The 57,671-nt window shown below is 39.7% G+C and carries 53 protein-coding genes and 1 pseudogene (1 of these 54 running past the window's edge); 46 read left to right on the top strand and 8 right to left on the bottom strand.

Annotated features, from left to right (window positions below):
• Positions 1–354 precede the first annotated feature (354 nt).
• Entirely contained in the window at positions 355–813 is a 459-nt protein-coding gene (tnpA, locus tag HMPREF0581_RS05445) for an IS200/IS605 family transposase (RefSeq protein WP_156918847.1), read from the top strand.
• 234 nt (positions 814–1,047) lie between these two features.
• Here tnpA and HMPREF0581_RS05450 read toward each other — a convergent pair whose 3' ends face one another.
• Complete coding sequence (locus HMPREF0581_RS05450) at positions 1,048–1,677, bottom strand: TetR/AcrR family transcriptional regulator (RefSeq protein ID WP_009644840.1); 630 nt, start codon at positions 1,675–1,677, stop codon at positions 1,048–1,050.
• 337 nt (positions 1,678–2,014) lie between these two features.
• On the opposite strand from HMPREF0581_RS05450, the gene HMPREF0581_RS05455 reads away from it, so the two are divergent.
• The 32 genes and pseudogenes from HMPREF0581_RS05455 (at position 2,015) to HMPREF0581_RS05595 (ending at position 34,167) form a co-directional block, all read left to right on the top strand.
• On the top strand, positions 2,015–2,716 hold the full coding sequence (locus tag HMPREF0581_RS05455; RefSeq protein WP_009644621.1) for an ABC transporter ATP-binding protein: 702 nt from the start codon (positions 2,015–2,017) through the stop codon (positions 2,714–2,716).
• A complete protein-coding gene (locus HMPREF0581_RS05460; RefSeq protein WP_036381141.1) occupies positions 2,716–5,010 on the top strand; it encodes an ABC transporter permease in 2,295 nt (764 codons plus the stop codon). Before HMPREF0581_RS05455 ends, HMPREF0581_RS05460 begins: the two co-directional genes overlap by 1 nt.
• A 432-nt stretch (positions 5,011–5,442) precedes the next feature.
• Positions 5,443–5,625: pseudogene (locus tag HMPREF0581_RS08540) on the top strand (VirB6/TrbL-like conjugal transfer protein, CD1112 family); the annotation flags it as partial.
• A 354-nt stretch (positions 5,626–5,979) separates the two neighbouring features.
• A complete protein-coding gene (locus HMPREF0581_RS08320) occupies positions 5,980–6,207 on the top strand; it encodes a TMEM175 family protein (protein ID WP_051426950.1) in 228 nt (75 codons plus the stop codon).
• Between the two features lie 81 nt (positions 6,208–6,288).
• Entirely contained in the window at positions 6,289–6,561 is a 273-nt protein-coding gene (locus HMPREF0581_RS08325; protein ID WP_051426951.1) for a hypothetical protein, read from the top strand.
• Between the two features lie 63 nt (positions 6,562–6,624).
• The gene (locus HMPREF0581_RS05475) at positions 6,625–7,431 is read left to right on the top strand and encodes a class I SAM-dependent methyltransferase (protein ID WP_036381148.1); all 807 of its coding nucleotides are present in this window, start codon (positions 6,625–6,627) and stop codon (positions 7,429–7,431) included.
• 105 nt (positions 7,432–7,536) lie between these two features.
• Complete coding sequence (locus HMPREF0581_RS05480; RefSeq protein ID WP_036381151.1) at positions 7,537–8,814, top strand: O-acetylhomoserine aminocarboxypropyltransferase/cysteine synthase family protein; 1,278 nt, start codon at positions 7,537–7,539, stop codon at positions 8,812–8,814.
• 372 nt (positions 8,815–9,186) lie between these two features.
• Positions 9,187–9,798 (top strand): nuclease-related domain-containing protein, encoded by a 612-nt coding sequence (locus HMPREF0581_RS05485; protein ID WP_036381154.1) that lies wholly within the window; start codon positions 9,187–9,189, stop codon positions 9,796–9,798.
• A 212-nt stretch (positions 9,799–10,010) separates the two neighbouring features.
• On the top strand, positions 10,011–10,883 hold the full coding sequence (locus HMPREF0581_RS08760; RefSeq protein ID WP_051426952.1) for a CPBP family intramembrane glutamic endopeptidase: 873 nt from the start codon (positions 10,011–10,013) through the stop codon (positions 10,881–10,883).
• Positions 10,884–11,114: 231 nt separating this feature from the next.
• A complete protein-coding gene (locus tag HMPREF0581_RS09090; RefSeq protein WP_408631970.1) occupies positions 11,115–11,210 on the top strand; it encodes a helix-turn-helix domain-containing protein in 96 nt (31 codons plus the stop codon).
• Between the two features lie 52 nt (positions 11,211–11,262).
• A complete protein-coding gene (locus HMPREF0581_RS09120; protein ID WP_330371659.1) occupies positions 11,263–12,513 on the top strand; it encodes a transglutaminase domain-containing protein in 1,251 nt (416 codons plus the stop codon).
• 85 nt (positions 12,514–12,598) lie between these two features.
• Positions 12,599–12,757, top strand: a complete 159-nt coding sequence (locus tag HMPREF0581_RS08765; protein WP_156918835.1) for a hypothetical protein — start codon at positions 12,599–12,601, stop codon at positions 12,755–12,757.
• 499 nt (positions 12,758–13,256) lie between these two features.
• Positions 13,257–13,895: a YdcF family protein gene (locus HMPREF0581_RS08925; RefSeq protein ID WP_242835200.1), complete on the top strand. Its 639-nt coding sequence runs from the start codon at positions 13,257–13,259 to the stop codon at positions 13,893–13,895.
• Between the two features lie 187 nt (positions 13,896–14,082).
• On the top strand, positions 14,083–14,751 hold the full coding sequence (locus HMPREF0581_RS05505) for a response regulator transcription factor (RefSeq protein WP_036381160.1): 669 nt from the start codon (positions 14,083–14,085) through the stop codon (positions 14,749–14,751).
• Positions 14,752–14,759: 8 nt separating this feature from the next.
• The gene (locus HMPREF0581_RS05510; protein ID WP_036381164.1) at positions 14,760–15,671 is read left to right on the top strand and encodes a sensor histidine kinase; all 912 of its coding nucleotides are present in this window, start codon (positions 14,760–14,762) and stop codon (positions 15,669–15,671) included.
• A gap of 92 nt (positions 15,672–15,763) precedes the next feature.
• Positions 15,764–16,519, top strand: coding sequence for an ABC transporter ATP-binding protein (locus HMPREF0581_RS05515; RefSeq protein WP_036381167.1), 756 nt, complete (start codon positions 15,764–15,766; stop codon positions 16,517–16,519).
• Positions 16,519–18,486 (top strand): FtsX-like permease family protein, encoded by a 1,968-nt coding sequence (locus tag HMPREF0581_RS05520; protein ID WP_036381170.1) that lies wholly within the window; start codon positions 16,519–16,521, stop codon positions 18,484–18,486. The genes HMPREF0581_RS05515 and HMPREF0581_RS05520 overlap by 1 nt, the downstream gene beginning before the upstream one ends.
• Before the next feature lie 392 nt (positions 18,487–18,878).
• A complete protein-coding gene (locus HMPREF0581_RS05525) occupies positions 18,879–19,979 on the top strand; it encodes an iron ABC transporter substrate-binding protein (RefSeq protein ID WP_036381173.1) in 1,101 nt (366 codons plus the stop codon).
• On the top strand, positions 19,948–21,006 hold the full coding sequence (locus HMPREF0581_RS05530) for a FecCD family ABC transporter permease (protein WP_051426953.1): 1,059 nt from the start codon (positions 19,948–19,950) through the stop codon (positions 21,004–21,006). The genes HMPREF0581_RS05525 and HMPREF0581_RS05530 overlap by 32 nt, the downstream gene beginning before the upstream one ends.
• Positions 21,000–21,752 carry an ABC transporter ATP-binding protein gene (locus HMPREF0581_RS05535; protein ID WP_036381176.1) on the top strand — a complete coding sequence of 251 codons (753 nt, stop codon included), beginning with the start codon at positions 21,000–21,002 and terminating at the stop codon, positions 21,750–21,752. Before HMPREF0581_RS05530 ends, HMPREF0581_RS05535 begins: the two co-directional genes overlap by 7 nt.
• A 75-nt stretch (positions 21,753–21,827) precedes the next feature.
• Positions 21,828–22,349, top strand: a complete 522-nt coding sequence (locus HMPREF0581_RS05540) for an FmdE family protein (RefSeq protein WP_009644725.1) — start codon at positions 21,828–21,830, stop codon at positions 22,347–22,349.
• A gap of 145 nt (positions 22,350–22,494) precedes the next feature.
• Entirely contained in the window at positions 22,495–23,790 is a 1,296-nt protein-coding gene (locus HMPREF0581_RS05545; RefSeq protein ID WP_036381180.1) for a bifunctional folylpolyglutamate synthase/dihydrofolate synthase, read from the top strand.
• Positions 23,783–24,340, top strand: coding sequence for a GTP cyclohydrolase I FolE (folE, locus tag HMPREF0581_RS05550; protein WP_009644593.1), 558 nt, complete (start codon positions 23,783–23,785; stop codon positions 24,338–24,340). The genes HMPREF0581_RS05545 and folE overlap by 8 nt, the downstream gene beginning before the upstream one ends.
• Positions 24,341–24,342: 2 nt before the next feature.
• The gene (locus HMPREF0581_RS05555) at positions 24,343–24,924 is read left to right on the top strand and encodes an HD domain-containing protein (RefSeq protein ID WP_009644664.1); all 582 of its coding nucleotides are present in this window, start codon (positions 24,343–24,345) and stop codon (positions 24,922–24,924) included.
• 149 nt (positions 24,925–25,073) lie between these two features.
• Positions 25,074–25,886 carry a dihydropteroate synthase gene (folP, locus tag HMPREF0581_RS05560; RefSeq protein WP_009644793.1) on the top strand — a complete coding sequence of 271 codons (813 nt, stop codon included), beginning with the start codon at positions 25,074–25,076 and terminating at the stop codon, positions 25,884–25,886.
• Between the two features lie 68 nt (positions 25,887–25,954).
• Positions 25,955–26,773 (top strand): 2-amino-4-hydroxy-6-hydroxymethyldihydropteridine diphosphokinase, encoded by an 819-nt coding sequence (folK, locus tag HMPREF0581_RS05565; RefSeq protein WP_036381183.1) that lies wholly within the window; start codon positions 25,955–25,957, stop codon positions 26,771–26,773.
• 64 nt (positions 26,774–26,837) lie between these two features.
• Complete coding sequence (locus HMPREF0581_RS05570) at positions 26,838–27,323, top strand: RNA polymerase sigma factor (protein WP_036381186.1); 486 nt, start codon at positions 26,838–26,840, stop codon at positions 27,321–27,323.
• A complete protein-coding gene (locus tag HMPREF0581_RS08330; protein ID WP_009644709.1) occupies positions 27,320–28,060 on the top strand; it encodes a zf-HC2 domain-containing protein in 741 nt (246 codons plus the stop codon). The genes HMPREF0581_RS05570 and HMPREF0581_RS08330 overlap by 4 nt, the downstream gene beginning before the upstream one ends.
• A gap of 198 nt (positions 28,061–28,258) precedes the next feature.
• Positions 28,259–29,236 carry a flavodoxin family protein gene (locus tag HMPREF0581_RS05580; RefSeq protein WP_036381189.1) on the top strand — a complete coding sequence of 326 codons (978 nt, stop codon included), beginning with the start codon at positions 28,259–28,261 and terminating at the stop codon, positions 29,234–29,236.
• A gap of 292 nt (positions 29,237–29,528) precedes the next feature.
• Positions 29,529–30,041 carry a ferritin gene (locus HMPREF0581_RS05585; protein ID WP_009644615.1) on the top strand — a complete coding sequence of 171 codons (513 nt, stop codon included), beginning with the start codon at positions 29,529–29,531 and terminating at the stop codon, positions 30,039–30,041.
• A gap of 288 nt (positions 30,042–30,329) precedes the next feature.
• Positions 30,330–31,376 (top strand): YeiH family protein, encoded by a 1,047-nt coding sequence (locus tag HMPREF0581_RS05590; protein ID WP_009644599.1) that lies wholly within the window; start codon positions 30,330–30,332, stop codon positions 31,374–31,376.
• 358 nt (positions 31,377–31,734) lie between these two features.
• A complete protein-coding gene (locus HMPREF0581_RS05595; protein ID WP_036381192.1) occupies positions 31,735–34,167 on the top strand; it encodes a hypothetical protein in 2,433 nt (810 codons plus the stop codon).
• 167 nt (positions 34,168–34,334) lie between these two features.
• On the opposite strand, the gene HMPREF0581_RS05600 is transcribed toward HMPREF0581_RS05595, so the two are convergent.
• The 3 genes from HMPREF0581_RS05600 to HMPREF0581_RS05610 all read right to left on the bottom strand — a co-directional run bounded on the left by HMPREF0581_RS05600 (position 34,335) and on the right by HMPREF0581_RS05610 (position 37,532).
• The gene (locus tag HMPREF0581_RS05600) at positions 34,335–35,684 is read right to left on the bottom strand and encodes an MATE family efflux transporter (RefSeq protein WP_036381194.1); all 1,350 of its coding nucleotides are present in this window, start codon (positions 35,682–35,684) and stop codon (positions 34,335–34,337) included.
• A 131-nt stretch (positions 35,685–35,815) separates the two neighbouring features.
• The gene (locus HMPREF0581_RS05605; protein WP_009644829.1) at positions 35,816–36,559 is read right to left on the bottom strand and encodes a YibE/F family protein; all 744 of its coding nucleotides are present in this window, start codon (positions 36,557–36,559) and stop codon (positions 35,816–35,818) included.
• Positions 36,552–37,532 carry a YibE/F family protein gene (locus tag HMPREF0581_RS05610; protein ID WP_169731149.1) on the bottom strand — a complete coding sequence of 327 codons (981 nt, stop codon included), beginning with the start codon at positions 37,530–37,532 and terminating at the stop codon, positions 36,552–36,554. The genes HMPREF0581_RS05605 and HMPREF0581_RS05610 overlap by 8 nt, the downstream gene beginning before the upstream one ends.
• 316 nt (positions 37,533–37,848) lie before the next feature.
• Here HMPREF0581_RS05610 and HMPREF0581_RS05615 point away from each other — a divergent pair, with 316 nt between their 5' ends.
• Complete coding sequence (locus HMPREF0581_RS05615) at positions 37,849–38,526, top strand: alpha/beta fold hydrolase (RefSeq protein ID WP_009644820.1); 678 nt, start codon at positions 37,849–37,851, stop codon at positions 38,524–38,526.
• A 166-nt stretch (positions 38,527–38,692) separates the two neighbouring features.
• Here HMPREF0581_RS05615 and HMPREF0581_RS05620 read toward each other — a convergent pair whose 3' ends face one another.
• Positions 38,693–39,514 (bottom strand): undecaprenyl-diphosphate phosphatase, encoded by an 822-nt coding sequence (locus tag HMPREF0581_RS05620; protein ID WP_009644672.1) that lies wholly within the window; start codon positions 39,512–39,514, stop codon positions 38,693–38,695.
• Between the two features lie 115 nt (positions 39,515–39,629).
• On the opposite strand from HMPREF0581_RS05620, the gene HMPREF0581_RS05625 reads away from it, so the two are divergent.
• Positions 39,630–40,520: an alpha/beta hydrolase gene (locus tag HMPREF0581_RS05625; RefSeq protein WP_036381199.1), complete on the top strand. Its 891-nt coding sequence runs from the start codon at positions 39,630–39,632 to the stop codon at positions 40,518–40,520.
• A 100-nt stretch (positions 40,521–40,620) separates the two neighbouring features.
• Here the strand turns inward: HMPREF0581_RS05625 and HMPREF0581_RS05630 are convergent, their stop codons facing one another.
• From HMPREF0581_RS05630 to HMPREF0581_RS05640, 3 genes are all read right to left on the bottom strand, one after another.
• Positions 40,621–42,027 (bottom strand): sodium-dependent transporter, encoded by a 1,407-nt coding sequence (locus tag HMPREF0581_RS05630; RefSeq protein WP_009644731.1) that lies wholly within the window; start codon positions 42,025–42,027, stop codon positions 40,621–40,623.
• A gap of 378 nt (positions 42,028–42,405) precedes the next feature.
• Positions 42,406–45,420, bottom strand: a complete 3,015-nt coding sequence (locus tag HMPREF0581_RS05635; RefSeq protein ID WP_036381202.1) for a transglycosylase domain-containing protein — start codon at positions 45,418–45,420, stop codon at positions 42,406–42,408.
• A gap of 291 nt (positions 45,421–45,711) precedes the next feature.
• The gene (locus HMPREF0581_RS05640) at positions 45,712–47,181 is read right to left on the bottom strand and encodes a zinc-binding metallopeptidase family protein (RefSeq protein WP_009644848.1); all 1,470 of its coding nucleotides are present in this window, start codon (positions 47,179–47,181) and stop codon (positions 45,712–45,714) included.
• 504 nt (positions 47,182–47,685) lie between these two features.
• Between HMPREF0581_RS05640 and HMPREF0581_RS05645 the strand changes: the two genes are divergently transcribed.
• From HMPREF0581_RS05645 to HMPREF0581_RS08770, 11 genes are all read left to right on the top strand, one after another.
• On the top strand, positions 47,686–47,976 hold the full coding sequence (locus HMPREF0581_RS05645; protein ID WP_036381207.1) for a helix-turn-helix domain-containing protein: 291 nt from the start codon (positions 47,686–47,688) through the stop codon (positions 47,974–47,976).
• A 9-nt stretch (positions 47,977–47,985) separates the two neighbouring features.
• On the top strand, positions 47,986–48,639 hold the full coding sequence (locus tag HMPREF0581_RS05650) for a hypothetical protein (RefSeq protein WP_036381210.1): 654 nt from the start codon (positions 47,986–47,988) through the stop codon (positions 48,637–48,639).
• A 15-nt stretch (positions 48,640–48,654) separates the two neighbouring features.
• Positions 48,655–49,050, top strand: a complete 396-nt coding sequence (locus tag HMPREF0581_RS05655; RefSeq protein WP_036381213.1) for a helix-turn-helix transcriptional regulator — start codon at positions 48,655–48,657, stop codon at positions 49,048–49,050.
• Between the two features lie 12 nt (positions 49,051–49,062).
• Positions 49,063–49,863, top strand: a complete 801-nt coding sequence (locus HMPREF0581_RS05660; RefSeq protein WP_036381216.1) for a ParA family protein — start codon at positions 49,063–49,065, stop codon at positions 49,861–49,863.
• Between the two features lie 16 nt (positions 49,864–49,879).
• Positions 49,880–50,884: a ParB/RepB/Spo0J family partition protein gene (locus HMPREF0581_RS05665; protein WP_036381219.1), complete on the top strand. Its 1,005-nt coding sequence runs from the start codon at positions 49,880–49,882 to the stop codon at positions 50,882–50,884.
• Positions 50,884–51,342, top strand: a complete 459-nt coding sequence (locus tag HMPREF0581_RS05670; protein WP_156918840.1) for a hypothetical protein — start codon at positions 50,884–50,886, stop codon at positions 51,340–51,342. Before HMPREF0581_RS05665 ends, HMPREF0581_RS05670 begins: the two co-directional genes overlap by 1 nt.
• 321 nt (positions 51,343–51,663) lie before the next feature.
• On the top strand, positions 51,664–52,452 hold the full coding sequence (locus HMPREF0581_RS05675) for a Fic family protein (RefSeq protein WP_036381224.1): 789 nt from the start codon (positions 51,664–51,666) through the stop codon (positions 52,450–52,452).
• 43 nt (positions 52,453–52,495) lie between these two features.
• On the top strand, positions 52,496–53,338 hold the full coding sequence (locus HMPREF0581_RS05680; protein WP_036381226.1) for a hypothetical protein: 843 nt from the start codon (positions 52,496–52,498) through the stop codon (positions 53,336–53,338).
• A 191-nt stretch (positions 53,339–53,529) separates the two neighbouring features.
• On the top strand, positions 53,530–56,667 hold the full coding sequence (locus HMPREF0581_RS05685; RefSeq protein ID WP_036381229.1) for a VaFE repeat-containing surface-anchored protein: 3,138 nt from the start codon (positions 53,530–53,532) through the stop codon (positions 56,665–56,667).
• A gap of 19 nt (positions 56,668–56,686) precedes the next feature.
• Positions 56,687–57,628, top strand: coding sequence for a hypothetical protein (locus tag HMPREF0581_RS05690; RefSeq protein ID WP_036381232.1), 942 nt, complete (start codon positions 56,687–56,689; stop codon positions 57,626–57,628).
• Positions 57,629–57,637: 9 nt separating this feature from the next.
• Positions 57,638–57,671, top strand: the 5' end (the start) of a protein-coding gene (locus HMPREF0581_RS08770; RefSeq protein ID WP_156918843.1) for a hypothetical protein. The gene runs 128 nt beyond the window's last position; 34 of the gene's 162 nt are visible here — the first part of the coding sequence; the start codon lies at positions 57,638–57,640; its stop codon lies beyond the right edge, outside the window.

Genomic DNA, 57,671 nt, shown 5'->3' on the forward strand with positions numbered 1-57,671 from the left:
TTACACACAGCTCCTAACGTAAACCACACTCTAATATATTTACGTTGGTACTTATAGCACTAAATTGATCAATATTCAATATATTATCCGCATTATTTAAGGGCGGCACACGGATATGCTCCCTTTATGAGAGACAGTGAAACAAAAAACACTGTTGAGCATGAAAAGAGCATAGCACACTTTTTTAGTGTGATATGCTCTTTCTTGTATAAGTAAAACCACGCGTTGGACGCGTGGTTCAGTAAAGGCTTTGCCGATGAGCAGGAATTGAAAATGAAAAACCCTTCTGTTACACTTTGAATGCGGTCTGTCAGCTGCAAACAAAGGAACAGAAGGAGGTGCATTCACATGGGAGTGAATGACATAAATAGTTTAGCGCATTCAAAGTGGAACTGCAAATATCACATAGTTTTCGCACCAAAATATCGAAGAATGGTGTTCTATGGACAAAAGAAAAATGAGATTGGAAAAATATTAAGAAAACTATGTGAGTGGAAAGGCGTAGAGGTTCTGAATGCTGAGGCATGCCCGGATCATATTCACATGCTATTATCTATACCACCCAAATATTCGGTATCCAAATTCATGGGATATCTAAAAGGTAAGAGCAGTACAATGTTGTATGAACAGTTTGTGGAATTAAAGTATAAATACAGAAACCGAGAATTTTGGTGCAAAGGATATTATGTAGATACAGTAGGTAAAAACGAAGCAAGAATATCCGAGTATATATCAAAACAACTGGAAGAAGACAAAATGGGAGACCGGCTAACCATGAGCGAAGCTGGAGCATTCAGGAAAAAGAAAAAGTAGGTTAAGGCAAAACGCAACTGACAGACCGCGTTTACGCGTTTGACGCGTCCGCGAGGAGCAGAGGGCTTTGCCCGCCTACTTAACAACCACGCGTTCGACGCGTGGATGGTTTTTGCCTAAAAGTGGAAAGGAGAACACATGGTATAGGGAAAAAAGAGAACCAGTATTAGGGTATAGGTTAATACAGGAAATTAATTACATACCCTTTTAAGAGTTGAAATGGTGTAATGATATTTATTCAAGAGGTTCTTTGAAGAGATAGTTATACAACATTTCCGCAAATTCATTAATTACTTTTTCTTTGTTTTGTGTTTCATCAGGATAAAAAGCTAGTTCATGAACTATACTTTCCACAGTTGTATGAATTATAAATGACGCTGTGGAAAGGTCTTTTATCTTGAGATTTGGGCGATAAAATTCAAGCAATGAGAGAATTTTATTTGTAGCAAATATACGATATGGCTTTTCAAGTTCACGAAAATCATTATTTTGATAGGAAAGAGCCGTAATTTTCTTTTGAAACGATGTTAGATAACTGTGACTATCTAAGACAAATTTAATATATTTTTTAATTATTTCAAAGAATGAAAATTGCGATAAATCTTCCGGAATAATTTTTTCTAAAATATTTGAATAAAGATCTTTTACAAGCTCATCATAAATTGCTTTTTTATTTGGATAGTAGCTATAAAGCGAACCAATGGATACGCCTGCAGTCTTTGCAATTTCATTTGTACTTACATTTGCATAATCTTTCTCTGAAAAAAGGAGAAGAGCAGTATTTTTTATGAGATTTTTTCTTTCGATGCTTCTTTTTTGTTTCGGTATTCTAATATTTTTATGTTTTGATTCTTTACTTTTCATAACATCTCCAATATACAACGGTGGGTATTGAATTTTTTGTAATAACGATGAGTCTTTCAATTAAAATCTTGTAGAAATCTAGATTTTTTAGACTAAATAAAAAACTCCAACATAAGTATAACATATGGACAAAAAAATTAAAGGTAAAATGCGAGTACTTGCTCATAATGTATTGACAAGGCAATAAAAAAGTATATTATTAATGTGAGCTATAACTCATATTAATAATACACTTTTTTTTAGCATGTATACTTTTCACAACAGACACCTGATGTGATTAAGATTAATGGGAAAACTCAATATATAACATAAAAATTTATGTGGAAAGGAGAAAAAAATGTGTTTTATTCGTTTTCAAAATGTAACGAGAGAATATAAGGTTGGGAACAATGTAATAAAGGCTTTGAATGATGTGAATTTGGAAATTAAACAAGGTGATTTTACAGTAATTTTAGGTCCTTCCGGCTCAGGAAAATCTACTTTTTTAAATCTTCTTGGAGGTATGGATTATGTTACGAGAGGAGAGATTTATGTAGGAGAGAACAATATATCAAAATTTACCGATAAAGAACGTACTCTTTATCGTCGTAAAGATATTGGTTTTGTTTTTCAGTTTTATAATCTTATACCGACTCTTACAGCTTATGAAAATGTAGATATGGTATCCAAATTATCTGATGTTGCCATTTCGGCTGAAGAAGCATTAGAAGCGGTAGGATTGAAAGACAGAGCGGAAAACTTGCCATCTCGGTTATCGGGAGGAGAGCTTCAGAGAGTATCCATAGCAAGAGCTCTTTGCAAAAATCCTAAGCTGCTTCTTTGTGATGAACCTACGGCGGCTCTTGACAGTGAAACCGGGAAAAAAGTTTTAATTACGCTTTGTTCCATGGCAAAAGATTATGGTCATACAGTAGTTTTGGTAACTCACAATGCTGCAGTGGCCCCTGCGGCAGACAGACTTATCAGACTTAGAGATGGTGAAGTCAGTGAAGTTATGGATCAGGAAAATCCTATTTCTATGGAGGAGGTTTTCTGGTAATGAAATATTTAAATAAGAAATTTGACAGAGATATATTGCAACAATGGAAGCAGTTTGTGTCGGTACTTGTTATGGCTCTCATCTCGGTTTCAATTTACTGCGGAATGAGTTCAGTATGGACGGGGATGGAAGAATCATATACTGATTACAAAGAAAAAACTAACTTGGCAGATGCTTATATCAATGGCATAAATATAAGCGGGGAAAACATCTCAAATATAAAAAAATTGTCTTATGTAAATCAGGCTGAAGGATCAATATTCGTTAAGTTTAATACGAGAATTGACAATGAAGATTCAGAGCTTTATATCAATTCATTTACAAATAGCACTAAAAAACTCATGAATCCGCTCCTTAGAAGCGGGCACCCCCTAAAGGATGATGAAGAAGGTATATGGATTGACGAAGATTACGCTAAGATACACAATCTGAAAGAGGGGGATAAGATTGTACTCGAGCTTAAGGGGATTAAGAAGAAAGTAAAGATTTTGGGGACTGTTCTCGATGCAGAAAATATATATTTTGTCACTTCTTATGCAGAAACAGTTCCAGATCATAAAAGACACGGATATGCTTATATAAGTGAAAAATATATAAATAAAATTTTGGGAACAGTATCTTATAATCAGGTGAGACTTGATTTACCAGAAAAGTCTGTTTCCAAGTCAAAGCTGGAAACAGATATTAAACGTATAATGGGAGATTCTTTTTCATCAGTAGTCATGAAAGAAGATAAAATCTCTATCACTCAGGTTGATGAGGAAATAAATCAAATTCACAAAATGGCAATGCTGTTTTCAATTGTATTTATCTTGTTATCAATTTTATCAATTTATACTACGATGAGCCGTCTTATAAGCAATCAGATGGTTCAGATTGGTACACTTAAATCTTTAGGATTCTATGATAGACAAATTTATATTCACTATGGGGAATATGGATTTTTGGTAGCTACCATAGGAAGTCTTGTTGGGCTGATTTTTGGATATACGGTGGTGGCAAATCTTGTTATGAATATAAAAAAGGCGACACTGACACTTCCTATATGGAAAAAATCCTTTGGAATAGATAGTATGATCTTGATTGTGCTGATTATTACGGTTTGTACCTTGGCTGCAATCATTACTACAAGAAAGGTGATTAAAAACAATCCTTCTTTTACAATCAAAGGGATGCTTGATAAAAAGTCAAGTGGTCCTGGAATATACAAAAAATCAAGATTGTCATATGATTGGCTTTGGACGATCAGGAGCATTCGAATTCATCCAATCAGAACATTTGTGAGCATAACGGCAATTGTGGGAAGTATTGTATTGATGGTTGCCGGTATTGGTGTGTGTGATTCTCTTTACAGTTCCTATCAAGATGTTTATAATAATGAATTTTGTTATAAGTATATTGGGCAGGTATACGGAGAATCTTATAATGATTTAAGTCGCAAATTGAATTCTTTTGATATGCAGTTTGCACAGACTGAAACTGCTGACTTTTCTTTTCAAGAAGCTGAAAAATCAGGTTCTCTTTTAGTGCTTGATTCAGGTGACAAAATCAGAATTTTTGATGCAAAATCAAAAAAGAAAATCAAGATAGAAAAAGATGAAGTGGCAATTGCTTCTCAGCTGGCAGAACAACTTGATGTTAAAGTTGGAGATAAGATTGCATATAAGACGAAAAGTTCGTTAAAACAACATAAGGTTACCGTCACGGCAATCGTGGATGCAAAGATGCCTCAAGGTATTTTTATACACAAAGATAAGGTGAAAAACTTTGAACCAAACACAATTTATATAGGAAACAACGAAGCTTATGAACAAGCAAAAAAAGAAGAATCAATAAGCAATATAATATCTATAAAAAAGCAACAAGGCAATATGAAAGAAATGATGGATAGTGTTCATTCAATCATGTATATACTAATTTTGGCAGCATTTTTATTAAGTGTCGTTATTCTATATAATCTTGGTATCTTGTCATACCTTGAACGTTATCGTGAATATGCAACAATGAAGGTTATAGGGTTTAAACGTAGTGAAATTATGGCAATGGTACTTAAGGAGAGTTTTCTAAATCTTTTGATTGGATTTGTTATCGGAATTCCTTTGAGCAAGCAGTTCTTGAAATTATATATAAGAGTTGTTTCCATGGATAGCATGGAATGGGTGCCTATTATTACTAAAGATCATTTTTTGATAGTTATATTCAGCGTTATAGGATTTTCTGTTTTAGTCAATTTGATTGTATCCATGAGAATAAGAAAGATTGACATGGTTGAAGCGTTAAAATCCATTGAATAATGGAGAAGTTTAATATAGGTGTATTGTTTAGGAAACCTTCTATAATTTTGTTGAGAGTCTTTTGCACAAATACTGAAATAGGGTATATAAATAATAATTATGAGAGAGGAAGATGTCTCCTCAGATAATTCAAGCAATTCCGTTGGAAGGATGTTAAATAGATATATTTTTTGAAGTCAAAAAGAATGTTTGTTTTGATGTGAAGCTTTGACTGGGCAAGAAAGTTTTTGAGTCATTAAACGAGTTGTAGGTGTTTATACTGTTGTATGGTATTGAATGATACTATCTAAACAGTCACATAAAGTGCTGTAAGGAGGATATAGACGTACCATTTGTAAGATGTCTGCTAAAGATATTTTACCATCAGGCTATCCAAAGTTGAACAAGTTATTGTATGACACTTTTTCATAAGAAAATGTGTCGGTAAAACATATTATACGACTAATCATCACAGCAGTACTTTGTATCGAGCTTATCAACATGGTAATGCAAAAGAACAATATGCACGATACAGATACCTTTGAATTTTTCAAGTATATCATCAAGATGTGGATTGCTGTATGGTTAGTATCTCATGCCTTTGAGTTTTCAATGGCGATCTTTGATGTGGCACAGCATATTAAAAGATGGTACACTGTTAACGGGTATTTATAAATGATCATTAAAGCTATATAGAGATAGAAAGGGAAATGATGCCAGATTCAACCAGTAAAATGATACAGGACATTGAAACCGAAAGAGAGCGTAGTAGTAACCTTACGAGAAAAGATTTAGAAAAAGCATATATTGATTTGAAAAAAGACAAATTTACTTCTGATAAAAGAATTAGATTTACAGCTGTTTTAGCCGAATGTACAAAACTATATCAATGAGACAAAGCCGGATGGGAAGGCGGTTAAGGTTCAAGCGTTCGGAGCTTGATGAATGGGCGTGCAGCGGCAAGAGTACATTTTATAAGGAGTGAATGAAATGAAAAAGGAAAGACTAATCGCATTCACGGATGCGGTGCTTGCAATCATTATGACCATACTTGTGCTGGAATTGGAAAAGCCGGACGCACCTACGCTTGAGGCGTTTTGGGAACTTCGACAGAACTTCTTTGCATATTTCCTATCTTTCTTCTGGCTGGGGTCTCTTTGGATTGCACTGAACAACCTGTGGGAGAAGGTTGAAAACATATCCGCATCGGTGATCTGATGGAACCTTGGATTGCTTTTCTGCTCATCCTTTATGCCCTACGCCACGGGACTCACTAGCGCTTATTTTTTCAACAGAACAATGCAGGCGTTCTATGGAATAATCGTAATCGTAACGACTGTTTGCAACTGGTTTCTGCGCCAGGAACTGGATAAGCCGAATAAGGATAACAGGGAACTGCCCGAAGCTACGGCAGGATACCGGAAACTGCTCATACCCGATATAGCCATCAAGGTGTTAGGGCTTATCCTTGCCGTTACGGTATATCCTCCGATCATGATGTACATTGTGCTGATTGCGGCGGCATACATTCTGACTTTGAAGGCTGTTTTAGACCGAAAGAAAAAGATATAGGTTAGGTGTCACAGTTCCACATCCACTTGGATATTGCGATGAAAGAACGGGAGGTATATGAGAATGGGTGAAAAAAATATATTTGATGGAGTGGAAGACACTCTGTATATTCCGTTGTCAGCGAGAATATATGCATCTGAAAAGTTTCCGAAATTTTTTTATGATGACAAAGCTTTGTCGTTGAATGCACACATGCCGGCAGGCAGTATAGACAAGAATAGTAGCGAATATTTTTATATGGCGAGTGTTTGCAGACAAAAAACAATAGATGAAAAGATTAGAAAATTCCTTAGCGTAAATAGTAAGAGTAATGTTGTGTTTTTAGGTGCGGGATTAGAAACAGCTTACCATCGTATTCATGACTATCATGCTAATTTCTATCAGGTGGATTTGCCGGAGGTGATGGAAATTAGGAAAAGACTGCTTGGAAACGGGGAGAATGAAAAGCTAATATCAGGAGATATGTTTTCACTTGATTGGGTTAAGGAAATCGATACTACCTTACCAACACTTGTTTCTGTTGCAGGCGTGTATCAGTATTTCGATGAAACTAAAATCGTAGACATGATTAAGAAAATGAAGGTGTTATTTCCGAAAGGTGAATTAGTCTTTGATGCTACAAATTCAAAAGGATTAAAACTCGCCAATAAATATGTAAAGAAAACGGGAAATGCCAATGCGCAAATGTATTTTAGTGTAGATAATCCACAGTCGTTTGTAAAGATTACGGGGACGAAGCTTTTAGAAGTTGACGGATTTTTTCAAGGAGCATTGAAGGATTGCGATGGATTAAAGCTGATTACAAAAGTCTATATGTACTTTGCGGATAGATGGAAGAGGACATTGATTCTGCATTTAAAATTCAATTGAAATTTCCGGCTAGCGTACAGTGTCTATTCTTTAACTACCGATCAAGTAGCTTTCAATTCACCGATAAACAATATATAGTTAGTTGGTAAAAGAGGAGGGACTTATATGACAAATTACAATACCAACACAATCTGTGTACAGGGTGGCTACGAACCGAAGAACGGGGAACCTAGAGTAGTTCCAATAGTACAATCTACAACTTTTAAGTATGAATCTTCGGAGCAGATGGGTAATCTGTTTGACTTAAAGGAGTCAGGTTATTTCTATACTAGACTTTCGAACCCTACCAATGACGCAGTAGCAAACAAGATTTGCCAGCTTGAAGGCGGTACAGCAGCTATACTGACATCATCCGGTCAGGCGGCTAACTTCTACGCTATTTTAAACATCGCTAACGCAGGAGATCACATTATCTCAACTTCTGCTATCTACGGTGGAACATATAACCTCATTGCTAATACTATGAAGCAGATGGGTATCGAAGCTACATTTGTTGAGCCGGACATTTCCGCAGAGGAGTTGGAAACAAAGTTCAGGACTAATACTAAGCTGGTTTTCGGCGAAACTTTATCCAATCCCTCGCTGAGCGTACTGGATATTGAAAAGTTCGCAGATGCAGCTCACAAGCACGGTGTACCGCTAATTGTAGATAATACATTCCCTACACCAATCTTCTGTAAGCCTTTTGAATGGGGCGCTGACATCGTTACACATTCAACTACAAAGTACATGAACGGTACTGCAAATTCAGTCGGTGGCGTAGTTGTAGACTCGGGTAACTTCGATTGGACAAAGTACAGCGAAAAATACCCCGGGCTTACAACTCCTGACGGAACATACCATGGCACTGTATATACTGAGAGCTTTGGTAAGGCCGCATATATCGTAAAGATAACAACTAACCTGATGCGCGACCTTGGAGCTATTCCATCTCCTCAGAATGCTTTCTACCTTGGAATCGGGCTGGAAACACTTCACCTCAGAATGGAAAGACACTTTGAAAACGCGATGACTCTCGCCAAACACCTTGAGAATCATCCTAAGGTAGCGTGGGTTTCGTTCTCAGGATTGGAAAATGATAGCCAGCATGCACTCGCTGAGAAATACCTTCCAAACGGGTCTTGCGGCGTTATCGCATTCGGTATAAAGGGCGGCAGAGAGGCTGCGGTTAAGTTCATGGATTCCCTGAGGTTAGCTTCAATCGTTACTCACGTAGCTGATTCGAGGACCTGCGTACTTCATCCTGCATCTACCACGCATAGGCAGATGAATGATGAAGAGCTGGCAGCAGCCGGAGTGTATCCGGATCTTGTCAGAATGTCCGTGGGCATCGAGGATATTCGCGATATCATTGCTGATGTTGATCAGGCTTTGGAAAAATAAGTTGAATAAATAGAATCCTCTAAAAGGGGTTGTCTACAGATGATGGTTTACCGTTCTATGATATGGCAACTCCTTTTGTTTTTGTTGGTTTAGATAAGTGTGTCTGTAAGGCAAGGCTTTTCTGGTTAGGCAAGATTGTATGCTTATCGTTCATTTAATATTATTCCGATAATTAAAAAATATTATTCAGATATATATGATGTCTTTTCGATGAAATGGTATAATACAGGGGCTTGTGTGGGAAAGCTGTTATGTCACGTGCTGATATCAGTGTTGATAAGTGTGAATTCAGAGTGCCGATTGATGCGAAAGCTTATGATGAGTTCTCAGGTAAGATGAAGGAAAAAGAGGGACCTGCAAGAGGATGGTAAAATGAGCGAAAATATTATCACAGCAATCGTTCTCTCGATTGCTGTACTAAGCGTTATTGTCGTTTTGGCGTACGCTTCTGAAGATCAACGGAATTCTGCTGAATCCGGACAGAAAATAGCAGGAATCAGAGGCGAACAATTGACGAGTCGGATTCTTAGCGAGCTGTTGGACAGTGAAGATGTATTACTTACAAATGTTCAAATTGCATATGGCGACATGGAGACAGAACTCGACAATGTAATAATTAACAGGCATGGCGTATTTATAATCGAAGTGAAGAATTACAGCGGCACATTGACTGGCGGGGCGTATGACTTCAACTGGATTAGAATAAAATGCAGTCGTGGTGGGAAGCTGTACCGGAATCCTGTCAAAAATCCAATCAGGCAGGTAAGACGACAAATATATATACTTGCCAGTTACATAAGGGAAAATGGAATTAACGTGTGGGTTGAAGGATATGCATACCTGTTGAGAGGAAATAGCCCGGTTAAAAATGCATATATATTAAATAACCGCGAGGACATGAATGCAGCGATTCATCTGAGGACCAGCCATAAGATTCTAAAGGATACAAAGAGCGATATAATTGAGCTGCTGATAAACACCTGAACAGCCGAAGAAAAGACAGGGGGTTCATGATCAGTCCTCCTGAATTAGCTATACCGGGAACGAGAGGCTTGATACAGATCCATTGACGAATGAATAGTCCGGAATGCGGCGGAAGAGAAGGAAATATAGTGATGTAAAAATACCGGATGAAATTATGGCAAGCGTGTTCTGAGAAGCGTTGGTTTAATTTTAACAGATACGGAGAAATGAATATGATATCGAATAATAATCAAAAGTTCGGGTTTAGAGACAATATCCTCTGGATCACTGTACTGACCTTGCTGCTATTATTGGCTAGCGATTTCTTATCACTATTCCATATCAACCTTGCGGTATTCAGTAAAGAGTATGCTGCTACCTTTAACATGTATTTATCTTTCTGGACGATGTGGGTTGTCTTCGTAGTTGCAATCGTCGGTATAAGTAAAAACAGATATATACTGGATAAGCTAAAACACGGAAATGGCGGGAACACCTTTAATAATCTCATGATTGGATTCGCTGCAGGCTTTCTCATGAATGGCGCTTGTGCTCTGAGCGCCTATCTGCATGGTGACATAAAGCTCAGCTTCTATAGGTTTGAACCTGTTCCTGTTTTATTTATGTTTATCGCCGTATTCATTCAATCATCAGCTGAGGAGCTGGTATGCAGAGGCTTTATGCTTCAGAGAATTGCCTATAGATACGGAAATTCTTGGATACCGACTATAATAACGTCCTGTTTCTTTATGATTCTTCACCTTGGAAATGATCACGTATCATTCCTTCCGCTTCTCGATTTGTTCTTGTCAGGAATACTGTTTGGCGCTATGATCCGATATTTTGACAGCATCTGGATGGCAATGGGTTGTCATACTGCATGGAACTTCACCCAGAACATTTTGTTGGGTCTTCCCAATAGCGGGGCTGTACCCACTTATTCAATATTTAAACTGGACACAAAGCATGACCTTAATAGTTTCGCTTATAACACAGGATTCGGACTTGAAGGTACAATAATGTCAGTAATAGTGATGATAGTCGGCTTCATAGTACTTAAGCTTATATACTCATTACATACTAAAAAAATATTTTCGGATAAGTAAACAGCGATCCCTCATTGTAATAGCCCGGAACAAGAATGCGGCACAAAATGACGCAAATCTTGCAATGTTTTCTTGAAAATTAATAAGAATGATAATACAATGCCAGTGCAGTGTATTATGCGGTAAAGGAGTCAGCACGACTGTTTCATATAATAAATTACGGAAAACTCTTATCGACAGAAAGATGAGCAGAGCAGATCTGAGAAAAGCAGCTTAAATTGCTCCGATACTATGACAAAAGTTCGTAAAGATGAGCCTGTTCATTTGCACATCCTTATAAGAATCTGCAATGTACTTGATTGTAGTTTTGGTGATATTGTCGATTAGTTCAGATAGCGTCAACTGATCTATGAAAACCGAGACAAAGGGGAGACAGAAAATGAAAAAATATGAACATTTACCTGTTTATGGAATAGGACCTGTTTACGTTATTTCCATTTTATTGCTGACGGTCGTTGCTGTGCTTTTGAGAAATCTTACTGTTCTTTCAACGGGAAGGTTGACGATTCTGCGTATACCCCTTATCGTTATGGGGATTCTTTTCATCATTCTATTTGTTGTTATGTGGATCCAGGCTGTCATTATATCTAAACTGGATGAGAATATTAAAAAGAATCATCTTGTTACATCCGGAGTTTATGCATGGGTCAGAAATCCGGTTTACTCCGCCTTTATGCTGCTTTGTACGGGTGTGCTTTTGATTGTCGGCAATGCCTGGTTGTTGATACTTCCTTTTATCTACTGGTGGATGCTGACTGTGCTTATAAAGCATACTGAGGAAAAATGGCTTATAGATACGTACGGCAACGAATATACAGCGTATTGCAGGAAGGTTAACCGCTGCTGGCCGTGGATACCCAGAGAATTAAGAAGGAAATGGATAAAAGGACATAATACATTAAATAATTCAGAAGCTGCGAAGGAACATAAAATAAATCAATATTTGCAGGAAACTGAAATGCTGGACTTTTCAAATCCGAGTATTCAAAAGTTAATAGAAATGAAGCATTGGAAGGAACAAAATGAATTTGACTGTATTAAATCCATATATAATTTTGTAAAGGATGATATTTCGTTTGGATATAATGTTGATGATAATATCCCCGCATCTAAGGTTGTGAGGGATGGATATGGTCAATGCAATACGAAAGGAACTCTTTTTATGGCACTGCTGCGTGCCTGCGAAATCCCTTGTCGGATTCATGGGTTTACCATAGATAAACGACTACAAAAAGGTGCAATGCGCGGACTTGTTTATAAAAATGCACCTCGAAATATATTTCACAGCTGGGTTGAAGTATACTTTGAAAACACATGGTATGAGCTTGAAGCTTTTATATTGGATCGGAAATATTTATCTAATTTGCAGAAAAAATTTGTAAGCTGTAGCGGCTCATTTTGTGGTTATGGTGTTGCGGTGAAAGATTTCCGGCATCCCGTAATTGATTTTGATAGAAACAATACATACATTCAAAGTGAGGGAATTACGCAGGACTTCGGGGTATATGATTCTCCTGATGAATTGTTGAAGAATCATCATCAAGAGATGTCAGGAATCAAAGCTTTTACGTATAGACACTTGGGAAGGCATTTAATGAATCGCAATATTAAAAAAATAAGAAACTTTTAAATATCGACTCGGGAGTGCTTTATATACTTTTCCAGGTCCACTGACAGCATCTTGGATTCTGAAATAAGTAAACTGAAATTTCCCAATGCACAAGTTCATCACAGAGGCAGCTAAGTGGGATAAGCTGGATAAGGACAGCCTTTCTTCGTATCTGGATGCGAAGTACGGAGAAGGAACGTATACATATAACAAATCGGATAATACAGTATCACATGAAGGTGAAGTTGAGATTGTGCACATTTGAAGATAGATGGCTATGGGTCACATTTTCTCCTAATAGGTGTATAATGCACGGGATTGATAAGTGATATAATAACACACAACCTTGGGATTTTGTTTGATTAAGGAAGTGGGACTGAATGTATATAATAACTTTGTTTTCTATAATTGCTTTTATCTGCTCTTTCTTAAGAGACAGAAGGAGTTTTTTGAATCCTGCATTATTGATTTCGAGTCTTATATTGGGATACATATCTATCGTAAAGCTTTTCTATGATTTAAGGCTTGTTGCTGCTTATAATTTGTTGCTGTTTATGATGTTGTTTGCATTACCTCTTGTAATTTTTATAAGTGCAGTCTTTTTAATTTATAATGGCTGTATTTTGCTGAAACGCGAAGGAATGTCCAAGACAAATCTATTATCTTTGTCACTGGGCGTGCTTATTCTATTGTTTTTCGCTTTAATGTTTATTTACGTAACGGGTGCGGGAAGTGCGTTTATTACAAATCCTCCGATAAGTATAATGGTTGCTATAGTTATATTTTCGTACATGCTTTTCGGAACAGCCTTTGCAGGGTTTATACTTTATTCTATCCTGTACTTGGCGATTCCAAAGAATAAGCATTATGATTTTATAATTATACATGGAGCAGGTCTGAAAAACGGGGAATCCGTGACTCCCCTGTTGAAGAAGCGCATTGACAAGGCAATTGAAGCGTTTAGGCAATCGAGCAATCCCGGCATCAAAATCATCGCGAGCGGAGGCAGAGGTTCTGATGAGAAAATCTCTGAAGCACAAGCGATTGCAAACTATATAGCCGAAGAAACCGATGTTCCTATGGATAAAGTAATTCTGGAGGATAAGTCAACAACGACGTATGAGAATTTGCTGTTTTCAAAGAAACTAGGTGAAGCATTGGTTGACAGTCCAATGTTCTTATTTGTGACCAACAATTATCATGTATACAGAACCGGGGCTTATGCAAAGACGATAGGGATGCTTGGAGACGGGCTTGGCTGCAATACCGCAAGCTATTATATTCCTTCCGCGTTCATTCGCGAATTTATAGCGATCTGCGTAAAAATCAAGTGGGTGTTTATTGCTTTTTATGCCTTATTCTTTCTGATGCTTGCTGTTTCGTATCTGGGTAGAAATTTATAAGTTAGGTGTTTGAAATTGCCGGTAAGAAATATATTTGTAATATACTAATACAGAATTTAAGGCGATAAATCCCTGTGATCGCAATATGGTTGCAGGGATTTATTTGTCATTAGTATATAAAAAAGAGTAAAATTAACACTGGTATTATTAATATAGATAATGTTTAAGTGTAAGGAGATAGGAGACATTGAAAATATTAATTGTAGAGGATGACAGAACAATAGATTCGATTATCAGCGAAGAATTAAATCAGTGGGGATATCATACGCAAAGCATCGGAGACTTCACAACAGTGTATGAAACCTTCAAAAGCTTTAATCCCGATCTTGTCTTGATGGATATCAGTCTGCCTCATTACAACGGCTTCTATTGGACACAGAAGATTCGTCAGGAATCAAATGTCCCAATTGTATTCATTTCGTCATACGCCGAATCGATGGACATGGTGCAGGCAATACAATTTGGAGCAGATGACTATATTACGAAGCCTATCGATATTGCGGTAACAAGAGCCAAGATACAGGCGATTTTGAGGAGGACATATGACTATACGTTGGAAAGTGATAAATTGTCATACGGAGCTCTGACACTGAATCTATCCTCGGCAAAGCTGGAAGGACAAGACTTTTCTGTAGATTTGACAAGAACAGAATTGCTGATATTAGAGATTTTGTTCAATATGAAAAATCAGATTGCCGGGCGAGAGGAAATTATGAACCACTGTTGGCAGGGGGATGATTTTATAGATGACAACACATTGGCAGTCAATATGACTAGACTGAGAAAAAAATTAAGTGGCGTAGGTCTGGGAGAATTGATACAGACCAAGAAGGGAATAGGATATTTTCTACAATGAGGGTGAATATGCATAAGTTAGCGGATTTTTTAAGAAGTGAATATAAGGCAATAATTGTTTCCCTTTGTTCAGTCGCTGTGTTTGGATTGATCTTTGCATTTGCTAATCTCAACAAAGAATATTTTATACTCGGAGCTGAAATTATTGCTTTTTCTGATGTAATATACTTATTTATCCAGTATTTTAATTACGAGAGAAGAGAGGGCGCCCGGGAAATTGCAGAGAAATTGGAGGTGGAAAACAGACAATTGCAAAGTCAAGCTATAAATGACAGACGTGATCTGGAGGAGTATTTTCTGCTGTGGGTACATCAAATCAAGACGCCTATTACAGTTGCTAAGCTTATTCTGCAAAAGGAAGAAACAGTGTATGCAAAGAAGCTTAAAGAAGAGCTGTTCTATATTGAAGAATATACGAACATGGCAATTAATTATTTGAAAATTAAAGACCGACAGGCAGATATGGACATAACGTCAGTGAGGTTGGATGACATAATAAAGAGCTTGCTGAAGAAATATTCTATGATTTTTATAGAAAAGCGAATTTCACTGGAATATAAACCTATTCCAAATGAAGTTTTTGCTGATGCAAGATGGTTATCTGTATTAATAGAGCAGATTCTTGCCAATGCCCTCAAATATACGAAAAAAGGGAGTATTCGGATTTCTTATGAGGAAGAGACGAACACCTTGAGTATTCAAGATACGGGAATCGGAATACGCTCGGAAGACTTAAAAAAGATATTTGACAGAGGCTATTCGGGATTTAACGGAAGAATAAACGAGAAATCCAGCGGCCTCGGACTTTACCTGGTTAAAACCATTTCAGAATTGATAAATGTTGAAGTGAGTGTAAAATCTACCTTAAATGTCGGCAGCGTGTTTACAGTGCGTTTTCCGTCCAACCTTTCAGAGTTGTAAGATTAGAAGTAAGGATTGTCATATTAGATAAATGCAGCAATCAATACAGTTGTATAAAATTAGATTATCTGGGAAAGGAGTAACTTAAAAATATGGCAATCTTAGAATTAAAAAATGTAAAGAGAATATACCAAACAAAAAAGGTAACGACTGAAGCTCTCAAGGGAGTGAACTTTTCCGTAGAAAAAGGGGAGTTTATCTCTATTATGGGCGAGTCCGGTGCCGGAAAGACGACGCTGTTGAATATCATAGCAACTCTTGACAGGGCGACATCAGGCACAGTTGTTCTAAATGGTCAGGATACCACGTCGTTAAAGGATAGTGAGATTTCAAAGTTCCGCAGAAGAGAGCTTGGATTTGTATTTCAGGACTTCAACCTGCTCGATCAGTTTAACAATCGCGACAACATATATCTGCCTCTTGTTCTCTCAAATGAAAAAGAAGCTGTTATGAGGTCAAGGTTAAGTGGTCTTAAAGGACCGCTCGGAATTGGTGAGCTACTGGAAAAGTATCCGTACGAGATATCGGGAGGTCAGAAGCAAAGGGTTGCTGTAGCGAGGGCAGTGATTACCAATCCTGCTCTGCTTCTTGCTGATGAACCCACAGGTGCACTTGACTCACAGTCCTCGGAAACACTGCTAAAGATGTTCCGTACAATTAACAGTACCGGACAGACTATAATAATGGTTACACACTCGCTGAGAGCGGCGTCGTATGCAAACAGGGTATTATTTATCAAAGACGGTGTCGTTTATCACGAAATATATCGTGGTGAAAATGAGAGACAATCGGAGTTTATGGAGCGTATAAATCAAGCTCAATTTATGTTGAATCGAGGTGAGCAGTAATGACGTTCTCAATGGCCGGAAAGTTTGCTTTTCAGAATCTGAAGGCAAACAGATTGTTTGAAACTCCATTTGTATTATCTTTAGGTATAATGCTTATCATGTTTAACATCATGGCAAGCTTGATCAATAACGAATACGTTCAGACCAGACATGCAAGTCTTCCTACTGTTATCGCAATGGGAGCAGCGGTAGTTGGAATTTTTGCTTTAATCTTTGTGACATACACTACGAATTTCCTACTCAAAAGGCGAAACAAAGAGTTTGCATTGTACGCTATCCTGGGATTGGAAAAGAAACATATTCGAAAAATCATCAGCATAGAATTTTTCGTGCTGTTTGCTATAATTGCATTTATCGGAATTGTGGGCGGCTACGTATTTGGGCAGCTTACATTTCTCGGACTTAATCATCTGATGCACGATGTTTCGGGAAGACCTATGGACTATCCTTTCAGTGTCGCGGCCATGCTTATAACCCTGATAATTGCAGTAGTACTATATGTAATTACGGTTCTGCGCAGCAGCTATAGGATCTATTTGACTACTCCGATTCAGCTGCTTGGTAAACAGCATAGTGGAGAAGGTGAACCGAAATCCAGAGTGTTTATTTCACTTCTGGGATTTGCAGCATTGGCAGGAGGGTATACCATTGCCTTAGTGACAAAAGGAGCTGTATCATCCTTATTATACTTTTTCGTTGCTGCCTTGCTGGTTATGCTTGCGACATATCTTCTGTACGTGTCATTTTCAGTTATAATTTTGAAGTCGCAAAAGAAAAAAAAGAGCTACTTTAAACCGACGCGATTCTTAGGCACCAGCGGACTCCTATATCGAATGAAGAGTAATGCTGTGTCACTGGCAAGTATCTCGATTATGAGTGTAGGTATTATAATTACCCTGTCCGCTACTGCAACAATGTATTCGAATGTTCAATCGATGGCGGAAAATGTACTTCCGAGAGAGTATCAGATTAACAGTAATGTGCCTTTGAACGAAAATAATTATAAAGATGTTTCCAAAGCGCTTGCTGAAAGAGTTAGGAAGACGGAAAGCGCCAATGCGCATATTTCGGATGAATTCGTAGGTTATAATATAATTGCAGCTACAATTAAAAAGGGTAATTCATTAAAAGAATATAATGGCTCCGGCGGTGTGCCCAGTTACGTTATGGTTTATGACCTGGACAGCTATAACGCAAGAACTCATCAAAATATTAAATTAAAGGATGACGAGATCCTTGTCTGCGCTAATATGAAGCGTTTGCTTGATATGGACAGTCTCAAAATAGGCGGACGCAAATTCAAGGTCAGAAAGATTGAAAATATAGTTCCGTCAAACTACGCTGCAGAGGTTTACGGTGTTATTGCAAAAGATTTTTCTACAATGCAGTATATCAGCAGGTCGATAAGAACATTGAATATGAAAAAATCAAGGATGGAAGATTCAATCATAAACTGCAATGCGGATTGGAATGTTAAAGGTATCTCGGACAAGGCCTATACGAAGGAGCTTAATAAGCTGAAGCAAGAAAAAGAATATGAAGTTGCTGTGAAATCCGAATATTTAAAATCTGTTTATGAGCTGAACGGAGGTTTTCTCTTCCTTGGAGTTATAATCGGGCTAATATTCCTGACAGGTACTATCCTTGTAATTTACTATAAACAGGTAAGCGAGGGCTATGAGGATCGGGAGAAATATCAGATAATGAAAAAAATCGGTCTTTCTGATGAGCTGATTAAGAAGACCGGTGCGTCTCAGATAGTATGGATGTTCTTTGCTCCGCTCGCAGTTGCAATTATCCATTCTGTGGTTGCATCAAAGATAGTATATCAATTACTGGGACTGTTTGGCGTAAACAGCTTCGTGCAATACGGAACCTTATTCGGCATAGTAATTGCAATGTTCTTCGCAGTTTACTTTGTAATTTTCAAATTTACATCGCGCAGATATTATAAGATTGTACATTAACCGGTAGCTATGAATCCGGTGAATATACGAGCAAATTATCTGAATGAGAAATCTGCGATTTGAGCATGAAGAATACCAGTTGTTCAGAATACGGATATAGATTAAAATATCAACAAATACCGCACCTGCATCATATCGATGAAGGTGCGGTATTTGTATAGCAGCAAACTGTCCTTTATATATAAATCCTGAGTATTTTTTGAGTATTTTTGAATGTTTAAGAGTGTTTTTGAGTTTTTGTGTAGCGTAATCATTAAATAAGTGTTGTATATGTTTCTATACAATTTATTGAACATAGCATAGGGCAGCTTACAGATCGGGATTATGTTACCCTAGGCTTGGGACTTTTACGGATGAGTTTATTATGACTAATGCAGAAAGGATATACGGACATGCAGAAAAATAATGGGATGAAGCTTGTGGTATTGATGTTGATGGTAGTCGTTATTGCAGCCGGTCTTAGCGCATGTAGCGGTAAAAATGGCAATGATAGCAAGACTCGTATAATCAAGGATGGAGCAGGTCGTGAGGTTAAGGTTCCGAATAAGGTCAAGCGTGTTGTTTGCGTTGGCGTCGGATCCCTCAGATACACTTCATATATGGATGCTGCAGATCTTGTTGTCGGAGTAGAGGATTATGAGAAGAAAGATAAGACTACGGCATTACCTTATAATTATGTCAATCATTCAAAGTTTGAAAAGCTGCCTGTAACGGGTACGAACGGAATTCCAAACACGGAGGCTATAGTTAAGGCAAATCCTCAGGTGATTGTTCTTAGTTCCTTCGCATCAGTTAACGCCGATGAACTATCTGAGAAAACCGGGATTCCGGTTGTAGTGATACCGGGAAGTGATACTACTCTTGATAAAAAAGCATATAAGACAATAGAAATTATGGGTAAGCTCTATGGAAAAGAGGACAGAGCCAATGAATTAAAGGAATACTTCGACGACGTTAAGAAGGACCTGAAGGATAGAACGAAGGGAATAAAAAACAAAAATAAACCGCTTGTTTACGTCGGAGGTGTGTCCTTTAAAGGTCATCACGGATTTGAAGGGACCGAAGCTCTCTACGGACCATTAGAGTTGATAAGAGCAAATAACCTTGCAAATACAACCGGGCAAAAGGGTGCATTTAATATGGACATTGAAAAAGTTGTGGCAGCAGATCCTGACATAATATTCTTGGATTTTAACGGAATACAGATTATTAAACAGCAGTACAGGCAGAATAAGGGGCTATATGATAGTTTAAAGGCGGTAAAGAAAGGCAAGATATTCTCTCAGATTTCATTCCGTTACTGTGCTACTAATCTGGAGACATCAATAGCCGACTCTTACTATGCCGGATGTAAAGTATTCCCTAAGGAGTTTAAGGGCGTAGACTATGAGAAGAAGGCGAGAGAAGCTTTCAAAAAACTGTTAGGCAAGGATATCTACGATGATATGAAGGAGGAAGGATATGAATTCCGTTCTCTCAAGCTTGGAGAATAATTGCTCATCAACCTCTTATAACAGCAAGAAGAACTATTCGATCGGATTTCTTATAATTCTGGGAACAATTCTGATAATATTCGTATTTGTTTCTCTTAGGATTGGTCTTTATGACACTTCGGCTACTGAAATCCTGAAGGGGATTGTAGGAATATCAGATGACAACAGAATTAATCTCATTGTAAGAAATAATAGACTTCCAAGAATATGTACGGCACTTGTTTCCGGTGCAGGGCTCGGGCTTGTTGGCTGCATTCTTCAGGCAGTCCTGCACAATCCGCTTGCATCTCCTTCAACTCTCGGCGTATCACAAGGAGCGACCTTTGGAGCTGCTGTTGCTATTGTAGTTGTTGGATTAGGTAACCACTCGATCATCGGGATAACCCTGCTTTCTTTCACCGGATCAGTTGCAGTTGCAGCTTTGATACTTGTGCTATCGAGATTTAGACAAATCTCTGCTGAGGGAATTGTGCTTGCCGGTGTGGCTATAAGTGCGATGCTGACAGGGGCAACGACTCTTATACAGTATTTTGCAAATGACATTGAGTTAGCAACAATAGTTTTCTGGACATTTGGAGATCTTGGAAATACAACATGGTCAGATATTAGAAAAATAATGGTGATAGTATTATTATTGATTTTATTCAGCGTACTGCACCGCTGGGATTATAATGCATTATTAAGTGGCGAAGAAACTGCAATAAGCTTGGGTATCAATGTCAAAAGACTGACTTTAACCAGTATGATTATCTGTTGTCTAACGAGCTCTGTAATTGTATCAAATATAGGACTTGTAAATTTTATCGGCTTGATAGCACCACATATTGTGAGACTTGCAGTTGGAAACAATTATATTTATCTGATTCCGGGATCCACTATTGCAGGATCGTTAATTTTACTGTTAAGTGATCTCTTTGCAAGAATAGCTATCTCGCCGATAATATTGCCAATTGGTGCAATTACATCCTTCCTTGGAGGTCCGTTATTCCTCTTTCTGTTACTCAAAAGGGGGAGACGAAGATGCTGAAAATAGACAATCTGTACTTTCATTACAAATGTGGAAGGGAGATTTTGCATGATGTCGGATTTTCGGTTAATCCCGGGCAATTCAAGGCAATTCTGGGGAATAACGGTGTCGGTAAAAGTACCTTGCTCAAATGTCTTAATCATATTCTCAGACCTGAGAAAGGTTCAGTCCAATTACATGATGAAAATATTTTAGAGATGTGCAATCGTGATGTTGCAAGACGCATTGCCTTCGTGTCACAAAGTGTTCCAAGTACGGAGGTTACGGTTCATGATTTTGTGATGCTGGGAAGAAGACCATATATGAAATGGAGCTTTACAGAGGAAGATCATAATATCATTCATTCGGCTATGAACAGGCTCGGGATAGAACACTTGAAGGGATGCTTTATTTCGGAGTTATCCGGAGGAGAACGCCAGAAGGTTATGTTGGCGAGAGCCCTTTCGCAGCAGCCCGAGGTGCTTCTGCTTGACGAACCGACCAGCTCTCTTGATCTTGCCAACCAACATCACGTTCTAAAGCTTGTCAGAGAGCTCTGTGATAAGGACAGCTTCGCCGCAGTTATTGTCATTCACGATATTAACCTGGCGCTAAGATATTGTGATTCTTTTCTGCTGCTCAAAGACGGAGAAGTATATGCTGATGGCGGAATTGAAGTACTTAAAGCAGATCACCTAAAAGCTGTGTATGGAATCGACGCGGAAATAGTCGAGGTAAGAGGTCACAAAATTATATTGATGGACTAGATTTATAGGAGATAAATCAAACGGATTTATAAGGAATGTTGTATAACACAAGTTTTTGTTGACAAGGAGGTTGACATGAAAACATGGGAAGACTGTGTAGCCTTTCATGGGCATGAATGTGGGGGCTTGACGATAGGATACAAAGCATCACTTTACGCGATCGAATTACTGGATATTAAATTCTCCGAGGATGAAGAATTAGTGTGTATTTCAGAGAACGATGCCTGCGGAGTAGATGCTATTCAGACGATGCTCGGGTGCAGCATCGGAAAAGGAAATCTGCTTTTTCACATGAGAGGAAAGCAAGCTTTCTCCTTTTACAATAGGACAAGCAATAGAGCTATAAGGTTGGTACTAAAGGATAAACCGGATGGAATGACTAGAGCTGAATCGTTTGAATATTATCAGCGATCCGAACCTCGTGATATGTTTGATGTTAAGAAACCTCACATCGCTGTTCCTGATCGTGCAAAAATCTTTGAGTCGTATACATGCGAGTGCTGCGGGGAAGTAACGGGGGCAAATTGGATAAGGCTCGAAGGCGGCAAGAAGCTATGCTTGGATTGCTGCGATAAATACAATAGATTTGATGTGTGAGTGAACTGCGTTCGGAGATCAACCTGCCTTTTGCTAATCAGGCGATGGCAGGTGTTTTTAATGAATTAACTGTTAATATTCCTTGCTACTATCAACCATGTGCATTACAATAAGGTCGTATGATTAACTAAGATAGGAGCAATAAATGAATTACAAAGAGTCAAGAGTATATCTGGACGAGCTGTCCGGATACGGAAGTGTACTTGGCCTGGACAGCATGCGGGAACTACTCCATAGGTTGGGTGATCCACAGGACGAGCTAAGGTTTATACACGTCGCGGGCACCAACGGTAAGGGATCGCTTCTCTCGTATCTATCCAACATTCTAATTCAAGCAGGATACACCACGGGGAGCTACTATTCTCCGTGGCTTTTTGAGTATGGCGAACAATTTCAGGTGAATGGTCACCATATCGGCGAAAAGGAACTGGCAAGGTGTACAACCGAGCTTGCAGCTGAGATTAGACATATGGAGGAAGATGGACTCAGATCTCCAACGTTGTTCGAGGTAGAGACAGCGTTAGCTATGCTGTATTTTAGAGCATCCAAATGTGATTATGTGGTACTTGAAACCGGTCTCGGCGGCCGCGAAGACGCTACGAATGTTGTAACCACGACGGTGATTGAGGTAATCACGCCAATATCGATGGATCATATGGCAATCCTGGGTGATACAATCGCAGAGATTGCTGTCGAAAAGGCCGGAATAATCAAGCCTAACACTATTGTTGTCAGCGCCAAGCAGCACATAGATGCCGAGAAGGTGTTATCTGAACGATGCAAGTCTTTAGGCTGTGAGCTTAGGACGGTTGCGGACACTGAAATCAAAGTGTGCTCGTTAGGGCTAAGAGATCAGAGCTTTGAATACAGAGACTGGCATGATGTGCATATTTCACTGGCCGGTACGTATCAGTTTAAGAATGCGTCCCTTGCTATTATGGCTACTGAGGCGCTAAGAGACAAAGGCTGCGATATATCGGATCAGGCGGTATATGCCGGATTAAAAGCCGCTCGCTGGGTAGGGAGATTTACGCAAATTGCAGAGGCCCCTGCAGTGATAATAGATGGAGCTCATAATGATGGAGCTGCGATAGCGCTGGAGGATTCCGTACAGCAATATTTTGGAGATAAAAAAGTAATACTGGTTATTGGAATATTTAAGGACAAGGAATATGAGAGTGTGCTTGCACATCTGGTGCCACTTGCCAAGCAGGTTATAACAATTGAAACGCCTAACAGCGACCGGGCATTACCGGCAGATGTGCTAATGGAGAAAGCGTTTCGGTATTCGGAATATGTCGAGGCGGCGGAAAGTATTTGCAAGGGCATGGAGGCCGCGCACAGCTATGCGTTACAGGATGATGTAATCCTGGTGTGCGGATCGCTGTCGTTCCTTGGCGATGTGAAGCAGTTTGTAGATAGAAGGAGAAATAATGGATAAAGACAAGATTATTGAAGGCGTCAAGCTCATACTCGAAGGGATTGGCGAAGATCCGGTCAGAGAGGGATTAATCGAGACCCCTGAACGAGTCGCAAAGATGTATGAAGAGCTGGTGTGTGGGTATAACGATTCAGCCGGTACACATCTTGAAAAACGCTTTGCCGTTGAAAATAACGATATTGTGATGGAAAAGGACATAGAGTTCTATTCGCTGTGTGAGCACCACATTCTACCGTTTTATGGACGCGCTGCAATCGCATATATTCCGAACGGAGAGGTTATCGGGCTCAGCAAGATGGCCAGAACGGTCGAGGTATTTGCCAAGAGACTGCAGCTGCAGGAGCGACTGACGGCGCAGATTGCAGATGCTTTTATGAATGAGCTGAAGCCAAAGGGTGTGATGGTTCTCATTGAAGCAGAGCACATGTGTATGACTATGCGCGGCATCAAGAAGCCGGGAACCAAGACGGTAACATCAATAGCTCGAGGTGCATTTGACGGCAATGAGCAGCTACAGAACAAATTCTTTAGGATGCTGGAGAGAAGATAGCTATGGCATATAGCACAGATTTCATAGAACCATATATGGATGTGACAGCTCCAAATGAGGAGCACGATGCAGCTCCATGTATACCGGAGAGTATGGCGAGACTTGAAGCAATCTATCGTGATGAGATGTGGCTCAGCTGCATGGCCGAGATAGAAGCTGCAGAGGATGAGCGCAGGTACTGCAAACACGATATATCTCATTTGATGGATGTTGCTCGCATCGCATACATATACTCTCTGGAAGAGGACTTAAAGCTGGCCAGGGATGTGATTTACGCTGCCGCTCTGCTGCATGATATTGGCAGGAGCGCCGAGTATCGCTCGGGGGTATCTCACGATGAGGCGGGAGCGATAGCTGCCGCTGAGATACTAAGCAGGTCACATTTCACGGAGAATGAGCGTGCAGCTATTATAAATTCAATTCGCAATCACCGCGGCAGCAATTGCGTTTCGGAGGATTCGTCAAATGCTTTGCAGGTGATCATAAAGAGAGCAGACAAACAGTCAAGGCTTTGCTTTGCCTGTGAAGCCTCGGAAACCTGCAACTGGTCGGAGGAAAAGAAGAATCACAGCATCGAATATTGATACACCTTGATAAACTGTTAAGGTTGTTGCGATACAGATAAATGTGCTCTCGGTATAAATGGTAAGTATCCGTAATACAGATATGGCACTTGAACAATTTCATAAAGTTAAGAATGGTTGAGGATTAATAAGAATGGTTGAGGAATAAAATGAGAATCGGCAATAAGAATTTTGACCTTGAAAATGACTGCTACATCATGGGAATACTTAATTTCACCCCTGATTCATTCTCGGATGGCGGCAGATGGAATGACATGGACAGCGCACTGCATCATGTAGCCGAGATGATTCGTGACGGAGCGGCTATAATTGACATAGGAGGAGAGTCAACCAGGCCGGGACATATCCGGATAACTGAAGATGAGGAAATTGCAAGGATTATTCCCGTTATTGAGGCTGTGAAGGAACGCTTTGACATCCCTGTTTCCATCGATAGCTACAAGGGCTCCGTTGTAGAAGCTGCGCTTGCTGCGGGTGCAGATATGGTTAACGATATCTGGGGCTTCAAATATGATGAGACAGTTGCAGCTGCAACTGCCAAGTATGAGGTGCCGGTTTGTCTTATGCACAATAGAGATGATAAGGTGTATGGGGATTTTGTATCAGAGTGGTTGGATGATATGAGTGGTTGTATCGAAATCGCTAAATCGCATGGAGTCAGCGTGAACAGAATTATTATGGATCCCGGATTTGGCTTCGGCAAGCTGCCGGAGCACAACCTGATGGCTATGCACCATCTGGATAGGATGCAGGAGCTTGGGATGCCGGTGCTGCTGGGCACTTCGAGAAAGTCGACGCTTGGACTCATACTGGATTTGCCGGTGGACCAGCGCATAGAGGCTACTGTGGCAACTACGGTATACGGTGTCGCGCAGGGGGCATCGATATTTAGAGTACACGATGTTAAGGAGAACTACCGTGCGATGAAGACTATGCAGGCTATCCTGCGTGAACACATATAGTATGCAGTGATGCGGCGCTTCCAAATCTATTGCCGTGTCAGATGAATGTACCCCAGGAGATGTGAGAGATGTACGATGAGATAAGAATAACCGATCTGGAGGTATTCGCTAATCACGGAGTGTTCCCGGAGGAGAATGCTCTGGGGCAAAAGTTCGTATTTACGATAAAATTGTATACGGATACCAAGCTTGCCGGCAGGACTGATGAATTAGAGAACTCCATTAATTACGGTGACGTAGCAACCTTTGTAACTGAATTTGCCAAGGAACACACAGTAAAGCTACTCGAATCGGCGGCGGAACAGCTTGCTGAGGCGTTGCTCCTGAGATATGCGCGGGTCAAGGGAGTATCTGTTGAAATCAAGAAGCCTTGGGCGCCGATTGGGTTGCCGCTGCGAGACGCATCAGTCAAGATTGAACGCTTCTGGCACAAGTCATACGTGGCAATTGGATCAAATATGGGAGATAAACTTGGGTATCTGGATTTCGGAGTTAAACGCATGGATGAGATCAAGGGCTGCAGAGTTAAGCGTGTTTCGTCCTATATCGAAACTGTACCTTACGGAGGAGTTGAGCAGGACAATTTCCTCAACGGCGCACTGCTGGTTGAGACGCTGCTAACACCGGATGAACTCCTAGTTGAGCTCCGGAGAATAGAGATAGAAGCGCATAGAGAGCGCAATATCCACTGGGGTCCTAGAACTCTTGATCTGGACATTATCCTCTATGATGATGAAGTCGTGGAATCCGATAATCTAATTGTTCCTCATATAGAGATGCATAAGAGGGATTTCGTGCTTAGACCATTGGCGGAAATCGCACCATATGCTAAGCATCCAATTTTGGGGCAGACAGTACTGCAGCTGCTTGATAAATTAGAAAAGTAATTGTAACGTTTTCTTATTATCTGAGTCATATATGTAGAAACAGCTGTTAAGAAAAGGGGTAACAATGGATTTAGAACATATATATCACGAATATTTTAGTTCAGTCTATCGTTACATCTTCTCTATGTGCAGGGATTCGCACATAGCTGAGGAGATTACACAGGAGACTTTCTTTAGGGCGGTAAAGTCTATCGATTCGTACCGCGGTGAATCGAGTATGAGAGTTTGGCTGTGTCAAATCGCCAAGAACTTATATTTTACATATCTTAAAAAAGAGCGACATACTGTTGATATCGATAAATTGGATGAGGAACAACTGATAGATGACGGCGTAGAAGCTACCATACTCAGTAATGAACAAACTCATGAGCTCAGATACGCAATCCACAATCTTGATGAACCGTACAAAGAAGTGTTTATGCTCAGAGTGTATGCTGAAATGCATTTTAGAGATATCGGGACACTGTTCGGAAAGTCGGATAGCTGGGCACGCGTGACCTATCATCGTAGTCGCCTTAAGATAATAGATGATTTGGAGGATAAGGGATGAAGATAAGCTGTGACGTGGCAAGGGATTTGATGCCTTTGTATGTTGATGACGTTCTTTCAGAGGATAGTGTGGCCCTTGTATTGGATCATACTCGAGAGTGCGATAGTTGTCGCACCGAGCTGGAACGGTTAGCGGGAGCCCAGTTATCGGACAGTGTAGCCGAGACCATTGATGAGGACATAAGTTTATATGATTCATTAAGGAAGATTAGGCGACGTATGAGCCTTAGACAGCAGCTTACTGTATTAATTACTGTAGCCGTGATAGTGATCATAGGGGCGACTGGTTGGTATTTTTATGATCAGTATGAATTGTATCTTCCTTATGATAAAGCAGAAATTACGTATAGGGATGATATGCTTTATTCCGGTAGTACTGGTTCATCGTATGAGCGGATACTATCGTCTGATCTTAAAACTATGATTGTTGTAATTTCGACAACTCATAGAAGTGCGCATGATTATAAGAAGATGTGTTATGAAAGCGTGCTGTGGAATGGCCCGAAACGTGAGACAACATACTATGATACGGATGGCAAGGAACTGGTTGCTAATATTGATAAAGTATATTATATTTCGGAGAGCGGTTGGAAAGATTTCGAGAAGACGGATGATTTACTTAAATTGGGAATACCCACAGAAAGATTACAGCTAGACAAATACGATAAGAGATTTGAAAAAATTAAGAATTCTTCCAAGCTGATATGGACAAAGTCAGACGGGTTTGTGGGGAAGTAGCTATTAGCGAAGCGGCAGATGCACTCGCATCTGCCGTATTTTTGTACGGCTAAACATAACAAATCAGTTATGTAGCTTATGATTATAAAACGATTATACAAAACAAAGTCTCTAATGTAATATTTAGTTGAAAATACTGTCTTGTTTTTAACAAGAGCTTTCTTATGGATGATTTTAATTGATTGTGGGGGATTGAGTATGAAAATTTTAGGTATTTCGCTAGGGACAAAAAACGGCAACAACGATACCATGTGCCGCGTTGTACTTGAGCAGGCTAAGGCGATGGGATGCGATATCGAGTTTATCCATCTATTCGACTGGGATATCAAACCGTGTACAGGGTGTGTTGCATGTTCTAGAGCTCTTGTAATGGGTAAGGGAATGGTATGTTCGCAGAAGGATGATTTTGCTGCACTATATGACAAGATGACGGATTCTGACGGAATACTCATCGTTGACCCAATCTTTGAGTCCGGTGGTACAGGTATGTTTCACAACCTCATGGACAGAATGGGTCCCGGACACGATACAGGTATGATGCTCGGGTGCCAGGAAAAGCTGATGGAGGCCGGCAAGGAGCCACTGCCGATGAAGTATTTCAAGCAGAGAGCAATCTCTTTTGTAGGAATCGGAGGTTCAGACTGGGCTGTACGCACAGAGACTGACCACGCAATGCTCGCAATGAGCCCTGGCTGGAAGGTTGTAGATAACGATTATTTCTCGTGGTCGAAGGACGTTATCGTTCAGGACGACAAGGTTGCTCGTATCAGGGAGATTGGTAAGAATCTAGTAGAGGCTGCTAAGGACATCGCTGACAGAAACCTCATGATTATGGAGCCTGACAACGATAAGCTCGATTACTTCAAGGGCCCTAAGGGCGCATGTCCGCACTGTCACGGCAATAACTTCTACATTCACCCGGGAACTAATGAAGCCGAGTGTGAGCTCTGCGGTCTTAAAGGAGAGCTGGTTATGGAAGGCGGAACGCTTAGACTCAAGTTCGACCCTGCAACTCTTCATCATGCTCATGACCTGCTGTCCGGTAAGGCGCTGCACGGCAAGGACATATTCGAGAATGAAGGCCGTCTCATGAACCTCTTCAAGGATGAGAAGTTTAAGGAGCGCAAGGCACATTACACAGCAGTATGTGAGCCAACTCCATCTCCATCCAAGTAGGACGGCAATTGGTCAACGCCGGTAATACGATATATAGATAATAGGCTGCTCTCAGTGCGCAGCTTATTTTTTTACAAATTCTTACTCGCGTGTACAGGCAATGTTCTCGCGAGCAAGCTCGTATGCACTGCCACGCCGTCATTATGGAGAACAAGGTATTCTAAATATTATGGAAAGCTCAAATTAAAATGCAATTATATTGCGCGCACTTTAATGGCAAGTGGATATAATACGTGGTATAATATATGAAATAGATGATATTATAAAATTATGGATGTAGGAGGGTACTGACATGCTAGACAAGAAAGTAGCAGAGCTAATTAATAATCAGATTAACAAGGAGTTTTATTCCGCATATCTGTATCTCGACTTCGCTAACTTCTACAATGATGCAGGCTTGGACGGATTCGCAAACTATTTCGATGTGCAGGCTCAGGAGGAGCGTGACCATGCGATGCTGATGAGAACATACCTCTTCAACAACGGTGAAAAGGTAACTCTATCCGAGATTGATAAGCCGGATATGAAATGCAAGGAGATCTATGACGCACTAAATTTCAGTCTCAAACACGAGCAGTATGTGACAAGCCTCATCAACAAGATTTACAAGGCTGCCAACGAGGTAGACGACTATCGCACTATGCAGTTCTTTGACTGGTTCGTCAAGGAGCAGGGAGAAGAAGAAAAGTCTGCTGATGATCTGCTTAAAAAGTTTGAGCTGTATGGAAGAGATCCTAAGGGGCTTTATGCGCTCAATCAGGAGCTGCTGGCGAGAGCTTACGCTGCACCGTCGCTAGTTCTATAAGGCGCGTGTTCTGTAGTCGGATTGAGATATATCATGTCAATCAGATATACTAACAGTTATTAAGAGCCGGGTTTAGCCCTGCTCTTTTTTATAAAATTTTGTATCAACTAAGCCTTACTTCGCATTGACAAAGAGCTCCGTCTGCTACTGACGCAGCTCGTATTTTATGTTATATTAATATTGTTTTGTCGGAATGGTATGCGTAAAGCATGCAGCTTTATTACCGAAAAATACATATTTTTAATATTTATTAATAGTTTATAAGAACAATTGCTAAAGGAGCGTCACATGAGTTCATTAAAATTCAAATTGCCGGGTATTGCAGCTTGCTTTATTATCGCACTGCCGGCATGGTTCCTTGGGAAGCTCGTTCCGGTTGTCGGCGGACCGGTATTTTCCATTATTTTAGGTATGATTATCACACTGGTGTGGGTGAATAAGGGCATATGTAGCGAAGGAATAAAATTCACATCCAAATATATACTTCAGATGGCTGTAGTTCTCCTTGGCTTTGGTCTCAATCTTAATGTAATTCTTAAGACCGGAGCTCAGTCGCTCCCAATAATTATCTGTACGATTTCCACGTCACTTATTCTCGCGTACATCATACATAAGGTGATGAAGGTCGACGCCAATTCTGCTACGCTTGTCGGCGTGGGGTCATCAATATGCGGTGGGTCTGCTATCGCAGCTACAGCTCCGGTAATTGATGCTTCGGATGACGAGGTTGCGCAGGCGATTTCAGTAATATTCTTTTTCAACGTCATTGCGGCGCTCGTGTTCCCGATATTCGGTCACTTACTCGGGATGAGCACGACGAGTGGAGAAGCCTTTGGAATATTTGCAGGAACTGCTGTAAATGATACATCGTCTGTAACTGCGGCTGCTTCGACATGGGACAGCATGTGGCATCTCGGATCTCAGGCTCTTGACAAAGCGGTGACGGTTAAGCTGACGAGGACTCTGGCAATCATCCCTATAACGTTGGTGCTGGCAATTTTCTCGGCCAAAAAGAAGAGTGAGGTGAGCGCTGATGCAACCGATACAAATTCATTCAGCCTTAAGCGCGCTTTCCCGATGTTCATCTTGTATTTTATAATTGCATCGATAATAACAACTGTATGCGTATCAATAGGAATTAACGCTGAGGCATTTGAACCGCTCAAGACTCTGAGCAAGTTCCTGATAGTAATGGCAATGGGCGCTATCGGTTTGAACAGCAATATAGTGAAGCTAATCAAGACCGGAGGGAAGCCTCTGGTACTTGGAGCAGTGTGCTGGGTGGGAATCACGATTGTCGGCCTGATAATGCAGCGCATGATGGGGTTGTGGTAGAGTTGTGAGAGCGTGATAAAGTGAGTGCCGAATGTGTGCTACGTTGCAAATCAAGAATTTTGGCGAATTTATGCAACCTGAAATCTGAGTAGAGAAATAATCTCCCTGGATTTCAGGTTTTTTATAAAAACGAACAATAGTCTTTAGAATCAATTAAAAAGTTAGAGAAAACTAACAATAATACATTTTCTTAGAAGGTTATGTTGATTATCATCATATTTTATGTGGATATTTCCAATACATAATGATACAATCAGCTTGAATTAGTATAGTCTAACTATCTAGATTTACTAGCTTGCAGTATTATTTAACACGCTTTTACATTGCATGTATTTATTCATTAAGGAGGAATAGGTAGATGAAAAAAACATGGCCGAAGAAATTACTGACCGCGGCTCTGACATCGAGCATGATGGTCAGCATGTGCGCCGTCAATTTGTTTGCGGTGACTGGCGACCAGGTTGCCAAGGATAAGGTTTATGTAGGAACCGGTTCTGTTGAGGCGGATCCTAATTCTGTGTGGTCCGGATACGATATCACCTTGCAGATGGAGGTTAAGGGCGGTGTCATCAAGTCTGTTACCTGCACACCTGCAGCCAACATGGATAAAATGAACAAAGGATATGTCGATTTGACAAGGATGCAGCTGGCCTCGCTTATTGGTAAGCCGGCTACGGCTAAGTCTGTCAATGAGTTAGTCGACACTAACACAGGCGCAACGTATTCACTAAAGAGTGCGAAGAAAATTGCAGCCAAGATAATGCAGAATGCAGAAGCTGCAGATGCATCCGGTTCTAATCCCGGCACAAATCCGGGAACAAACCCCGGAGGCTCCACTAATCCGGGCGGCAACACAGGAACTACAATACCCAGCTTAGATGGTATCGGTGACAATGATTATATCTATGGCAAGCTGGATGTACCATATGCAGATTTCTACTACGGCGAGCTTAAGGAACTGCATAGTGGCACTCAGACGATGGATTTAAGCGCTGCTGACAAGGCATCAGGAATGAGAGACGCAGGGCGGTACGACGCCGTGACGAGTGCTACTAAGAATAAGGCCAAGAGATTTCCGACAACGTATTATGAGGAAACATCTAAAACAGTTGAGATTCTAGGAATCAAGGACACTTCTGTAGCCATCAGAAAGGGTCTGTATCTGGAAGCCATGCAGGCTATCAAGGATGGTAAGACATCCAATAATCCATTACTTGAGATGGTCAAGAAGTTTAGACTTAATGAGAATCCAGGGCAGGCTACTCCTGAGTACAAGATTCTAAACGGGGATGGCACTCTCAATGCTACAACTACACAGAAAATATTGGATCAAGCTGCTAGGGTAGAGGTTGAGACTGGCAGCCCATGGGGTAACTATCTTGTGAATGTACAGTCTGAGAAGATTCCCAGCTCCGACGATATTGAGGGTATCATCGTCAAGACTAGCGATGGGAAACAGTACGGAATGGAACATCTTGAAAACATTTGGCTTCGTGCAAATGAGTTTTCATTTGCTGTAAAGCCCGGTTTTGTCGAGCCTCACGGTAACACTGTTGATTACAAGCGTCACGAGGGTCTGCAGGGAGCAACCATCACTCAGATTCGTTATCTGATTAGAAATAAGGCTGACCTCGTTATTAACACAAACGTGCTCTGCAAGACTCTGTTGAGTGAAGGGCAGGGGGCAACCGTCAATGATGAACAGTTCAAGGATGGAGTTGTTGTTAAGCCAGTACTCAAGACACCGGCTGGCAGCAATTATAAGCTTGTTTCTGTCAAAAAGGGTAGAACTACACTTGATAAGGACATAGATTATACTGTTGAGGGCAATAACATCGTCATTAAGGATACAGGTAAAACCGGCATAGGTCGGTATTCTGTAACCTACAGTGATGATAAATACGAGGATATCAATGCCTCCTTCATCCTTAGATCAAAGTATAAGGATGGAGAGGTTAAGCTCGTTGATAACAAGCTGACATTACCTGAAGGCCTATCCAGAGAAGCTTATGCTGATTCAATTGGAAACATTCTCATTGATGGCAAGAGAGTAAGAGCTAATAATCTCATGAAGGATCTGTTTAACGAGGATGGTTCCGTTAACTTCGCTCTCAAGCTCAAGGGCAGGGATGGAAAGGAAACTCCGCTATTCACAAAGGGTGCAGCAGGAGTGTATACTATTGAACTCGTGTCGCAGGGGTATCCAAGTGTTAAGAGCATGGTGATCGCACCCGGAACAAAAGAAGTAACGGCATATGCTGCTGATTCTGAGCATGCAGTTAAAATGTCATTCCTCGGCTACAAATTAAATGGCTATAATCTAAATGGGTACGAATACGAAGCTTATGACATCTCGTATAGAGATGCTACTGATAATGCTGTTGAACCGGTAGCAGGACAAAAGGTCAAGGTGCGTATTGAGCTGCGCAAGGGAGAGCCTTCCAAGCTTGAGATTTTCCATGATAAGGGGAATAAGGTGCTCGAAAAGATCAAAGATTATAAGGTAATTGATGGCAAAAAGATTGAGTTTGAGACAGATAAATTCTCAACATTTATCTTTGCTAACAGAACAGGCAGCAACGTAACGCCAAATAATGGAAATAATAGTGGCGGAACAGCAGCTGTTGATTCCGGTAAATCAAATGTTAAAAAAACTAGGCTCATAAAGAGGTCAGGAATAGTAAGGACCGGAGATTCAAGCGCTATAATTGCTTATGCATTCAGCATGGCTGCAGCAGTGTTGCTTGTGATAGTGGTAGTTATCGCAAGGAGAAGAAGGAGCGTTAGATAACGCGTGGCAGTTTAATTCTCTCGCGAACTAATAACTGTAAAATAATATAATAGCCTAGGACTGCTTACATGCAAGCATATTCCTAGGCTATTATTTAAATCAAGATTGTTCACAGCTGATACCGATTGTCTGATAATATACGAATATATTGTCCGGTATTCTATTGACTAATAATCATACCGTTTGCGCATCAGAGCCAGTGTAATCATGGAGATGATAAATGCCGCTATCTCTGATAGGGTGTTTGACCACCAGATTCCTTCGATTCCAATCAAAATAGGCAGTAAAATTACAAACGACAGCTTGAATACAAACGTTCTCAGGAACGATATTATTGCTGAAACCCAACCATTATTCAAGGCAGTAAAGAATGATGAGGCAAATATGTTGATCCCGACGATTATGAAGCACAGCGTGGTAATCCTCATAGCGTGTACTGTCAAAATTAAAAGTGAGGTGTCATAGCCCACAAAAAAGCTTGAAAGCGGTTTTGCCAAAAACTCTCCAATTGCGAGCATCACGGTACCGGTGATAAACAGAAGTTTAAAACTTTTTGACAAAATATTTCCTAGTTCATTCGTATTGCGTGCTCCGTAATGATAACCGATAACCGGGGAGCAGCCCATCGCATATCCTATAAAAATCGCTGCAAATATAAATTGAACGTACATGAGCACGCCGTATGCAGCTACTCCGTCAGAACCTATATATTTTAGAAGCTGCACATTGTAGAACATGCTGACAAAGGATGATGTAATGCTGGTAACCATTTCGGAAACTCCGTTACCGCAGGCTTTGGCAATTGGACGAAGCTCCGGCTTGCATCGCTTTAGATTGAGTAAACTTGAATTAGGGCGTATAAAGTATACCAGCGGAATCATAGCTCCGATAAATTCACTGATTCCAGTTGCGTATGCGGCACCGGCAACTCCCATGTGAAATACGTAGATTAGAAGTGCGTCAAGAATGATGTTTGAAAGACCTGCAAACACCGTACACAAAAGACCGAGGTGAGGTTTTTCTGCAGCAATCAAAAAGTCTTGAAAACTGTTCTGGAGCATGAAGAATACATTGAAATACATGCTTATTCGTCCATACGTAACGCAATCATTGATCATATCTGAATTTGCACCAAGAGCAATGCAGATTGGTTCCATAAAGATATATATAAATATGCAGATTATGATGCCGACGACAGCGGTTGTTGATATCATCATGTAGAAGTATTGTTCTGCGCGTTCTTGTCTCTGTTCTCCGAGCGTTTTCGCCACCAGTGCGGCGCCGCCGGTGCCAATCATGAAGCCTATGCCGCCGACAATCATCTCCACAGGCATAATAAGATTTATAGCCGCAAATGCTGTTTTCCCGACTATATTAGACACAAATAGACCGTCTACAACACCATATACAGACGTAAAAACCATCATTCCTATTGATGGAATGACAAATCTGAGAAGCCTAACATAGGTGAAATGATCTGATAATTGAATTTTATTTTTCTTTACCGTGTACTTCATACTTTTATATTCTACATAAGAGCTGAAATTTGTAAATAATAATGTTGTATTTCAATAATTGTAACAGTAGCTGTAATTGTAAATGGCAGATACGACTAAATTTTCTGTATTAAGGCGGACAGGCACTTCCATCAGGACATCAGTCTAGCTGATATATATGATGAAACAGGGATTATAACAACAGTTCCGATGGCGCTTATCATAATCGCAATTAGCTCCTGTGTGAAATCCTTCGAGTTAATAAGCGTACTCCATGAATAGAACTTTAGAAAGCTTATGCACATTATCATAAATTCCCCGGCAAATATAAAGAAGAGCGTGTTGACGTTAGAGCTTAATATTTTGCAGCCGATATTCATTCCTGCACCAAATAGCTCAGCTCTACGTGAGTCCGGATTATGACGGGCAATCTCATAGACTCCTGAGCTCACTGCCATGGCCGTATCTATGAGTCCTCCAACAAGAATTACTACAAACACAGCGATTTCAACTAGAAGCATATTTATCCCAATGGCTCCGGAGTAACCGTTAGATTCGTGAATCTTGACATCTCCAATTGTACCGAATCCCTGTAGATGCGCATGCTTAATGATGAATACTATAAGTATTACAGAGATGGATAGAACCAAAATGACTGACATAAATGCGGATTTTGTTTTAATATTCCTGTCATTCTGGTAGAAGATAGTTACTGCAGTTATGAGCAATACTGCTATAATCGTTGAAATGGAAATATTGAAGCCTAAATAAATCAACTCAATCAACAGTGCGAAAATAGAAATGTTTATAGCAGTCGTCATTATGGCTTTAGCGGTTTTATTGCCCCCCGCAACAAGTGAGAGGAGTACAAATATTATGATAAGTATTTTAATCATGCTTTAGCTCCTTTCGCGCCACTGACGAAGTTACAAAGATAGAGACCAGTATGGCAACAACTATTGACAACATTCCGGAAAATGAGCGTGCTATATAAAAATAAGCGTCATGATTTATTACAGTCCTAAAGCTTATCTCATTTGACATGGAGATAAGGAAAATAGGCAGAGTTGGTGCGATATTTGTTAGAAGGACTACACTTATCATTGTTCCGGTTATATCATCAGCAATCTCGTGTAAAGACTGCAGCAGACCTTTGAACTTCAGATTACGGGTTCGTTCAATCAGTTCTGTTGCAGCAGCTGTGACGGTTACAGATACGTCAATAACAGCACCGAGGCAGCCTATGATTACCTGTGCTAAAAAGAAGTGTCTGGCGTCAGTAACAGTAAACGGTTCCGGTAGAAAATGCAGAAAATCATAATCAATATCACTTCTCCATATCAGGAGCATGATGCAGAGAGATAGGAGCAAGGTGGTGAGTAGTGTGGACGCATATGATAGGAGCATGTGCTTGTTGAAGCCATCAGTAACCAGCAAAACGAAAAACGTGAAAATCAGCACGCTTAATATCGTCATGTAAAGGATGTCATTTCCATGGATGTTCATGAAAATAACAATGCCAAAAAGCGCAATATTCCCGATTATGCAAATAGAAGTAAAAACTCCCTGACGACCACCGATAGTGATTAGTGCTGCAATGAGCAATAAAAAAACACCAGCGACCCAGTAATCCCGTTTTACTCCTGTAATCCCTGAATAATCGTCATTAAGGAAGACGTAATCGTTGCGATAATATTTTTCATCATAAGTCCTCGACTTGTCATATTTGTTTTTTAGATGGATAACCTTGCCTTTATTATGTCCATTTTCTATTCTTAATTCGAGTAATTGATTGTTATCCCTGTCAGTGACATCCGTTACTTTTGCAACAGTTGTTTTATACATGCTCGAATTGTTTAATATCAACATGAACAATATCGATACTGCTATCATGGATAATATAAATTTGATTAGATATTTTTTTTTCATATAATTCATATAAATTTTAATATGTAGTATTCAAATTCCTTGAAACCGAAGGATTTTTCCGTAACTACATTCCTGTAGCTCCGGTCTAAATATCCCAGTATGCTATATAGCACTTTACGGATATATATTCTAGCATAGGTGCAGGTCGACATATTGACAATAACATGATTTAAATAAAAACAATCTTGTTTCTGCAAGCAAAATTTCTTCAAAAAAACCACCCTTATGCAAAGCAATTTGATACAATGTGAGTGCTATGATTAGACACAACTATATTGATATAGGTGAGGGTAAACCGCTGATCCTGCTCCATGGCAATGGTGCGGACGGCAGCTACTTTATTCACCAGATTAATTATTTTTCATCAAAATATAGAGTGATAGCCGTAGATTCTCGTGGACACGGAAAAACTCCGCGTGGCGAAAAGCCGTTTACATTACTGCAATTTTCCGAGGATTTGCATGCATTCCTCGATACGCATGCCATCAAGAGGGCTCACATACTCGGCTTTTCTGATGGAGCCAATGTAGGTATCAGGTTTGCCATCGACTATCCTGAGTATGTGGATAAACTGATTCTAAGTGGCGCTAATCTCAAGTACAGCTCGCTTAGAATTTCGGTTCGTATGGCAATTAGACTGCTTGAGAAGGCAAATTCGACCTTTAGTGGAGATAAGGATAATCAAACCAGGCGTTCGGAGCTGTTACAGCTGATGAAGGGTGAGCCGGTAACCGGCGTGGATGAGCTGGAGCGGATACAGGCGGAAACACTGGTCATAGCTGGGACGATGGATTTGATGTACGGCAGTCATACCAAGCTGATTGCTTCCAAAATTCCAAATTCCAGACTTGAGTTTGTAAAGGGAAATCATTCATTGGCACGCCGGAGCTATAAGGCTTTTAACGAAATTATAGACGATTTCTTGCAGGGGTAAAAACAACAGGGTACTCTTTCCTGGATAATTAGCCGGTATTTAGACTTGTGTGCTGTATGAAGCCGCATTAAAAACATAAAACCGCCTATCCTTAATTCTATTCAATAAGGACAGGCGATCTTGACGTCACTGCACAAGTTAATTCAATTTGACGTCACTGCACAAGCTAGTCGAAGAAGAAATACAGTAGTACGATGGCTCCAAGCACGATTCTGTACCAACCAAACACTTTGAAATCATGTTTTTTGATATAGTTCATAAGGAATTTGATGATGAACATCGATACTACGAAGGCAACTATCATTCCCACGAGCAGGATTGCCGCCTCGCTAACGGTGAAGTTTAATCCATATTTGAGTAATTTGAGCAGGCTGGCTCCAAACATCACCGGAACCGCGAGAAAAAATGTGAACTGAGCTGCAGTCTTGCGGCTGACTCCAAGCAGCAGGGCGCCTAGAATCGTCGATCCGGAGCGCGATGTGCCAGGGAAAACTGCTGATACGAGTTGAAATAGCCCGATGATGAAGGCCTGCTTATAGGAAAGGTCATCAATACTGTTAGTCTCCGGCTTAGAGTGCTTATTGCGGTTCTCTGCGATAATGAATAGAATTCCGATGAGTATGAGCATTATCGACACTACTTTGTAATTGTAGAAGTGCTCTTCGATCGCATCGTCCCACTTGAGACCGACTATTACTGCAGGAATACATGCCACAATAACCTTGAACCACATTGACCATACGTCCTTGCGAATATATTTCTTGGATTTGTCGCTGGTAAAAGGCCAAATGTCGTTCCAAAATGTTATTACGACGGCCATAATTGCTCCGAGTTGAATTACAACGAGGAACATGCTCATGAAGTCCGGATTGACGCGCATTGGCCAGATTTGATTGACAAGAATCATGTGGCCGGTGCTGGACACAGGCAGCCATTCGGTGATACCCTCAACAATACCTAAGAATACAGCTTGTAGAAATACAATCATATTTAACTCCTTTGCTAATACGCCAATATATTATACCAAATAATCGGTGGTATTACGCATTTGAAAAAGTTATTATTTATAGAAAATATTTGGAGGTAGTGGGATTTTTGAATTCATGAAACGCAGCGATAAAGCCCTCAAGCTTACGTCAACTACATGTAAGCCGCGAGATCGAGCATATTTGCTGCAATACGAGGAAGCGTTAACAGAGGAATCGCTTCAGAATTCGTCAAAAGTAAGTATAACAGCTCGGGATGGTTTAAAGCTTGCAGGCAGGTTATACCGCAAACGCGAGCATCCTAAGGCTATTGTCATCGCTGTACACGGGTTCCACAGCGGCGGTCTGAGGGACATGGGTCGATTTGCAGATATGTACTACAGAAACGACTTTGATTATTTGGTTATATCGCAGAGAAGTCATGAGGAATCAGAAGGGAATTATCTGACCTTTGGTGCAAAGGAATCTTTCGATTTAATCGATTGGATTCGCCAAATCAGAAAACTCTACCCGGTTACGATCCCGATAATATTGCACGGTGTGTCGATGGGCGCAGCTACGGTAATTTTGGCTGCGGGAAATAGAGAGGTCCTGGATGGCAATAAAAACCCGTATAACATAAAGTGTTGCATTTCAGACAGTGCATATAGCGATATAATGGACCAAATTTCGTATTTGATAGGAGATACGCACTCTTTTATCAAAACTGCGTATATGGAGCTATTTAAGGCAAATATGAGGCTTAGAGGAGGTGCTAAGGCAAGCTCTGCATCTCCGATCTCTGTTGCTGGAAAAATATCCATACCGTTTATGTTTATTCACGGTAAAAAAGACAAATTTGTACCATATGCAAATTCTATTCGGATATATGAGGCGTGTAGCTCTACCGAGAAGGAAATACATCTGTTTGAAGGGGCAGGGCACGTGTGTTCATATGTTGTAAACAAGTCAAAATACGAGGAATTGTTCGCGTCCTTTGTCAAAAGTAAATTGGACGAATGTGAATAATATGATGAAAAAATCGGAATATGAATAAATCAAGGACCCTCCCGGCGGGAGGGCCCTTGAGACTTTGATCATACCGTTCATTATCTCGTTGCGAGATTTTTTACTTTCCGCCCCAGAATGATGTGAACTGTCCGTAAACGATCATTGCCATAAAGAGAGGTCCTATCCACTTAATGCAGAAGTTATAGAATCCTCTTGTCTTGAATATGCGCTCACCGCCATTCTCGATTTCATCATCGAGATAGTGAGGTACAAACCATCCAAGCAGGATAGCCATAATCAGACCGGTTAGCGGCATCAAGATACCTTCAGCGAGGCAATCCCATACACTCAATACATCCGCCTGTCCGAATAGGTGGAACCAGTTCATCTTAGGGTTTCCGCCGAGAGCATCAGCAGTTGTCAGGAAGTTACCAACAAAAGCTGCTAGAGCCATCACGACAGATACCTTAACTCTGCTTGCCGGCTTACCGGCCTTAACTCTCGAGTCAAGGATAGCGGAGATACCGGCCTCCATCATACCGATTGAGGAAGACAGAGCTGCGAAGAATACCAGTAGCCAGAATGCAAGCTGGAAGATCTTTCCTGCAGCACCCATAGACTGGAATACTGTTGTCATCGACACGAAGAGCAGTCCGGGACCGCCGCCTGGCTCGAGGCCAAATGCGAATACGGCCGGCATGATAGCCATACCTGCGAGGATAGCTACCAGGGAGTCACCTAATGTGATGATTGCAGCGTTCGACTCGAGGTTCTCTTTCTTACCTAGGTAAGAACCGTAAGCGATGATGCAGCCGGATGCTAGTGACAGTGAGAAGAACATCTGTCCACCGGCCAGGGATACTACATTGAAGAAACTCTTCTTCCACATCGATAGGTCAGGGTAGAAGAGGAACTTTAGGCCGGGAGTAGCTCCGGGAAGTGTGCAAGATCTGATTACAACTATAACAAGTAGTACAAATAGAGCTGGCATAGCAATCTTGCAGAACTTCTCAATACCGCCGGAAACTCCACCAAATACAATAATCATTGTAAGTATCAGGAAGCCTGCCATCCAAGCTACGGAGTTGCCAACGTTTCCTACCATTCCGCCAAACAGTGCCCCCGGGTCTCCGGTGTTAAGAACTGCGCTCTTGCTGAATAGTGCTGTAATTGATTGAAATAAGTACTTACTGATGTAACCACCGAAAGTACAGTAGAAGCAGATCAGGAACCAAGGTACGATTGTCTGAAGAATACCGTTGAACTTGAATCTGTGGTCAGCTTCTTTGTATGCCTCGATAGCAGCCTTCTGAGTCTTACGTCCAAGAGCAATCTCGGATAGCATCAGAGGATAACCTACTACGATAGCAAGAATAGTGTAAATAATAAGGAATGCGAATCCGCCGCCAAGTCCTAGTTTATAAGGGAAGGACCATAGGTTACCAAGACCTACAGCGGAACCGAGTGCAGCCATCAGAAATCCAAAATTGGAATTAAATTGGCCTTTGTTGTTTTCCTGTTCCATTTTTTCTACCTCCATACATAGAATAATCAAAGTCTTATTACAAGTACAATCTGATTATAAAAGCGACATTTTGTGTTGTCAATATGACTGCATCGTCACAAATTTGTCACCTTTTGTCACAATTTGTTCAACGCCTTGTATTTGAGCAGATACACGCGATTTGCCAAATAATAAACAAATGAAATTTTTTGACAATACTATCAAATGCGTTGGAGGAAAAATAAAATTTAGAATAGAATTCTTAAACGCAGCTGATGAAATTAGATGGAATTTTGCTATAAACCCGGGCAGGTCCCGCATATTATGTGTGACCTGCCCGGGTTAGCTGTAACCATTGTTTAGAAAAATAAATCCACCTTGTGCGTGTACTAATATTTTTTATGCACCGGGGATAGTGGGACCGGATGGTGGCGTGCTAGGTGATGAGTTACCGGAATCTGTCGAAGATTGTTGCTCAGAATCTGATGTATCAGCTTCGGTTTCTCCAGTCGTCTGTCTTTGCGTCGTTGCCTCTCTTCTTACATAGCTGGAGCGGCCTTTTTCAGTGCCTTTTGTATAGTATTCGTTTCCTATCCTTATCACGTTATCAGGCGCTGCATTATATTTGCCTGTCTTGGCAGCCGGAATCTGGTTCATAATCTTGCCCCACAGTCTTGCAGCCATTTCGGACATAGAGGACAGCTTGATGTTGACATCGGTTCCAATCCAGAGGGAAGCCGCATATTTTGCTGTAAACCCATCGAACCAGATATCGTATTTATCGTTTGTTGTACCAGTTTTACCACCGGCTTGTGTGCCGCTTACAGCAGCAGGACCGGCGATTCCTTGAGTGATAACCGACTTTAGCATGTCCGTCATGATGAAGGCCACACCTTCGTCCAGAACTTTTGTCTTTTTGGACTTGCTCTTAAGCAGAACCTTCCCGTGTCTATCTGTAACCGTTGTGTATGCTATAGATGATTGTCTGACGCCACCGTTAGGGAATACCGCAAATGCTTGCGCCATCTCAAGAGGAATTACACCCTTTGTAAGGCCTCCGAGTGCAAGAGCAGCGGAGTTCATGTCACTCGTCGCACCTTCGGTAACGATCGTTGTAAGTCCAAACTTCTTGAGCAGATCAGCCGAATACTCGTTTCCGACCTGAAGCTGGATTTTGACGGCTACAGTATTGATGGACTGCTGGATACCTTTACGCATTGATACAGCACCGGAATATCTATTGTTAGAGTTCTTAGGCCATGTCTTACCGTTAAATGTCATTGGTTCGTCGACAATTGTCGATGAAGCCGTTAGGTAATCTCCATAGCCTCTAGTCCCTTGTTTATCGTGCTTGTAATCAACCATCGGCCATGTTTCACCTTTTTCGGCATATTCATAGCTCTTCTGAAGGGCTGCACCATATACAGATAGAGGCTTGATAGATGAGCCCGACTGTCTGGGGTTCAGCGCACGGTTATACAATCTGCTGCCGGATTGTCCGCGGCCGCCGACCATAGCCTTTATCTCACCGGTTCCTACGCCTACGATAACCATGGCAGCTTGAGGCTGTATAGTCTTCTCGTTGAGAGAGTAAGCATCAGGTTTAATAACCAGAGTGTTTCCGGATTTCACCATTGAATTGGGGAAGTCCTTGAAATAGCTCTTATCTATGACCAGATCATCGCTTGAATCCAGCTTCTTGTATTTGCTGGGAACATTGATATATCCACCGGAGTAGATATATAACGTTCCTTTTTCCTGCACATATTGCTTCTTAAATTCTAAGCTGTAATTAACCTTGCCGCCGGTCTTGGTAGTATAAATGTTGAGTCTCTTACCTCTCTTGATTGTTGCTGAGCCATCCTTGCCAAACGACACTTCGTCTTTGCCAAGCGTAAAGTTTCCTTCAGAATTGAAGCTATCATTGTAATCGTAGAGAATTATATTTCCACTCGAACTGATGACATTTCCTGATGAATCCTTGCGTATGCTGACCAGGGAAGGGAAGTTAGAGCTGTTCTTAAACTCCTCGACAGCAACCTTCTGTGCTGTCGAATCCATGGTTGAGTGAATCTGCAGACCACCGGTGTAAATCATTCGTTCAGCTTCCTGTGGTGAAATATCATATTTTTTCTGCAGGTCACGCGATACCTCATCAATTAAATATTCATTGAAGTAAGAGTTGACGCCCTTGTTGCTCTTTACAGATGGGTTGATAAAGTCGATAAGGTTCTTGTGATAAGCTGCCTTAAAATCCTTGTCTGTTATATATCCTTGGTCGTGCATAAGCTTGAGTGCTGTATCACGACGATTCTTGGACATATCATTTGCGATATAGGTATCAGGATTGCGCAGAATGATATTTGTATCGCCTTCTGTGACAGAGTCTTTGCCGGCAAGCTTCACAAGAGCGTATGTGTCCGGCGCCTGTGGCAGTGCTGCCAGCGCAGCACATTCCTCCAGTGACAAATCCTTAGGGTCTTTGGAGAAATAAGCGTGCGAAGCAGAGTATACTCCGTAGCTTCCAAAGCCCAAATAGATTGTGTTTAGATATGCCTCAACAATCTGCTCCTTGGATAGTGTGCGTTCAATCTGACTTGCATAGTACATCTCCAGAATTTTACGCCTAACACTTCGCTGGCTCTTAATTTTAGGCAGATATACGTTACGAGCGAGCTGCTGAGTGATTGTACTGGTTCCACTGATGTGACCGGAACCTGTAAATGATTGGACTACAGCTCCGGCCATTCTGGTCCAATTGAAACCGTGGTGCTTCCAGAAGGTCTTGTCTTCAAGCGCAACAAATGCATTTATCATGTTTTTGGGCATCTGCTTATATGAGATAAGCTGACGATCCTGATTGTAGAATACAGTATCTACTTTTTTGCCTTGATCGTCATAAACTACAGAGCTCTGCGCAACTGAATCATAGATGTTCTCAGGATCGATTTTTGGAGCAGTACTGATGATTATAAATGTATATAAAATCGCCAAAACAAACAAAATCACGAATAAACCTACGATGTCCTTCGCAATTTTGCCTTTGCTGACAACCTTAGGTGTATTTTTGATTTTCTTGCCGTTTACTATAACGTCAGCTCCCAGACTGGGGTTGTAGTAAGGATTATCCTTCAGGAACAGTCGATCCTTCAGTGGTTCACCATTCCCCCTTATTAAACCGGAAAGAGACGCACCGCTCTTCTTTTTAGAAGACTTTGATGCTGAACGCTTTATACCCTTGTTGTTCCTCTTATTCTTATTATTCTTATGGCCTTTCGAAGATTGGCTGCTGTCAGCTGTTCCATGCTCAACAGGAACATTCGCGGAATCATCTTCATCAAGTGCTTCAAACTTGGATAGAAATTCATCTATCTCACGTTCGTTTTTAGAAATATTGTCTTTATCAGACTTCATAAGAAACCTCCAATCAGGAATTGTTTGTTGTCTTTGGTCACACCTACACATATCATAGTAGATTTTTACATTATATCACATAAATTATTTATGTGATTATTAATAGACGCTTAATTTATTTTGCTGATTCTATTTACCTGTAAAAGCGTTTCACCATTGCTCGGAGCGGAGCCATGAACAATGGTGAACGTTGATTTTATAAGGGTTTACACGAACCGTAGTGCTGTTCGCAGCATGGTCGAATTATTGTATATTTTTAAGTGCCAGATCGTGCCTATAGTTAGACGTGTGTCAGAAGTTGATCAGACCTGACTTAACATAAGAGTTTATATAATTGAGTATAGTATTGGTGACCTTGATGCCTGCATACTCATCGTCATCATCAAGATTGATGTGGGTGATATTGGCCTTGTCCTGAATACTGTTCAGGATAGAGGCCGTTGTAAATTTGTTGTCTGAGTCCACAGGAATAGCAATCGTCTTAGCCGCCTTGTCATTAGCGGTAGAATATATTTTGCTCAGATCGCTGGACAGTTTGTCGTTTTTGTTCTTAAATGAACCATATAGCTCTGATGTCGTCATGGTGAGGCCGGCAAGTGATGCGGCAGATGCATTTTCCTGCATAACTTGATCTCTATACGCTTCAGTTACACCGGTTGTATTCATTTTGAGATGGAGTGTATCGCCGTCGACATATAGTTCCTCGATTGTGTTTGTAGCGTAAACGTCACCTTTTGAATACTTAGCGGGGATTTTATCATCGTCACTAAATCTGTAATTGCTATTCTTAGCTATATAAAGAAAGGTGCTGAGGTCATTTATTGTCTGCGCTCCTATTGCAGTATCAGGCAGTTTGGCTTCGTCTGAAATTATTGAGTAAGTCATTTTGGCATCAGGAAAATACTTCTTATTGGCCTTTTTAAAGCTCTCGACCTGACCATCAAAATACTTCTTTGTATCCTCGAGGTTAAATGAATCTACAAGCATTGTAAATTCAATCGAATCCGGATACATATTACCGTTGTTTCCAACTTTTAGATCTGCAATCTGGTATGAAACAGATTTATTCTTGTACTTGGAGATGATTCCGTTTAGTATGTTGAACACATCTGGCTGCTGGGAGATGTAGGAGCTTGGACTATCAGTCTTGATGCCGGTAATTTTAATTTTTATACCTGTATTCTGAGTCCTGGGCTCAGTGCTGTACGGAATGGCAAGATTACTCATGCCGCTTGCGAATGAGGTATTTGACACATACAGCTTCTTGCCGCTGCTCACGTAGATAACGTTAGAGTTTGCAGGAATATATGACTTATTGATATTAAGTGCGCCAGAATGTTCATTCCTGTCATTATTAAGAAAGATAGCGATAACACTTCCACCTTTAGTATTTGAAGTTGATACTTCATGGATTGTGGAAAGGGTATCAGCATCCATAGCAGCCGTTTTATAGTTATATTCGGCAACAACGACAGTTGCAGGAGCTGTAACATCAGTTGCTGTCTTGGTCACGATTATATTTCCGTTTTCATCGGTAATGTATATAACCTTGTCCTTAGTAGTTTCTTCCTCGATGAAGTGCTGCAGAGCCTTGTTGGATTTAAACCCTTTAGATTTATCAATCAGCGCTTCTCGAAAGCTTCTGTAGTTGCTCTTGTCGACTAGACGAGTTTTATTCATCTTATAATATGCGATGATACCGACGAATAATATAATTATTACCAGCACAATCGCAGTGGTTTTCGTGTTAGATTTATGCATTATCATCCTCTCAAAATTTGTTGTATGTATACATTTATGCGTTGCCTATTATACAGATAAACTGTGAAGATTTGAACAAGAAAAGGAACTGTTCTTGTATACAAAGCAGATATGCAAGGTGATTGGAGTTATTTTAGTCACGTGATGTCAAATGTTATAGAAATGTTTTAAGCAAATATTTACTTATATATTATATATAGAAATGAAGTAAAGTGAATCATAATATTAGTATGATAAACAGGCCGTCCGGGTCATGTTAATGATGCTGAGTTTTATAATTAGATTGCACAAAGAAAGTGCAGTCTAATTTTTTTTATTGCAATTTCAACGGTTTCAATACATGGGTTTGATAAGTTATCTCATAAATTACCTTTGAAGTAATATAAAAAAGTTATGATACGGACAAAGTCCGGACAAAAGTCCGCACATATTACTATTACTATAACTATTACTATAAAAGAGAAAAATATAAGTATATATAGTTATATAAGAAGGAGGAGAAAAATGGCAAAAAGAACTGGCTCAAACACATGGAATTGGGAGATGAGAAAAAACCTTGAGTTTTTAGTTTCTGAAGAAGGTTATCCACCAAAGAAAATAGCAAAGGAATTATCTGTGTCTGATGCAACAGTATATCTTGAACTAAAAAGAGGAATGACAGCAGAAGAGTATTTGAACAAGCGATATTCAAAGTACAGAGCTGAAGTAGCTTTATACAACGAAGCGGTATCAATATTCGGCATAGATGGACTTGCTGTAGTAATGAAGATTTTTCAGGCACAGGAAGAAAAGTAGGAGAATGACATGAACAGAGGTACAGACGATGTTTTCATTTGGTACTATAGGATGGTTTTTTCCTTTTTTACTGAAGAACGAATGAGAAACATGAAACATGTTCCAATGTATGGTTACCAGTTTATTGTTATATTTCTGGAACTTTGTGGATTAGCAACTCCTACAAAAGGAAGGATTACAATTCAAGGTTATTCTCCGGGAGAAATTGCACCAATTATTTGTAAAGATATAGGAGAGGATGCAGAAATAACAATGCTTGCACTCAAATATTTTACCCAGCAAGAACTAATAGAAGTTTGGTTGGAGAATGGAAGCACTATTATTCATATTCCGTTCTTAAATGACAAGATTGGAAGAAGGAATAAAGAATCTGAAAAGAGACAAGCAAGACGATTGCAACAGATGGAAAGAAAAGCGAATATGCTTGCTTTACAAGCTGGGCTTGAAGCAAGAATCCAAAAGTGCCAAACATATGGATTATTTGAAAATGTATATTTAACCGATGAAGAAAAAAATGAGCTTGATAATCTTTTCTGTAATTCTGATGAGATTATAAAAAGGGTAGGACTGGAAAAGAAAAGGACTGGAACAAGTGACATAGTAGAAACAGATTATGATTTGTGTCTTAAAAAAGGGAAACAAATTGGAAAAGAACGCATATGATGCGAGAGGTGTGATGTGGCAACATTATATGATAAAAATTATGAATTACCAAAGGGATGCTACGGTCTAACAAAACCTACATACATAGTGGTGACAGCCAGAATAAGAGCATATCCGGAGTTCAAAAGAAAAATAGCTAGAATCGATGATAAATCAGAAATCAATTTAACAGAGGACGATATACTTGCAAAAAATTGTATGCAGGCATTTGTAGATGCTATAGAAGCAGGAACAGCATGGATTAGTGAGGAGTATAGAGAGCCAATCTGGAAATATGCAATCAAACATTATGAACATGGAGTGACATGGGAAGATATAGCAGAAGAATATCACTATAGCTCATCTCATTTAAGATTGCAGTATGTAAAATTTGTTTATGGTGTAGCGTTTGAACTTGGAGAAATCATTTAGGAGGAAAAGGTTATGAAAATAGTATCTGTTGTTAACCATAAAGGCGGAGTTGGAAAAACTACAATAACTATAAATTTAGGTGCAGAACTTGCAGAGCGAGGGAACAAGGTTCTCCTTATTGATTTAGACAGTCAGGGAAACTTAACGAAAGCTACGGGCATAGATGTACACAGAACTGGTGACAATCTATATACCGTTGCATCAGCCTTAAATGGAATTATGAAAGGGCAGGAGATTGATCCTTTGAAATACATATACAGGACAAATATTAGCGATAATCTTGATGTAGTACCTTGCTGTATAGATATGGCAGACACAAAGATTGCTTTAAATATCGCTATGGCAAGGGAAACAATGCTAAAACTTTTCATTGAGGAAATAGTTAAAAGCAAAAATTATGATTATGTGCTTATAGATAATGCCCCATCGATTGAAGTGGATTTCCAAAACTCCTTAGTTGCAAGTGATGAGGTTCTTATTATCACAGAAGCAGATGAATTTTCTACAGATGGAATGGAAAGCCTGCTAAAACAACTTGGAAAAATAAAGAGTTTTTTCAATCCGAAACTTGAAGTAGCCGGTGTACTCATAAATAAAGCTGATTGCAGAACAAATTTATGTAAAGACATGATTGGCATAATAAGGGAACTATTCGGCAAGCTAAAAGTATTTAATACCGTAATTCCGGCAAGCGTGAAACTAAAAGAAAGCCAGATTATGAAGGTTAGTATTAAAACTTATGATAAAGATAATGCTGTTGCAAAGGCTATTTCTTCTTTTACTGATGAATTTGAAGGGAAAGTAGCAAAGTAGGTTAAGGAGAAGAATAATGGCAATGAATTATAGAAAAAGTGTGTACATCAGAGACGAGCAATCAATCAAAAATGATATAGAAAATATAACTGATTTATACGGCGGAGCTGAAAAGAGACTTGAGGAAGCCAGTAAAAATGGAGTTAAGAATATAGATGTTAATTTGCTTCAGGAAAGTAGTCTTAATCATTTTCATGCTATTTCAGGAGAGGAATGGGATGAATTTGTAGCAAGCATAAAATCTCATGGAATATTAACACCTATCACAGTCAGACCTATAGCCGATGGAAAATATGAAATACTGGCAGGACATAATAGAGTTCGTGGAGCAAAAACAGCAGGGATTACAGAAGTTCCGGCAATTATAAAGGATGTTGATGATGTAGAAGCAAGCATCATAATTGCGGATACCAACCTTCAGAGAGAGGAAGTAACAGACCTTGAGAAAGGCTGGGCATATAGAAATATATTTGAAGCCATAAATCGAAAAGGCAAAAATCAGTATACAAGTGCTTCGGGTCAGAACGACCCAAAGCAAAATGTTTCAGAGGAGAGTGCTTCGGGTCAGAACGACCCAAAGCTAAGAAGTAGTGAAATTATTGCTGAAAAATATGGCATTGGTGAAAAAACAGTTAGAAGAAAAATCCGTCTAACCTACCTAATCTATCCGCTATATACTTGCTATGAAAATAAGCTTATAACACAGGAAGTAGCAGAACAGTTGTCTTACCTAAGAAAGAATGAACAGGCTTTAGCAGAAGGTCTAATTAGTGCCGGGCTGGGGCTTACTCCGGAAATTGCTAAAGTAATCAGGAAGGCAAGTGAAGACCGCCATATAAGTGATGTGGATATGCAGGAAATTGCAGGCACTAATATTAAGCAGGATACTACAAAGCCATCACGCCCAAAGAGGTACAGGATAGACGAAGCTCTATTCCCACCAACAGTAAAGAAAGGGCTGAGAGAAGACTATATAGTTAAAGCACTAACATATATTAGGGATAATAATATTGAGGTGTAATGATGGAAAAGGTAAGCAAAAAGGAGCTGGAGCAAGGCAATACTCAGCTAAAGGAATTAGTTAAGTTTTGCAAAAAATATGATAATCCGTTTACTGTAGATTTTGAAAGCAAAGAACTGAAAGAAGCCTTAAGCGAATTTAAAGAAATGGTAACAGATCTTCCGGATTTGTATTTTAAGATGGATACAACATTCAGGTATCCAACAAGAGGTTTACCCGGAAATGTAGACTGCAAGACTTTCACATCATACTATGTGATGCGTATTCCAGAGATATATTTGCTATATAAAAATAAGGGTTATGGAACTTTCTTTCATGAGATGAGAGAGTTTCTTGAGGATGAGGTGCTTGGTGTGGAAATAGGAGATGATGCAAAAAGTATTGCACTGTCCTTAGAGGTGAAAAATGCTATAATCGACTTGATAGAGAGAATTGAGAAGAAGGAAGCATTGTTATGATATTCAGCCGAAAAAGAAAAAGAGAAGTTGCAGATTATTCACCACTTAGAAATACTGAACGATATAAAGGGGATAGAGAGCAATATAAGTGCCTGTTATACAATGTTCAGAGTTGGTACTCATATATAAATTATCTAAACTAAAATATCAAAATTAAAAAAAGCAAGTGAAAGCATAAAAGTTAAGCGTTTGCGAAAATTTACATATGTTATAATAATAGCATAGAGATATATTATATAAATTAAACAAAAGTTTGCTATAAACTAAACAAACCAGTAATTGCAACGCATGCAGAGATTTGGTGGAAATGCAGGAGAATATATGATAAACATAGATTTTACGGAAAAAACGAAAAAAATAGAAAAAACATTACCGTACATAAAAGAAAAATTGAAAGAAAATCTGATATTTGAACCTTTCTATAAAGATTTTAAGTATTCATTTTGCTGGAGTTCTAATGCGATTGAAGGTAACACACTATCTCTTAGTGAAACCATATCCTTACTTGAATACGATGAAGTATCAGCAGGACATAGTTTTAGAGAGTATGACGAAGCAAAGAGGTTATATTCAGCAATTGAGAAATATTTAAGTTTTGAATATAAGGATATTACTGAAAGCTGGATAAAGAATATTGCTCAAGAAGTTACAGGCTTGTCAGGAGGGTATAGAAAAGAAAATGTGTATATAGGCACTCTTTCAGAAGCAATATATTATCCGCCAAGTCATGAAAATATAAATGAGCTAATGGGGGAATATATAAAGTATATAAAGCCATTTAGCAAAATGCAACTTGGGGATAAGATTACATATATTGCAAAGAAGCACATTGAATTTGAACGGATACATCCCTTTTTAGATGGGAACGGTAGAACCGGCAGGGTTATATTAAATCAATCCCTTATCAATGAAAGTCTGCTACCAATAGTAATAGAGCCGAAATCAAAATATAGAAGTGCTTTCAAAGAATATAACAAGTCTGGGGACACTTCCCTTATGGAAAACATAGTATATAACGGACAGCTTGAAGCCATAGAGAAAGTGAAACTTCTTGTAAGAAATATGGAGCATACACTTGGAAAATCAAAAGAAAGGGGGCTTGAGATTTAACTAAAAATGGCATAAAGAATATTCAATTTATGGAGGAATAACCATGAACATAAAGAAAATGGAAAGAGCATCTATTATCCTTTTGATACTTGTGTGCATAGGGATAATGTTTACCGGATGTTCTAAATCAGTAAAAGAAGAAGCTATGAATGAAGTTAAAGCTTTAAAGGCATCTGAATATATGACAGAAGACCAAAAGAGCATAGAAACACTAAAAAAATCCTTTATCAATAGCATTGACAAAGCTAAAGATGATAATGAAATTAAGAAAATTGTAAAGCAGTTTAGAACTGAAAAGAAAACCTTCGCCACAAGGAAGGATAAGATTAAGGCATATAAGGATCTTGTAATAAAGCAGGCAGGAGACAAGAAAGCTGAAGCTGAGAAAATCTTAAAGGCATATGAGAAAAAGCTTAATGCTGTCAAATCGAACAAGGAACTTGAGAAACTAACTAAAGAAATAAACGCTAAAATTACAGAAAAGACCGGAAAATCAATAGAGGTTACAACTTCTGAAATTGAAACATCCACACCAGCCGGAAAGGAAATACAGAAACAGCAGGCAAGTCCGGCAAGTTCCAGAAATAGCGGAAGTTCTGCTGAAACTCCTAAAAGTAATAGTGGTTCGAGCAGTTCCAAGCAGAAAGTATGGGTAGTAGATAAGCCGGCATGGACGGAAACAAAATACAAAACTGAAACATACACATATACGGTGTATATATGTGGAGGAAGAGAGTTCCCAGATTATGATTCTGGATATGCATATTACTGTGAGCTGGGTGATGCAGGCACTCCATCAAGATTGTATCCATCTACCAAGACAGGTACAAGGCAAGTGCCATACACGGTAACACATCCGGAGCAAGGACATTGGGAATACAGATAAATGATTTAAGCCACTCGAAAGGGTGGTTTTTCTAATGCTTAAAATTCAAAGGAGAAGAGAATGGCAAAAAAACTAAAGGGTATACCTCCATAATAAATATAAAAATTAAAACAGATTTTAAGAGCGGTACACTTTAAGAGCGGTACACAGCCGTTTTTTTTCGTGTATTTTTTTACAAAGAAAGGAAAAAGATGATAAAAAAATATAAAAAATTAACTGCGATTTTTGCAATACTTGTGACTATGAGCATGACAGCAGTTCCAATTCTATCCTTCGCGGAAACAATTCCACAGGGAACTGCTAAAAGTACAAATCTGAAAGAAAATTCTGCTTATGTTGAAAGCGAAAAAGAAGCAGAAAAACCGGTAATTCCGGAAAAAGACAGCACTAACCCAGATAAAAGCGAAAATTCTAAAACTGAAAAGGCTGAAACAAAAAAAGATAAACCGGAAACTGAAAAATCAAAGCCTGAAGATAAAATAAATTCAGATATAAAAGTTAAATTTTCTGCTTCCGGAAATGGTTCGTTCATCGTTAAAAAGGTAGGCGAACCTGAAGAGAAACTTAGAGATATTGAAGCAGGAAAGACGGATTACATTAGTGCAGAAAAAGGGGAAACCTTTGAGGTATACACCTACGCATTAGATGGTAACAAGCTTACATATAGACTAAATGACATAGAGAAGGTATCTGAGAACAAGGAAACAGTTAATAACACTCTTTTGAAATTTAAGGTAACAGGAGATAAGCCTGAAGCAATTCTTTCTTTTACCGGTGGTGAGAGTTTAGGCTCATCTGTACAGGAGATTTTTGCTGTACCGAGGTCATTTGGAAGTTCTAAATCTATATATGTATCCATAGAAAAATATCAATATGGATATGATGCTAGTGGACAAAGAGTGGCTCAAAATAAATACGGCAAATTTACAACATCTACAAGTGGAGTGTATGGCGGTGCTGTATATTGTGCAGAACACGGTAAAACTCCAACAGTTGGAGGAATTACAGGAACTCTCATATCGGACACTACAATCCGTAAAATAATGTACTACGGGTATAGAGGTCCAGCTCAGTGGTCGGGGTTTGCATCAAGTTCCAATAATAGTGCATACAAAATTTGGGGGTCAAATACAAATAAGACGGAAATTGCCGGTACAGTAATAACATCACAGGCTCTTTCTAACAGATATAGAAGTTTGGGCGGAAGTGGTATAACTACAAATCCACAAGGGTTAAGTGCTTTTATGTCATATGTTAACAGTCAACCGGATCCCGGAAACAGTTATGCTGTATATAGGGCTAGTGCTAGTGGACAAGACCTAATGTTTGGAGTATATCAGCCTAAAGGGTATGCAAAGGTGCAAAAGAGTGTGGCAAGCAACAAACACCTTACAGATGAGTGCAAGAATATGTACTCACTAAAAGGAGCGGAGTACCGGGTGTCTAAGAACAAAGATGGCTCCGGATACTTGGGGTCGCTAACAACAGATGCAAGCGGTAAGACAAATACGCTGAAACTTACCCCTGGAACATATTATGTGAGAGAAGCGAAAGCACCGAAAGGGTTTGCACTAGACCCTACAGTACATACTGTAAATGTCGTTTCGGGACAAACTGCTACGGTGCAATCAAAAGACGAACCGCTTTTTGACCCAATAGGTATAGTTCTTCAAAAGACCGCTACAGATAACAGCTATTTAAATAAGTCAGATATGTCTGATGCTGAATTTGAAATAGCTTACTATAATGAAATGCTTGATAAGGTAGAAGGTAAAACTCCAACTAGAAAATGGGTTTTAAAAACAATGAAAGCTCAAAACGGGAATTATGTATCTCTTTTGCAAGATAAATATAAAGTATCCGGAGATGCTTTCTACAAGAGCGAGAAAGGCTCTATTGTTATTCCAAGAGGTACAGTAACAATTAGAGAAATTAAAGCACCTAAAGGTTATAAGGTTGATTCTAAAGTCTATGTAACTCATGTAGACAATGACCTGAATTTCAAAGACCAACTTGTATATAACTTTGGAAATACGCCTAAACAGCCCAATAAACCGTTAAATCCGGAAATTCATACCACAGCATTGGATAGGGATACTACGGATAATATCGGCTCATACGGAAAGAATATAACCCTCATAGATAAGGTGGCATATAAGGAACTGTCAGAAAATGAGACATATACTGTAAAAGGTGTTCTTATGGACAAGGCTACAGGAAAGCCACTTATGGTAAATGGGAAGAGAGTTACAGCAGAAAAAACCTTTACCGTGACAAAGGATAATTCTACTATTGATGGAAATGGTGCAAGAGGAACGGTAGAGCTGGAATTTAATGTGGACAGCACAGTATTAGCCGGAAAAACAACCGTTGTTTTTGAGCATCTATATTATGACAAAAAGGAAATTGCCACTCACACAGACATCGAAGACGAGGGACAGACAGTCCATTTTTCTGAAATTAAGACAACTGCAAAATCTGCCGAAACAGGAAGCATGCTTGGTATGCCAAGAGAAAAAGAGATTCTCATAGATACAGTTAAGTATACAAATCTCATTCCGGGTAAAGAGTACACTATAAAGGGTGTGCTTATGGACAAAGATACAGGTAAGCCTATAAAAGACGAAAATGGTAGAAAAATCACAGCAGAAAAGACCTTTACTCCGAACACGGCAGAAGGCAGTATAGATTTAGAGTTCACATATAACTCGCTTCTTCGTCAGGGGAAGACGACCGTTGTTTTTGAGGATGTATACCATAATGGAATAAAAGTTGGAACACACGCAGACATTAATGATAAAGGACAGAGTATAGAATATCCGAATATCCATACTTCCGCAGACTTTAAGAACCTAGGAAGAGTTAATAACGGAATGGTTACAATACTTGATAAAGTGTCATATAAGAATCTTGCTCCGGGTAAAAAATACACCGTAAAAGGCATTCTTATGGATAAGGCTACAGGTAAGCCTTTTATAGCGAACGGTAAGGAAGTAAAAGGGGAAACTACCTTTACACCTATAAGTTCAACCGGAACTATCACGGTGGAATTTGCATTCCCGGCATCTGCTATTGAAGGAAAGACTGTTGTTGTATTTGAGAATCTATATAATGACAACATTAAAATTGCAACTCATTCAGATATTACAGATATGAACCAGACTGTTGAAGTTGGTCGAATGAATGTAAGATACGGCGGTGCAAACGGTTATCCAATTACAGGAGATGAGAATGTAATCTGGATTTTTGCAAGCATTCTATTACTTTCAGCCGCCGGACTTATGCTTGCTGTAAAGCGTAAAAATAAGAAAAATAAAAAAGATAAATAGGATACTGGAGGAAGAAGAAATGAGAAAAGGAAGGATTATATCTACTGTCCTTATTCTTGTATTTATACTTTCTTGCTGTTTTGCAAATGCATCAGCTGAGCTGGTAAAAAAAGAAATATTCATTAGCGAAACAAAGAAAGCTTCATATGATGCACCGAAAGAAATAGAGGAAGGCGGTAAAGCATATAGGCTAAAGAAGATAGATTACAAGGTTATCAGAAGTCCGGAGGAGCTTAAGGGGGAAGTTGAGATTAAAAATCTTAATGAGAAAAAAGTTCCTTTAACTAAGAATATTGAAATTGATGGAAAGAAATACACCCTTTATCTTGATACAGGTAAGACCAAATACAAGAAAGACAATAAAGAAGAAAAATATGTGTATGAAGCAAGAGACCCAAATAACTTCGTTCCTGAGCAAACAAGAATTTTTAAGCACGCTGATGGTAAAGACCTTACAGGAAAACTAAAGTCCACAGTTAAGGGACAAAACTACGGAAAGGGAATTACCGTACCGGGAAGATTTGATGGTTCTCCTAATGCTAAATATTTTCGTTTCGCAGGTTCAGGAAATTTCTATCCGCTGGATACATCAGTTCCAACATGGAAAGGCTATGAAGGAGACATACTAGCTCATCTTGGATTAAATCCAAATACACATAGCATCACAGGCGGAAGATGGACAGGAACTGATGGAAGCGGAAAAAACGCAGTCTTTTCTGGAACAAGAACAGTATGCGATTACACATGCACCTATACGACTGAAGGGGGCGGAGATACATATACAGCAAATGCAGTATATAACGGATATGAAATTGAAGCTTCAGCCATATATGAGGAATATATGACATTAAAGACAAAAATCCTTATCGGAATAGGTATAGGAATCCTAGCACTTGCAGTTGCAGTAATCATATATTTTCTTAAGAGAAGGAAAAAGAACAAGGAAGAACAATATATTTAGGAGGAGAATATGAGTGAGAAATTAGCTGTTGTAATAGAAGAAG

It is taken from the genome of Mogibacterium timidum ATCC 33093 (assembly GCF_000525775.1).
Classification (GTDB): Bacteria; Bacillota; Clostridia; order Peptostreptococcales; family Anaerovoracaceae; genus Mogibacterium; species Mogibacterium timidum.

What these genes read in the sequence shown, in the direction of transcription:
- HMPREF0581_RS05610 (WP_169731149.1), bottom strand. Translation starts at nt 37,532, where the DNA reads ATGTTGATATTAAACAATTCGAGCATGTATAAAACAACTGTTGCAAAA.
- HMPREF0581_RS05645 (WP_036381207.1), top strand. Translation starts at nt 47,686, where the DNA reads ATGGCAAAAAGAACTGGCTCAAACACATGGAATTGGGAGATGAGAAAA.
- HMPREF0581_RS05455 (WP_009644621.1), top strand. Translation starts at nt 2,015, where the DNA reads ATGTGTTTTATTCGTTTTCAAAATGTAACGAGAGAATATAAGGTTGGG.
- HMPREF0581_RS05640 (WP_009644848.1), bottom strand. Translation starts at nt 47,181, where the DNA reads ATGCATAAATCTAACACGAAAACCACTGCGATTGTGCTGGTAATAATT.
- HMPREF0581_RS09090 (WP_408631970.1), top strand. Translation starts at nt 11,115, where the DNA reads ATGACAAAAGTTCGTAAAGATGAGCCTGTTCATTTGCACATCCTTATA.
- HMPREF0581_RS05585 (WP_009644615.1), top strand. Translation starts at nt 29,529, where the DNA reads ATGCTAGACAAGAAAGTAGCAGAGCTAATTAATAATCAGATTAACAAG.
- HMPREF0581_RS08330 (WP_009644709.1), top strand. Translation starts at nt 27,320, where the DNA reads ATGAAGATAAGCTGTGACGTGGCAAGGGATTTGATGCCTTTGTATGTT.
- HMPREF0581_RS05690 (WP_036381232.1), top strand. Translation starts at nt 56,687, where the DNA reads ATGAGAAAAGGAAGGATTATATCTACTGTCCTTATTCTTGTATTTATA.
- HMPREF0581_RS08765 (WP_156918835.1), top strand. Translation starts at nt 12,599, where the DNA reads ATGCACAAGTTCATCACAGAGGCAGCTAAGTGGGATAAGCTGGATAAG.
- HMPREF0581_RS05635 (WP_036381202.1), bottom strand. Translation starts at nt 45,420, where the DNA reads ATGAAGTCTGATAAAGACAATATTTCTAAAAACGAACGTGAGATAGAT.
- HMPREF0581_RS05670 (WP_156918840.1), top strand. Translation starts at nt 50,884, where the DNA reads ATGATGGAAAAGGTAAGCAAAAAGGAGCTGGAGCAAGGCAATACTCAG.
- HMPREF0581_RS05620 (WP_009644672.1), bottom strand. Translation starts at nt 39,514, where the DNA reads ATGATTGTATTTCTACAAGCTGTATTCTTAGGTATTGTTGAGGGTATC.
- HMPREF0581_RS05600 (WP_036381194.1), bottom strand. Translation starts at nt 35,684, where the DNA reads ATGAAGTACACGGTAAAGAAAAATAAAATTCAATTATCAGATCATTTC.
- HMPREF0581_RS05485 (WP_036381154.1), top strand. Translation starts at nt 9,187, where the DNA reads ATGAGCGAAAATATTATCACAGCAATCGTTCTCTCGATTGCTGTACTA.
- HMPREF0581_RS08320 (WP_051426950.1), top strand. Translation starts at nt 5,980, where the DNA reads ATGAAAAAGGAAAGACTAATCGCATTCACGGATGCGGTGCTTGCAATC.
- HMPREF0581_RS05555 (WP_009644664.1), top strand. Translation starts at nt 24,343, where the DNA reads ATGGCATATAGCACAGATTTCATAGAACCATATATGGATGTGACAGCT.
- HMPREF0581_RS05545 (WP_036381180.1), top strand. Translation starts at nt 22,495, where the DNA reads ATGAATTACAAAGAGTCAAGAGTATATCTGGACGAGCTGTCCGGATAC.
- HMPREF0581_RS08925 (WP_242835200.1), top strand. Translation starts at nt 13,257, where the DNA reads ATGGTTGCTATAGTTATATTTTCGTACATGCTTTTCGGAACAGCCTTT.
- HMPREF0581_RS05520 (WP_036381170.1), top strand. Translation starts at nt 16,519, where the DNA reads ATGACGTTCTCAATGGCCGGAAAGTTTGCTTTTCAGAATCTGAAGGCA.
- HMPREF0581_RS05680 (WP_036381226.1), top strand. Translation starts at nt 52,496, where the DNA reads ATGAACATAAAGAAAATGGAAAGAGCATCTATTATCCTTTTGATACTT.
- HMPREF0581_RS05535 (WP_036381176.1), top strand. Translation starts at nt 21,000, where the DNA reads ATGCTGAAAATAGACAATCTGTACTTTCATTACAAATGTGGAAGGGAG.
- HMPREF0581_RS05475 (WP_036381148.1), top strand. Translation starts at nt 6,625, where the DNA reads ATGGGTGAAAAAAATATATTTGATGGAGTGGAAGACACTCTGTATATT.
- HMPREF0581_RS05605 (WP_009644829.1), bottom strand. Translation starts at nt 36,559, where the DNA reads ATGATTAAAATACTTATCATAATATTTGTACTCCTCTCACTTGTTGCG.
- HMPREF0581_RS05510 (WP_036381164.1), top strand. Translation starts at nt 14,760, where the DNA reads ATGCATAAGTTAGCGGATTTTTTAAGAAGTGAATATAAGGCAATAATT.
- HMPREF0581_RS05650 (WP_036381210.1), top strand. Translation starts at nt 47,986, where the DNA reads ATGAACAGAGGTACAGACGATGTTTTCATTTGGTACTATAGGATGGTT.
- HMPREF0581_RS05675 (WP_036381224.1), top strand. Translation starts at nt 51,664, where the DNA reads ATGATAAACATAGATTTTACGGAAAAAACGAAAAAAATAGAAAAAACA.
- HMPREF0581_RS05525 (WP_036381173.1), top strand. Translation starts at nt 18,879, where the DNA reads ATGCAGAAAAATAATGGGATGAAGCTTGTGGTATTGATGTTGATGGTA.
- HMPREF0581_RS05540 (WP_009644725.1), top strand. Translation starts at nt 21,828, where the DNA reads ATGAAAACATGGGAAGACTGTGTAGCCTTTCATGGGCATGAATGTGGG.
- HMPREF0581_RS05480 (WP_036381151.1), top strand. Translation starts at nt 7,537, where the DNA reads ATGACAAATTACAATACCAACACAATCTGTGTACAGGGTGGCTACGAA.
- HMPREF0581_RS05530 (WP_051426953.1), top strand. Translation starts at nt 19,948, where the DNA reads ATGAATTCCGTTCTCTCAAGCTTGGAGAATAATTGCTCATCAACCTCT.
- HMPREF0581_RS05665 (WP_036381219.1), top strand. Translation starts at nt 49,880, where the DNA reads ATGGCAATGAATTATAGAAAAAGTGTGTACATCAGAGACGAGCAATCA.
- folE (WP_009644593.1), top strand. Translation starts at nt 23,783, where the DNA reads ATGGATAAAGACAAGATTATTGAAGGCGTCAAGCTCATACTCGAAGGG.
- HMPREF0581_RS05625 (WP_036381199.1), top strand. Translation starts at nt 39,630, where the DNA reads ATGAAACGCAGCGATAAAGCCCTCAAGCTTACGTCAACTACATGTAAG.
- HMPREF0581_RS05590 (WP_009644599.1), top strand. Translation starts at nt 30,330, where the DNA reads ATGAGTTCATTAAAATTCAAATTGCCGGGTATTGCAGCTTGCTTTATT.
- HMPREF0581_RS05660 (WP_036381216.1), top strand. Translation starts at nt 49,063, where the DNA reads ATGAAAATAGTATCTGTTGTTAACCATAAAGGCGGAGTTGGAAAAACT.
- HMPREF0581_RS05615 (WP_009644820.1), top strand. Translation starts at nt 37,849, where the DNA reads ATGATTAGACACAACTATATTGATATAGGTGAGGGTAAACCGCTGATC.
- folK (WP_036381183.1), top strand. Translation starts at nt 25,955, where the DNA reads ATGTACGATGAGATAAGAATAACCGATCTGGAGGTATTCGCTAATCAC.
- HMPREF0581_RS05580 (WP_036381189.1), top strand. Translation starts at nt 28,259, where the DNA reads ATGAAAATTTTAGGTATTTCGCTAGGGACAAAAAACGGCAACAACGAT.
- HMPREF0581_RS09120 (WP_330371659.1), top strand. Translation starts at nt 11,263, where the DNA reads ATGAAAAAATATGAACATTTACCTGTTTATGGAATAGGACCTGTTTAC.
- HMPREF0581_RS05595 (WP_036381192.1), top strand. Translation starts at nt 31,735, where the DNA reads ATGAAAAAAACATGGCCGAAGAAATTACTGACCGCGGCTCTGACATCG.
- HMPREF0581_RS05515 (WP_036381167.1), top strand. Translation starts at nt 15,764, where the DNA reads ATGGCAATCTTAGAATTAAAAAATGTAAAGAGAATATACCAAACAAAA.
- HMPREF0581_RS08325 (WP_051426951.1), top strand. Translation starts at nt 6,289, where the DNA reads ATGCAGGCGTTCTATGGAATAATCGTAATCGTAACGACTGTTTGCAAC.
- HMPREF0581_RS05685 (WP_036381229.1), top strand. Translation starts at nt 53,530, where the DNA reads ATGATAAAAAAATATAAAAAATTAACTGCGATTTTTGCAATACTTGTG.
- HMPREF0581_RS05450 (WP_009644840.1), bottom strand. Translation starts at nt 1,677, where the DNA reads ATGAAAAGTAAAGAATCAAAACATAAAAATATTAGAATACCGAAACAA.
- HMPREF0581_RS05630 (WP_009644731.1), bottom strand. Translation starts at nt 42,027, where the DNA reads ATGGAACAGGAAAACAACAAAGGCCAATTTAATTCCAATTTTGGATTT.
- folP (WP_009644793.1), top strand. Translation starts at nt 25,074, where the DNA reads ATGAGAATCGGCAATAAGAATTTTGACCTTGAAAATGACTGCTACATC.
- HMPREF0581_RS05570 (WP_036381186.1), top strand. Translation starts at nt 26,838, where the DNA reads ATGGATTTAGAACATATATATCACGAATATTTTAGTTCAGTCTATCGT.
- HMPREF0581_RS08760 (WP_051426952.1), top strand. Translation starts at nt 10,011, where the DNA reads ATGATATCGAATAATAATCAAAAGTTCGGGTTTAGAGACAATATCCTC.
- HMPREF0581_RS05460 (WP_036381141.1), top strand. Translation starts at nt 2,716, where the DNA reads ATGAAATATTTAAATAAGAAATTTGACAGAGATATATTGCAACAATGG.